Origin of the sequence: Caldimonas caldifontis (assembly GCF_002930615.1) — a bacterium.
GTDB lineage: Bacteria > Pseudomonadota > Gammaproteobacteria > Burkholderiales > Burkholderiaceae_C > Caldimonas > Caldimonas caldifontis.
The window spans coordinates 1-56,320 of the sequence record NZ_PSNX01000004.1 but is presented as its reverse complement, the minus strand read 5'-3'; the positions used below and the strand labels follow the sequence as shown (position 1 = coordinate 56,320).

Genomic DNA, 56,320 nt, shown 5'->3' with positions numbered 1-56,320 from the left:
CGCCGGGCCGGCGCCCACCACGGCCACCCGCCTGCGCGCCGGTGTGGGGCGGATCACGAGTTCGGTCTCGCGGCAGGCACGCGGGTTGACGAGGCAGCTGCTGAGCTTGTTGACGAAGACGTGGTCCAGGCAGGCCTGGTTGCAGGCGATGCAGGTGTTGATCTCGTCGGCCCGGCCCTCGCGCGCCTTCTTCACGAACTCGGCATCGGCCAGCAGCGGCCGGGCCATCGACACCATGTCGGCGCAGCCGTCGGCCAGGATCTGCTCGGCCACCTCGGGTGTGTTGATGCGGTTGGTGGTGACCAGCGGCAGCTTCACCGCACCGCGCAGCTTCTTCGTCACCCAGGCGAAGGCACCGCGCGGCACGCTCGTGGCAATGGTGGGAATGCGCGCTTCGTGCCAGCCGATGCCGGTGTTGATGATCGTGGCGCCCGCGCGTTCGACCGCCTGCGCGAGCTGCACCACCTCGTCCCAGGTGCTGCCGCCCGGCACGAGGTCGAGCATCGACAGGCGGTAGACCAGGATGAAGTCGGGCCCCACCGCCTCGCGACAACGCTGCACGATCTCCACCGCCAGTCGCATGCGGTTCTCATAAGGGCCGCCCCACTCGTCATCCCGGTGGTTGGTGGCCGCGGCGAGGAACTGGTTGATGAAGTAGCCCTCGCTGCCCATGATTTCCACGCCATCGTAGCCCGCCTCGCGGGCCAGCACGGTGCAACGCACGAAGGCGCGGATCTGGCGCTCCACCCCGCGCGCGCTGAGCTCACGCGGGGTGAAGGGCGAGATCGGCGACTTCAACCGCGAGGGCGCCACCGCCAGCGGGTGGTAGGCATAGCGGCCGGTGTGCAGGATCTGCAGCGCGATCTTGCCGCCCTCGGCGTGCACGGCTGCGGTCACCTCGCGATGGCGCCTGGCCGCGCCGTGCGTGGCCAGCCGGCCTGCGAAGGGCTTGGCCCAGCCTTCCACATTCGGCGCAAAACCGCCGGTCACGATGAGCCCCACCTCGCCGCGCGCCCGCTCGGCAAAGTAGGCCGCGAGCTTGTCGAACTGCCGCCCGTCCTCCAGGCCCGTGTGCATGGACCCCATCAGCACGCGGTTGCGCAGGGTGGTGAAGCCCAGATCCAGGGGCTGAAGCAGGTGGGGATAGGCGGACGTGGTGACGCTCAAGGCGGACTCCTCCCGGACGGGGCATGACCACGAATTATCGAACGATCGTTCGAAAATAGGCACCCCTCGATCGTGATGTTTTCCCGCATGCCCATGTCAGCATGACGGCTTTGTATAAATTAGATACATTTCGGTTACGCAGCAACCGATGAGTATCAAAATTGAACTATGAAGTCATAACTGCCCAATGGGATCTCGGCCTGGTGGCCCTGTCCTTTGCCGTCTCGACCCTCGGAGCTTTCGCCGCCCTGTCGACCGCGCCCTCCATCCGCACCCGGGATGGGCGGCTGAGCTGGTTCAATCTGTTCGTGACCGGCGTCGCCCTGGGGGGTGTGGGCATCTGGGCCTTGCACTTCATCGGCATGCTGGCCTACCGCCTGCCCATCGGGGTGGGCTATGGCCTCTGGGAGACCGCCGTGTCGCTGCTGGCGGCGGCCGTGGTGTCCGCCGCTGCGCTGGGCTACATCGCCTCAGCCCCCTTCACCTGGCGCCGCCTGGCGGTGGCCGGCCCCCTGGCCGGGCTGGGTGTGGCCCTGATGCACTACCTGGGGATGTATGGGATGCGTTTCGGCGGCTACCTGGAGTGGGATTTCGCGCGCGTCGGGGCCTCGATCGCCGTGGCCGTCTTCGCCGCCACGGCGGCCTTGTGGCTGGCCTTTCACGTGCGCAGCCTGGTTTCTCGTCTCAGTGCCTCGGTGGTCATGGCGGGCGCCGTGGGCGCCATGCACTACACCGGCATGTCAGCCGCCACGGTGGTCTGCACGGTGGCCGACCGATCGGCGGTTCCCCCCGGCACCCTGCATCCGCTTGAGCTGCCGCTGACCGTGACGCTGGTGGCGCTGACTGCGGTGGCCCTGATCCTCTTCGATCGACTCATGCAGCGTCTGGCGCCCGCGGAAGCTGCTCGCGCTGCGCGGTAAAGGCACCCAGCCGCACCCCGTGCTCAGGCATGGGCTTCACCAAGTGGCCCGAAGGCCGCTCGGGCTGCCCGAGCGGGTCTGAGGCCTGAAGGATACGGGGCTGCAACGGTATCATGGGGCACCCGTCGCCCGCCGCATGCCCCGAACGCTACGCGCCCAGCTGATCCTCGCCAGCGCTGCCACCCTGGTGCTGATGTCGGTGCTTTTGCTGTGGGGGGCGCAATCGGCCATGAAGGCGGCCCTGCAGGAGCAGTTCGACCGACAGCTCGACGTGGCTCGCCCCTTGCTGGTGGCAGCGCTGGCCCCGCTCATGGCCGCACGCGACCATGCGGCGGTGAACGAGGTGGCGCGCCAGAGCGTTTCTTCGCACGGGCTGGCCTTCCTGGAAGTGCTCGATGCGGAAGGTCGTATCGTGGCGGCCACGTCCCGGCCTGCAGGTGACAACGGCACCACGGCCACCGAAGCCACGCTCGAACTTGAAGGCCAGACCTATGGGCAGGTCCGCTTCGGCGTGCACACCGAGGGGCTGAACGCCGCGCTGTACAAGGTGACGCGCAACAGTCTGCTCATCGGCGCTCTGGTGCTGGGCGTGGGCCTGATCCTGATGGTGGGCCTCACGACCTGGCTGACAGCCCACCTGCGGGCGCTCGCGCAAGCCAGCCGGCAATTGGCAAAGGGCGATGCCGTTGGCCGCATTCCCTCCGGGACCGGGCCGAGCGAACTGCGCCAGCTGGCCGAGGCCTTCAACCAGATGACCGAAGCGCTGCAGGATCGACTGCAGGCCCTGGAAGACAGTGAAAGGCGCCAGCGCTCGCTGGTGGACGAGCTGGAAAACCTCAATGCCCGGCTTGAGGAACGAGTGGCCCGGCGCACGGCGGAACTCGAGGCCGCACGTGATGCGGCCGAGCAGGCGAACCGGGCGAAGTCCGATTTCCTTTCGCGCATGAGCCACGAACTGCGCACCCCGCTCAATGCGATCCTCGGATTTGCCCAGGTGCTGCGCGCTCGCTCGCAGGACCTGCCAGTCCACGCGGCCGAACCGCTGCGCCACATCGAGGCGGCCGGCTGGCACCTGCTGGAGATGATCAACGAGGTGCTCGACCTGGCGCGTATCGAGTCGGGCCACATGAGCGTCTCGCTCGAAAGCGTGGACCTGGCCGAGTTGCTGCGTCAGGCGTTGCAGGCTGCCGAGCCGGTGGCCCGGCGCAAGGGGGTGAAGCTCCAGGCCGACCTGGCCCTGCCGGCGCCATGCTGGGTGCATGCCGACCGCACGCGCACACGCCAGGTGATGGACAACCTGCTGTCCAATGCCGTGAAGTACAACCGCCCGCAGGGCGAAGTGACCGCCCGACTCGAGGCCGGTGCCGATGGTCGCGTGGCGGTGTCCATCACCGATACGGGCCGCGGCCTGTCAGCCGACCAGATCGAACGGCTGTTCGAGCCGTTCACGCGCTTCGTCGCGCCCGGTGAGGGGATCGAGGGTACAGGCATCGGGCTGCTCATCACCAAACGCCTGGTGGAAGCCATGGGGGGCCAGCTCAGTGTGCACTCCCAGCCCGGTGTGGGCTCGTGCTTCCGCTTCGAACTGGCCGGGGCCTCGGCACCGGCGCCCGCCGTGCCTGCTGCTCTGGTTGCCCACGAGGCCCCCGCCGTCGTCCCACGGCGCACCCGCACCGTCGTGTATGTGGAAGACAACCCCTCCAACGTGGCCGTGTTCCGCCAGGTGCTGGGACTGCGGCCCGGCATCGAGCTGCTCACGGCCGGAGACGGCGTCACCGGCCTGGCCCTGGTGCGCGCCCACCGGCCGGATCTCGTGGTGATCGACATCGACCTGCCCGGCATGGACGGGCTGGAACTGTGCCGGCGCCTGCGCGCCGACCCGCAGACCGGCCACATCCCGCTGGTGGCGCTCAGCGCCAACGCCATGCCGCGCGACATCGAACGCGGCCGTGAGGCCGGGTTCGCGGCCTACCTCACCAAGCCCATGGACGTGCCGGCGCTGATCGCCCAGCTCGACCACCTGCTCCTGGACACCTGAAGCCTTGCAGGGAGCTCACCCCATGCTGAACGCACCGCATCGCCGCTTCTGGTTGCAGTCCCTCTGTGCGGCCCTGGCGCTGCAGGCCTGGCCTTCGCTCACCCGGGCCCAGGGCAGCCCGCTGCGCATCGGCCTGGCGCCCTACCTGCCCGCCCCGCGGCTGATGCTGCAGTTCCGGCCCTTGCGCGAACACCTCGAAACCCATCTGGCGCGGCCGGTCCAGTTCTACACCGCGCGCGACTTCCGCGCTCTGGCTGAAGACACCCGTGGCCATGCCTTCGACGCCGTCATGCTGCCCGCTCATCTGGCCGCCCTCGCCCTGAGCGACTGGGGCTACCAGCCCCTGTCGGGCACTCTCGCGGCCACGCAGGTGCTCATCCTCGTGCGCAAGGACGGCCCGGTGCACACCGCCGCCGACCTGCGCGGCCGCTCCATCGGCACGCTGGATGCCCTGTCCCTCGTGGCCAGTGTGGCCCTGCGCTGGCTGGGCGAGCAAGGGCTGGAACTCGGCACCGGCCCGCAGGCTGTGCGGGTGTCCGTGCAGCCCACCATCAGCAGCGCGCTGCACGCCCTGGCCCGTGATGAGGTGGCCGCCGTGGCCGCCGGCGAAGCGCAGCTGCGCGGGCTGAGTGCCGACACGCCGATCGACCACCGGCGGCTGGTGGAACTGCGCAACATCCCTGGCCCTGTGTTCGTGGCCGCCCCCACCCTTCCCCTTGCCGACCGACGGGCCCTGAGCAGTGCACTGCTCGCCTTCCAACCCGACACCAACGCCCCCAGCACCGCGGCCAACACCCGCCACCACACGCTGGACCCGGCCGCCCTGGCCGACCTGCAGGCCTATGTGCAGGTGGCGCGCAGGCTGATGAACGAGGGCGCACGGCCAGGCTCGTGACTTGACCCTTGTCAAGCATGGCCGGCATTCGCTGCCCGGCAGCGTGCCCACGCGCCCACAATGCGGGCATCCCCCCGTCACGCCGCGCCGATGGACCCGAAGCACCCGTTCAACATCACCTACTTCCTGATCGCCCTGGTGGGCGTGCTCTTCCTGCAGAGCCTGTGGACGCAGCACCGCACGGTGCAGCCCTTGCCCTACAGCGAATTCGTGCGTGAGCTGAAGGCGGGCAATGTGGAAGAGATCGCCATCACCAGCACGGCCATCCGCGGGACGCTCAAACGACCCTTGGCCGATGGCCGCACGCGCTTCGTCACCAACCGTGTGGAGCCCGAACTGGCCGACCTGTTGAGCCAGCATGACGTGCGCTACACCGGCGTGGTGGAAAGCACGCTGCTGAAGGACGTGCTGGGCTGGGTGCTGCCCATGCTGCTCTTCCTGGGCGTGTGGTTCTATCTCATCCGCAAACTGCAGGAACGCGGCGGACTGGGCTCGGGCCTGATGCCTCTGGGCAAGAGCAAGGCCAAGGTGTACGTCGAGGCCGACACGAAGGTGGACTTCAATGACGTGGCCGGCGTGGACGAGGCCAAGGCCGAGTTGCAGGAGATCGTGGGCTTCCTGAAAGACCCTCAGAAGTATGGCCGCCTGGGCGCGCGCATCCCCAAGGGGGTGCTGCTGGTGGGCCCGCCGGGCACGGGCAAGACCCTGCTCGCCCGTGCGGTGGCTGGCGAGGCGGGTGTGCCCTTCTTCTCGATCAATGGCTCGGAGTTCGTGGAGATGTTCGTGGGCGTGGGTGCCGCGCGCGTGCGCGACCTCTTCGAGGAGGCGCGCAAGAAGGCACCAGCCATCATCTTCATCGACGAGATCGACGCGCTGGGCCGTGCACGCACCGGCCTGCCCTGGGGCGGGCATGACGAAAAGGAACAGACGCTGAACCAGCTGCTGGCCGAACTCGACGGCTTCGACCCGCGTTCGGGCCTGGTGTTGCTGGCCGCCACCAACCGGCCCGAAACCCTGGACCCGGCCTTGCTGCGCGCCGGCCGCTTCGACCGCCAGGTGCTGGTGGACCGCCCGGACCGCGTGGGGCGCGTGCAGATCCTGAACGTGCACATGCGCAAGATCAAGGTGGCCCCGGGGCTGGACCTGGCCCAGGTGGCCGCGCTGACGCCCGGTTTCTCGGGCGCCGACCTGGCCAACCTGTGCAACGAAGCTGCTCTGCACGCCACGCGCCATGAGCGCGATGCCGTGACGATGGACGACTTCACGGCCGCCATCGAGCGCATCGTGGCCGGCCTGGAAAAGCGCAACCGGCTGCTCAACCCAAAGGAGCGCGAGGTGGTGGCGCACCATGAGATGGGCCACGCCCTGGTGGCGATGAGCCTGCCGGGCCAGGATCCGGTGCAGAAGATCTCCATCATCCCGCGCGGCATCGGCACCCTGGGCTACACACTGCAGCGCCCGATCGAAGACCGCTACCTGATGACGCGCACCGAGCTGGAGCACAAGATGGCGGTGCTGCTGGGCGGCCGCGCGGCCGAGCATCTCATCTTCGGCGAGCTGTCCACCGGCGCGGCGGACGACCTCGCGCGCGTGACCGACATCGCCCGCAGCATCGTGATGCGATACGGCATGGACGAGACGCTCGGACCGGTGGTGTACGAAGCTGAGCGGCCCACTTTCCTGCACGCAGAGGGCACGGCCGGTGCACGTCGTGACTTTGCCGAAGCCACCGCGCGGGAGATCGATGTGGCGACGCGACGCCTCGTGGAAGCGGCCTTCCGCCACAGCGTGGAGATCCTCACCCGCCTGCGTGAACCGCTGGAGCGCGGCGCCCAGGCCCTGCTGGCGCAGGAAACCCTCACCGAGCCCGAACTGCGCGCCTTGCTGCCGGCGCCCACCGACCCGGCGCCCCGCCCCTGAGGCCGCCTCAGGCCCTGCGCCTTTGCTGCTTGGCCGCGTACATGGCCGCGTCGGCGCGGTGCATGGCCTGCGCCACCGTGTCGCCAGGACGCGCCTGTGACACGCCCACGCTGATGCTCACCCGCAGACCCGGCGACAGGCTGTGCCAATCGTGGGCCATCACGGCCGCCTCGATGCGGTCACACACCTGCCGCGCCACGCGCTCGTCGGAATCGAGGAAGGCAACCACGAACTCGTCACCGGCCAGACGCGCAGGCAGATCGTTCTCGCGCACGTGGCTGGAAAGGATGCGCGCGATGGCGCACAGCACCTGATCGCCCACCTGGTGGGAGTGGCCGTCATTGACCTGCTTGAAATGGTCCACGTCGATGAGCGCGATCGAGGCCGGCCGGGCCGCATGCGCTCGGCTGCGCAGGCGCTCGCTCATGCGCAGCTCGAAGTGTCGTCGGTTGGCGATGCCGGTGAGCGCATCCTCCAGCGACAAGCGCTCCAGCTGTTGCGACGAGGCTTCGAGCTGCTGCAGCGTCTGCTCGTGCTCGCGCAGCTCGATCTGCCACTTCACCACACGCGAGCGGCTTTCCAGGCTTTCAGCGCGAATCAACTCTTCGCGTCGGCGCAGCAGCTTCAGGTCCTCCAGAGCGCCACGGGCATCGCCCTGGAACTCGTGCAGCTGGGCCAGCAGCAGGTGCCCAACGCAGGCCAGCTGTTCATGCTCGACCTCGATCGCGGTGTCCACCATCAGCGCCGCACACTGCACTGCATGGCCCAGGCGGGACTGGTCCCAGGCGAGTTCACACTCCAGCCACAGCTCCAGCACCTGCAGCCAGGTCTGCCCGGCCAGTTCGTCCGACCAGCGGCGCGCCTGGGCCAGTTCACGCTGGGCCAGGTGAGCCTCGCCACGCCAGCAGGCTTCGAGACTGGCGAACATCGACAGCAAGGCCCGGTGGGTCGCCAGCAGGCCGGGCTGCACGCCCTCCGCACCGGACAGATGCGCCTGCTGCACGCAGCGCGCCAGCAGGCTTTCGAAGCGGGAGGTGTCGGGCAGACATCCCTTGAAGAAGCGCTCGAACCCCAGCCTCAGGGCTTCGGCATGCGTGCGCTGCAGCAGGATCTGCAGCGGTGAGACGGGCGGATCGGCGCGCGCAGCCAGTTGCTCGGCCTGCTCGAAGGCTTCGGCGGCCTGGTCGAAGCTGCGACTCCAGGCATAGGCCTGCCCGAGCGCATTGCTGGCCACCACCCGCTGTGGCCCCGGCGGCAGCGCCTCGACCAGCCGCACGGCCAGCAGGGCGGCCTCGACGGCCTCTTCATGGCGGCCCAGCACACTGGCTGAACAGGCCAGGGTGGACAGCGCGCCCGACTCGCCCGGCCCGTCGCCGAGCATCTGGTAGAGATGGGCGGCCCGCTGGCTGGTGCCATGCGCCCGCCGAAAGCGCGACGCCAGCCAGTCACAGTAGGCCAGGCAAGCCAGAGCCTGTGCCTCGCTGGGGCGGTGCTGGCAGGCTTCGGCCCCCACCAGTGCGCGCTGGGCCAGCACACGTGCGCGATCCGGACGCCCGGCTTCCAGGGCGTGGTGGGCCCGGGTCAGCAAGGACTCCAGTTCGTGGGGCGACAGGGGATCGGAAAGGGCCGTCTCGGTCATCACTTCAGGTATCGGCGCGGTGGCGCCCGGCTTGAGGGCCGGGTCACAGCAACACCGCTCAGGGCCTGAAGTGTGCGGGAAAGTGGCGTTCAGGTGCTACTGCGCACGATCACTTCGTAGCCCAGGCGCACACAATGCCGGGGGGGGCTTTCGCCACGCACCAGTTGCAGCAGCATGCGGGCACCTTCCGCGCCCACCTGCGAGCGCGGCGTGCGCACCGTCGTCAACGCCGGCAGCATCTGGTCGCTGCCCGCCAGATCATTGAAGCCGGCCACGGCCAGCTGGGCCGGGACCGACACGCCCAGCCGCTGGGCGGCCAGCAGCCCGCCCTGGGCGAGGTCGTCGTTGTTGAAGAAGACGGCATCGGCATCGGGACGCAGGCGCAGCAGCTGCTCCAGCAGGCGCGCACCCAGGGCGATCGAGGATCGCTCGGGGCTGAGCAGTTCCAGCGCCGGGTCGTAGCAGCCGGCTTCCCGCAAGGCCCGTCGATAGCCTTCGGCCCGCTGCATGGTGCGTGGATCCAGCTGAGCCGCGATGAAGGCCACACGCCGGCGTCCGCGCGACAGGAGGTGGCGGGTCAGGTCGGCTCCCGCGTCGGTCTGCGAGAAGCCCACGCAGTACACGCCAGGCGCGTCGGTGGTTTCCATCAGGTGCACACAAGGCACCCCGCTGGCGGCGATGAGCCGCCGGGCGGCCTCGGTGCGGTCGAAGCCCGTGACCAGCAGCCCGGCCGGCCGGTGCGCGAGGTAGCTGCGCAGCAGCTGCTCCTCCTCCAGAGCGTCGTAGTGCGTCACGCCGATCAGCGGCTGGTAGCCCGCCGGGAACAGCACCCGGTGGACAGCCTCCAGCAGATCGACAAACAAGGCGTTCGACAGCATCGGCACCAGCACCGGGACCTGGGTGCTGCGCTGCGAGGCCAGCGCCCGCGCTGCGGGGTCGGGCACGTAGCCCAGGCGCTGCACGGCCGCCTGCACGCGCGCCACCAGCTCGGGCGCGACGCCACGCTCCTGCCGCAGGGCCCGCGAGGCGGTGATGGGGCTGACCTCGGCCTCGCGGGCCACATCCTGCAAAGTGACGCGGCCACTGGAGCGGCGCTTGCGCGGGGAGGATTCCAAGGGTTATCCCTGAGTGAAGGTGTTTGATCGTCGGCTAGGATAGCGCTACCAAGTTTCACCGACAAGTCTTCCTTTCCTTTGTTGGCGGCACCCTGGCCGCCAGCCCCCAAACCTCCGATCTCGCTGGTTCCATCCCCTCCGTTCAGTCTTTATGGATAGCGCTACCAAATCAAGCCCATCCCTCCATGCCGCGCTGGTGGTGATGGGAGTGGCGGGCTGTGGCAAGTCCAGCCTGGGCCGCGCCTGCGCCGACGCCCTGGGCTGGCCGTTGCTCGAAGGCGACGACTACCACGCCCCTGAAAGTGTGGACAAGATGCGTGCCGGCACGCCCCTCACCGATGCGGACCGGGAGGGCTGGCTGGCGCGGCTGGGTCAGATGCTCGCCGACCGCCCCCAAGGCGCCGTGCTGACCTGCTCGGCCCTCAGACAGCGCTACCGTGACCAGCTGCGATCGGCCCGGCCGGACCTGCGCTTCGCCTTCCTCGATCTGGACGAACCCACCGCCCGCGAACGGGTGGCGGCCCGGTCCGGTCACCTCTTTCCGCCCAGCCTGGTGGCCAGCCAGTTCGCCACGCTCGAGTCGCCCGTGGGAGAGCCGGGCGTGCTGCGCCTGGACGCCACCGCCCCGCTGGACCAGTTGCGCGACCAGGTTCTCGCCTGGCTGCGCGCCCCCTTGGAGACCGCCGCATGAACCCGGCCCCCGCTCCCGCATCGTCCCACTGGGCCTTCACCGCCCTGCGCCGCCTGGCGGAGGCCGCCATGGCGCTGAGCCTGCTGGGGATGGTGCTCGCCGTCTTCCTCAACGTGGTGCTGCGCTACTTCTTCAACACGGGCCTGGCCATCTCCGAGGAGTTGTCGCGCCTGCTGTTCGTCTGGCTGGTGTGCATTGGCGCCATCCTGGCCCTGGCCGAAGGCAAACATCTGGGCTTCGACATGGTGACCAGTCGCCTGCGCGGACTGCCGGCCACGCTGTGCCGATGGCTGACGCGTGCGCTCATCGGCGTGGCGCTGTACTACCTCGTCACAGGCTCGTGGCAGCAGGTGCTGGCAGGCATGAACTCTCGCAGCCCGGTGATGAACTACCCGCTGGCGCTGGCCGCGGCCGGCACCCTGGTGATGGGGGGCTGCATGGCCGTTCTGCTGGTCATCGAGTGCGTGCGCGCCCTGCGCCACGGTGAAACGACGCAGGAGCCGGCATGACCATCGCCATCTTCCTGGCCGTCTTGTTCGCCAGCATGACGATCGGCGTGCCCATCGCCTTTGCGTTGATGCTCACGGCGCTCGCGCTGATGGTCCACCTGGACTTCTTCGACGCCCAGCTGCTGGCGCAGAACGTGCAGGCCGGCTTCGACAGCTTCCCGCTGCTGGCCGTGCCCTTCTTCATCCTGGCCGGCGAGCTGATGAACGCCGGGGGCCTGAGCCGGCGCATCATCGACCTGGCACGCGTGTTCGTGGGCCACATCCAGGGCGGTCTGGGCTATGTCGCCATTGCCGCCTCGGTGATGCTGGCGTCGATGAGCGGCTCGGCCATCGCCGACACCGCCGCCCTGGCCACGCTGCTGCTGCCGATGATGCGCAAGCACAACTACCCCGATGGCTCCAGCGCCGGGCTGATTGCCTCGGGCGGCATCATCGCGCCCATCATCCCGCCGTCGATGCCCATGGTCATCTATGGCGTGACCACCAACACCTCGATCAGCAAGCTCTTCCTGGCCGGCATCGTCCCCGGGATCCTGATGGCCGCCGCCCTGGTGCTGGTGTGGCGGCGTATCTCCGGCAAGGCCGTGCTGCCGGTGGCCGAGAAGGCCCCCTGGAGCGAGCGCCGCCGCGCTCTCGCCCGCAGCCTGTGGGCCCTGATGCTGCCGGTCATCATCATCGGTGGCCTGCGCTTCGGCTTGTTCACGCCCACCGAGGCCGCCGTGGTGGCCGCCGTCTACGCCCTGCTGGTGGCCACGCTGGTGTACCGCGAACTCAAGCCTGCGGGCATTTACCAGGTCTTCGTGGCGGCCTCCAAGACCACCGGCGTCGTGATGTTCCTGTGCGGCGCAGCCACCGCGGCCTCCTACATGATCACCCTGGCCGACCTGCCCGGCGATCTGGCGCGCAGCTTCGGCCCGCTGCTGGAGCATCGCGTGCTCTTCATGCTGGTGGTGGCGCTGTTCCTGCTCGCCATCGGCATGGTGATGGACCTCACGCCCACCATCCTCATCCTCGGCCCGGTGCTCGCCCCGCTGGCCGCCCGTGCCGGCATCGACCCGGTCTACTTCGGCTTCGTGTTCATCTTCGTGGGCAGCCTGGGCCTGCTCACGCCCCCCGTGGGCACCGTGCTCAACGTCGTGGCTGGCGTGGGCCGCCTGCGCATGGAACCCGTCGTGCGCGGCGTGATGCCCTTCCTGGGGGTGTACTTCGCACTGCTGCTGCTCGTGATCCTCTTTCCCCAGATCGTGCTCACGCCGCTGCGATGGCTGAGCTGAATTTTCCTGGCGACCCCGGTCGCGTTTTCGACCCTTTCCCATCAAGGAGACTTCGCATGAAACTCAAACTCGCTGTCGCCGCCCTCGGTGTGGCCCTGCTGGCCGCCGGCCAGGCCTGGGCCCAGGACATCAAGCCGCGCATGATCCGCTTCGGCTACGGCCTGAACGAAGACTCCAACCAAGGCCGTGCCGTCAAGCTCTTCGCGCAGGAAGTGGAGAAGGCCTCGGGCGGCAAGATGCGCGTGCGCGCCATCGGTGCTGCAGCCCTGGGCTCGGACGTGCAGATGCAGCAGGCCCTGATCGGCGGCGCCCAGGAGATGATGGTGGGCTCGACCGCCACGCTGGTGGGCATCACCAAGGAAATGGCCCTCTGGGACACGCCCTTCCTGTTCAACAACGGCGCCGAAGCCGACGCCGTGCTCGATGGACCGGTGGGCCAGAAGGTGATGGACAAGCTGCAGGAAAAAGGCCTGGTGGGCCTGGTGTACTGGGAGAACGGCTTTCGCAACCTCACCAACAACAAGCAGCCGGTGACGAAGCTGGAAGACCTGAACGGCATCAAGCTGCGCGTGATGCAGAACAACGTCTTCCTGGACAGCTTCAAGAGCCTGGGGGCCAATGCCATCCCCCTGCCCTTCTCGGAACTCTTCACCGCGCTGGAAACCCGTGCCGTCGACGGTCAGGAGAACCCCTACAACACCATCCTGTCCAGCAAGTTCTACGAGGTGCAGAAGTACCTCACGGTCACCAACCACGTGTACAGCCCCTGGATCGTGCTGGCGAGCAAGAAGTGGTGGGACGGCCTGAGCCAGGCGGAGCGCAAGGTGCTGCTGGACGCGGCCGTGAAGAGCCGGGACTTCGAGCGCAAGGACACGCGGGAGGAAGCCGCCAAGGCCCTGTCCGAACTGCGCGCCAAGGGCATGCAGATCAATGAACTGTCGCCCGCCGAAGCCAACCGCATGCGCGAGAAGCTGACGGCCGTGCATGCCAGCATCGCCGACCAGGTGGGCCGCGACCTGTGGGCCGAGACCCAGGCCGCCCTGGCCAAGGTGCGCGGCGGCAAGTAAGTCCGGCACCCGTCTGCCACGCCCGCGGCCCGCGCCGCGGGCGTTGTCGTTTGTGCAGCCTCAGCCAGCTGTCAGCACTCGCTGCTATTCTGTCGGGCTCGCGGCATCCTCCCTGCCCCAACGTGATGAACCCCCTGATCAAGCGCTGGACCCAGTACTTCGTGCGGGGTCTGCTGGCCGTGCTGCCCCTGGCCCTGACGGTCTATGTGCTCTACGTCTTCCTCGCGTGGACGGACAGCATGGCGCGCTGGCTCACCTACCCCTTCTTCGGCGACACCTACATCCCGGGCCTGGGCCTGCTGCTGGCGGTCATCGCCATCGGCGGACTCGGGTTCGTCATCTCCCAGCCGTCGGTGCGCCACCTGATGTCGCTGGTGGAGTTCCCCTTCACCAACCTGCCGGTCGTCAAGAGCATCTACTCCTCGCTCAAGAGCTTCGCCGACTACTTCTCGCCGCAGCACAAGCAGACAGCGCAGCAGGTGGTGGTAGTGCAGTTTCCGAACGGGCAGATGGAGATCATCGGCCTGGTCACGCGCAACAGCCTGGACGGGCTGCCCGAAGGCGTGACCAAGGACAACCGTGTGGCGGTCTATCTGCCCATGGGCTACATGATCGGCGGCTACACCGTCTTCGTACCGCGTGAGTGGGTGACGCCGATTGCGATGTCGGTCGAAGAAGCGATGCGCTCGGCACTCATTGCCTGGATGGCGCGTTCGCCCGCGCCGCCGCCGCCGAACCCCTGATGCGCGCGGGGCTGCTCAGCCTGGCCGTGCTGGCCCTGCCGGCCTGGGGCCAGGGCGGGGCCCCCTCCACGCCGTCGGCGCCGGCGCTGGAGGCCGTGGTGATCACCGGCTCCAGAGACGCCACGCCACGCCAGGCCCTGCCCGCGGCGATCGACACCGTACCCGCCGAGGCCATCGTTCAGGACCAGCTGCGGGTGAACATCTCCGACGCCCTGGTCAGGGTGCCGGGCCTGGTGGCCAACAACCGGCAGAACTATGCGCAGGATCTGCAGGTGTCCATCCGCGGCTTCGGTGCACGCGCCAGCTTCGGCGTGCGCGGGGTTCGGCTGCTGCAGGACGGCATCCCGCTGACCACCCCTGACGGCCAAGGCCAGACCGGCCTCTTCGACCTGGACGGTGCCCAGCGCATCGAGGTGCTTCGTGGACCGCTGGCGGTGCTGTACGGCAACAGCTCGGGGGGTGTGGTGCAGCTCTTCTCCGACCTGGATCCGGGGGACCCTCACTTTGGCGGCGGGCTGTGGCTGGGTGAAGACGGCAGCTGGCGCAGCCACCTGCAGGCCCGCAGCGATCTGGCCGAAGGTCGTGGCGTCGTGGCGGCCAATGTGGCGCGCTTCGAGACGCAGGGCTACCGCGAGCACAGCGACACCCGGCGCGACGGCCTCAACCTGCGCGCGCGCGCGGTGCTGGGCGAGCGCAGCACCCTCACCCTGCTCGTCAATCACCAGAACCAGCCCCAGACCCAGGACCCGCTCGGCCTGACCGAGGCCCAGCTGCGCGACAACCGCCGCCAGGCCGGGACCAATGCCGTGGCCTTCGACACCCGCAAGACCGTGCGGCACAGCCAGGCGGGCGCCGCCGTCTCGACCGACCTCGACGACGGTCAGACCCTGCGGCTGAGCGTCTATGGCGGCACCCGCACCGTACGCCAGTACCTGGCCTTTCCGGGCTCGGGGGTCACGGCCTCCGGCGGCGTGGTGGACCTGGACCGGACCTTCGGTGGCGCTGGCCTGGAATGGCAGGCCCGTGCCGGCGACTGGCTGTGGATCGCCGGACTGGACCATGATCGCAGCCAGGAGCGTCGCCAGGGCTTCGTGAACGACAACGGTACCGCCGGCGACCTGCGCCGCGACGAGGACAACACCGCCCGCAACACCGATGCCCGGCTGCAGGCTCGCTGGACGCTCCAGCCCGGCTGGACCCTGGTGGGCGGACTGCGCCACTCGCGCGTGGCCTTCGACATCGATGACGCCTACATCACCGCAGACAACCCCGACGACAGCGGCGCCCGGCGCTTTCGCAGCACGAGCGGCATGCTCGGGCTGAACGTGGAGTGGCGGCCCGGCTGGGCGGGCCATGTGAGCGTGGGCCGGGGCTTCGAGACACCCACGCTTGCCGAGGTGGCCTACCGTCCCGACGCCCAGCCGGGCGCCAACCTTGCGCTCGACGCGGCCCGCCACACCACCTGGGAAGCCGGCCTGAAGGCCGCGCTGGCGGCGGGCCACTCCGCCAGCCTCACGGTCTTCGATACCCTCGTGCGCGACGAGATCGTGATCTTCAACAACGTGGGGGGCCGCAGCACCTTCACGAATGCCGGGCGCACGTCGCGCCGCGGCATCGAAGCGGCCTGGCAGGCCCGCTGGTCGCCGCAGTGGGACAGCAGCGTCGCGATCACCTGGCTGCGCGCACGCTTCGAGGACTTCACGACCGGCACCAGCGACTACAGCGGCCAGCGCCTGCCCGGCGTGCCCGAGCGCACGGCCTTCGCAGCGCTCACCTGGCGACCGGCCCCCGCCTGGCGGATGACGGCCCAGTGGCGTGGGGTCTCGCGGGTGTGGGCCAACGACGCCAACACGGCCTCGGCGCCGGGTTACGGGGTGGTCAATCTCAGCCTGGGCCACGAAAAGCGGCTGGGGCCGTGGCGGCTGGACGCCTTCGCCCGGGTGGACAACGTGGGCGACACACACCACGTGGGTTCGGTGATCGTCAACGCCAACAATGCGCAGTTCTACGAGCCCGCCCCGGGGCGGCGCGCCAGCATCGGACTCAGCCTGCGCCGCGACTGGCCCTGAGGGTGGGGTCTCCCGCCGCGCCGCCTGCGGGCCACCAGCCTTCCAGCTGCTGACGCTCCGAGTCCTGGAAGAGCTGCTTCATCTCGGCCTCGTCGTCGGCATGCAGCTGCGCCACCTCCCGGAAGCTGTCATGGACCTGCTCGAAGGCGGTCACCACCTCCGGGTCGAAGTGGCTGCCGCGACATCCGGCGATCACCGCCACGGCGGCATCATGCGGCAAGGGTTCCTTGTAGCTGCGCCGGCTGATGAGTGCGTCATAGACCGTGGCCAGGGACACCAGGCGCCCGGCCAGCGGGATGGCATCGCCTGCGAGCCCGCGCGGGTAGCCGCTGCCATCCCAGCGCTCCAGGTGGGTCAGCGCCACCTCCTGGGCCATCGCGATGAGTTCGCAAGGTTCGCCCAGCTGGGCCTGGGCGCGCGCCAGCAGTTCGTGCCCACGTGTGGTGTGGGTCTTCACGATCGCAAACTCCTCAGGCGTGAGCCGTCCGGGCTTGCGCAGCAGGCGGCGCGGAATCTCCAGCTTGCCCAGATCGTGCAGAGGTGTGGCGCGCACCAGCAGCTCCAGCCGGTGGTCGTCGAGTTCGCCAGCACGTCCCGTGACGCGCCGCCACGAGCGGCCCAGCACCCGCACGTAGCCCTGCATGCGCAGCAGATGGCGGGCCGTCTCGTTGTCGCGACGCTCGGCCATCAGCGCCAGGGTCCACAGCAGGGCATCGCGCTCATGGGCGGTCTCCCGGGTTCGGCGCTGGAGTTCGGCGTCGAACTGGCGGCTGCCCTCGCGCAAAAGCGCCGATACCTGCTGCAACTGCAGCCGCGGCAGCAACCGCGCGATCACCCGGCGCTCGCTCCACGGAGGCTGGATCACATCGGCCACCCCCTGCGCCAGCCAGGCATCCACCTGAGACTGAGCCCCTTCATCAGCCAGGGCCACCAGCGGCACCCGCCGCCACTGCGGTGACTGGCACGCCGCCATCAAGCGCTCCTGCCCGGCCATTCCCGTGGCGTCCACCAGCACAAGATCGGCCGGGCCTTCGCCTGGCCATTGGACCCGTGCATGCGGTGCCAGCCAATCCCGCACCATCTGCCACAGGCCACCGGCATCTCCCACAACGGCCACGCAGGGCCGAGGGTGTTGGGGCTCGTTCATGTTGTGCTCCTGCGCGCATCCTGCCTCCGAAGCCCTGCTGCCCGCAAGCCCAGCGGCGTGACCGGCCCCACCCAGCCAGGGGGGGCCCCCCGCGCGGCCGATCGAAAGGCACCGGCCGGTCGTTCGCCAGGGCTGACCCCATCGGCCCCGATGTCCGAGGCATTCACTGGGGTTAACACCAAGTTTTGGATCAAGTTCGAGGCCGCTGCGCCGATATCACGGGAAGCTGCCTTTCCTCACCGAGCGCCCATCATGCGTGTCAATCTGCCCGTCACTTCCCGCGAGTACCCCATCGCAGCCGGCGAGACTCTCGTCTCGACCACCGACCTGCAGGGACGCATCCTTTACTGCAACCCGGCCTTCATCGAGGTGAGCGGCTACAGCCGCGAGGAACTGCTCGGGCAGCCGCACAACATGATCCGTCACCCGGACATGCCCGAGGAAGCCTTCCGCGACATGTGGGCCACCATCCAGGCCGGGCTGCCGTGGAAAGCCGTGGTGAAGAACCGCCGCAAGGACGGCTCGCACTACTGGGTGGTGGCCAACGTCACCCCGCTCATGGACGATGGCAAGCCGGTGGGCTTCATGTCGGTGCGCACCGTGCCCGCGCGGGACGAGGTCCAGGCGGCCGAAGCCCTGTATGCCCAGATGCGCGCCGAAAAGGCTGCCGGGCGCCTGGTGCATGTGTTGCATCGCGGCCGCGTGCTGCGCAACACCTTGGCCGGCCGGCTGGCCCGGGCCACCGAACTGGGGCTCACGGCGAAGGTTTGCGCCGCCACCGCGGCCGCAGTGGGCGGCGGCTTTGCACTGGGCGTGAGCTTGAGCCCGGCCGGCCTGGGCGGACTCCCTCTGTCGAACTGGACATTCGGCGGGGTGCTGGCCGGCGCACTGGCGCTGCTGATGCGCCAGTACCTCAAGCACCTGCTGATCCACCCCATGAACGAGATGCTGAACGTCGCCAACCGCATGGCCGCCGGCGACCTCACCCAGCGCATCGACCTGGGTCGCCACGACCTCATCGGGCACTTCGGCCAGGCGATGAACCAGCTCAACGTGAACCTGATGTCCATCGTGCGCGATGCGCGCCGCGAAGTCGAGCGCATCCAGGCGGCCGCCACCGAGATCGCCGCCGGCAGCCTCGAACTGTCGGCGCGCACGGAATCTCAGGCCAGCAGCCTCGAGGAGACCGCCTCGTCGATGGAAGAGATCACCGGCACCGTGCGCAACAGCGCCGACTCGGCGGGCCAGGCCGCCGACCTGGCCCTGGAGGCGCGTCGCATCACCGAGCGCAGCAGCGACGCCGTCAACCAGGTGACCCACACGATGCAGGCGATCAGCCAGTCCTCGCACCGCATCGCCGAGATCATCCAGGTCATCGACAGCATTTCCTTCCAGACCAACATCCTGGCCCTCAACGCCGCGGTCGAGGCCGCGCGCGCCGGCGAGCAAGGCCGTGGCTTTGCGGTGGTGGCCGGCGAAGTGCGGGCCCTGGCCCAGCGCACCACCTCGGCCGCCAAGGAGATCAAGTCGCTCATCGAGGAGTCGGCTCAGCGGGTGGGAGCCGGCGAACAGCAGGTTGGCGCGGCGCGCTCGACGATGGACGAGGCCTTGCAGTCGGTCGAGCGGGTCCAGGCCCTGATCGCCGAGATCAGCACGGGCGCGCGCGAGCAGCTCAACGGCATCTCGCAGGTCAATGAAGCCGTGACCCAGATGGACAGCATCACCCAGCAGAACGCCGCCATGGTGGAGGAGCTCTCGTCCTCGGCGGCCGACCTCAAGGAGCAGGCCCAGACCGTGGCCGCCGCCGTGGGCGTCTTCCGCCTGGAGCGGGGAGCGCAGGCCCACACCCCGGATGCCGTCAGCCTGCGCAAGCAGATGAAACGCCGGGCCGCAACGCAGCTCCAGGCGGCCTGAGTCGCACTACACTGCGGACATCCCCGCCGACATGGCCCGCCCCCGGCGGGCCATGTGCGTTTCAGGAGCCCGCATGCCTCTTGCGTCGTCAGCGTCCATCCGTTTCGGCCTGGCCGGCCGCGTCACCGTCATCACGGGCGCCGCCCAAGGCATTGGCCAGGCCTGCGCCGAGCGTTTTGCCCGTGAGGGGGCGCCCGTGGTCCTGCTCGATGTGGACGACCCTCGCGGCCAGGCGCTGGCCGACCGGCTGGAGGCTCAGGGAGCCGAGGTGATGTACAGCCACTGCGACGTGGGCGACAAGGCCCAGGTGGACGCTGCCCTGACGGCCGCCCTCGGGCGGTTCGGCCGCATCGATGTCCTGGTGAACAATGCCGGCATCTTCCGCGCCGCCGACTTCCTCGACATCACCGAGGCCGATTTCGACGCCGTGCTGCGCGTCAATCTCAAGGGCGCCTTCCTGATGGGCCAGGCCTGCGCACGCGCGATGGTGCGCCAGGGCACGGGTGGCGCCATCGTCAACATGAGTTCGGTGAACGGCGTGATGGCCATCCCCAGCATCGCCAGCTACAACGCCAGCAAGGGCGGCGTGGACCAGCTCACGCGTGTCATGTCCCTCGCCCTGGTGGACCATGGCATCCGGGTGAACGCCGTGGCCCCCGGCACCATCGCCACGAAGCTCGCACGACAGGCCGTGCTCGGCAGCGACGAGGCCCGAGCGCGCATCCTCAGCCGCACCCCGATGAAACGCCTGGGCGAGCCGGCCGAGGTGGCCGATGCCGTGGCCTATCTGGCTTGCGATGCAGCCAGCTACATCACCGGCGAGATCCTCTACGTCGATGGTGGCCGGCGAACCCTCAACTACACCGTGCCGGTGGCCTGAGCCGGCGACGTCCTGCCCATGAGCAGCGGCTGGTCCCTCGTGTACGTGGCCGACCCCATGTGCTCGTGGTGCTACGGGTTTGCGCCCCAGCTCGCGCGCGTGCGCGAAGCCTTCCCTCAGCTGCCGCTGCAGCTCGTGATGGGTGGTCTGCGGCAGGACGACCGCCCCATGGACGACACCCTGCGCACCCACCTGCGCCGGCATTGGGGCGAGGTGGCCAGCCGCACGGGGCAGGCCTTCGACCTGACCTGGCTGCAACGTGAGGACTTCATCTACACCACCGAGCCGGCCTGTCGGGCGGTCATCACCGTTCGCGAGCGTGCGCCCCAGCGCTGCCTGGCGATGTTCTCGGCCATTCAGCAGGCGTTCTACGCTGAGGGCCGCGATGTGACGCACACCGACGTCCTGTGCGCGCTGGCCGAGGCGATCGGCCTGTCGCGGCCTGAGTTCGAGCCGGTCTTCACCAGCCCGGAGCTTCGCGAAGCCACGCTTGACGACGTCGCCATGGTGCACCGCTGGGGCATCGGCGGCTTCCCGACGCTGATCGCTGCACGCGCGGGCGAAGGCCAGGTCGTGGCGCCAGGCTATGTCGAGGCCCGCGTGGTGATCGAGCAGCTGCGGCGCCTGGGCGTGTCCTGAGAGACCACGGGGCCTTGGCGGAGGTGGCACACTCGGAGCACCCCTTTTGGATGCAACCCCACCATGAGAATCCTCCACACCATGCTGCGCGTGGGCAACCTGCAGCGCTCCATCGACTTCTACACCAAGGTGATGGGCATGCAGTTGCTGCGCACCTCAGACAACCCCGAATACAAGTACTCGCTCGCCTTCCTGGGCTACGGCAAGAACCCTGAGCACGCCGAGATCGAGCTCACGTACAACTACGGCGTCGAAAAGTACGACCTGGGCAGCGCCTACGGCCACATCGCCATCGAAGTGCCCGATGCCTACGCCGCCTGCGAAACGATCCGCGCCAACGGCGGCAACGTCACGCGCGAGGCCGGCCCGGTCAAGGGCGGCAGCACCGTGATCGCCTTCGTGACCGACCCCGACGGCTACAAGATCGAGCTGATCGAACGCAAGCCTGCGGCCTGATCAGGCCCGCAAGGCGCTGGCCTCGCGTGCCAGCCGCGTGATGCGCGCCCAGTCGCCCGCGCGGATGGCATCGGCGGGGGTCAGCCACGAGCCACCACACACCTTCACGTTGGGCAGCGCCAGGAACTGCGGCGCCGTCTCCACCGTGATGCCGCCGGTGGGGCAGAACACCACATCGTGGAAAGGGCTGGCCCAGGCCTTCAGCAGCGGCAGGCCGCCAGCGGCCGTGGCCGGGAAGAACTTCAGGAAGTGCAGGCTATCGGCATTGGCGGCCATCACCTCGCTGCTGGTGGCCACGCCGGGCAGCAGCGGCAGGCCGGCCTCGCGGCAGGCGCGGCCGATCTCGGGCGTGTAGCCCGGGCTCACGGCAAAGCGGGCCCCGGCGTCCAGTGACGCCTGCACGTCGGCATGCTTGCGCACCGTGCCCACGCCCACGATGGCGTCGGGCACATTGCGTGCGATGGCTTCCACGCACCGCAGGGCCACCGGCGTGCGCAGCGTCACCTCCAGCACCTTCACGCCGCCGTCCACGAGGGCGCGCGCCAGCGGCACGGCATCCTCGACGCGGTCGAGCACGATCACGGGAATCACGGGGCCGTGGTCGGCCAGTTCCAGGGGGTTCATCATGGGCAGTCCTTGGGTCACAGCCAGGTGCACGCGCCTTCTTCGGCGGTCAGGACGTTGCGGCGCATGCCGGCAAAGAGTTCGCGGCCCAGGCCGCGGCCGTGGGCCTGGGCCAGTTCGGCCGGCTGGGGCGCCACCTCGCGCGCGGCCCAGGTGGCTTCGTCCACCAGCGCCTCCAGCGTGCCGGCCACTGCGTCCAGGCGGATGAGATCGCCATCACGCACCTTGCCCAGCGGGCCGCCGGCCACCGCCTCGGGGCTGACGTGGATGGCTGCGGGCACCTTGCCCGAGGCCCCGCTCATGCGCCCGTCGGTGACCAGCGCCACCTTGTAGCCCTTGCCCTGCAGCACGGCCAGCGGCGGCGTGAGCTTGTGCAGCTCGGGCATGCCATTGGCCCGCGGGCCCTGGAAGCGCACCACGGCCACGACGTCGCCCTGGAGTTCACCCGCCTGGAAGGCCTGCAGCAGGGCCTCCTGGCTGTCGAAGACGCGCGCCGGGGCCTCGACGATGTGCCGGTCTTCGGGAACGGCCGAGGTCTTGATGACCGAGCGACCCAGGTTGCCGCACAGCAGCTTGAGGCCACCCGTCGGGCTGAAGGGTCGAGTGGCTGGCCGCAGCACGCTGTCGTCGCCACTGACGGTGTTCAGGTCCTGCCAGCCCAGACCGGCCTCGGTGCGCACGGGCACACGCGTATAGGCCGTCAGACCGCTCTGGGCCACGGTGGCCACATCGGCATGCATGAGGCCGGCATCGATGAGCTCGCGGATCACGAAGCCGGGCCCGCCCGCAGCCTGGAAGTGGTTCACATCGGCGCTGCCGTTGGGGTACACCCTCGCCAGCAGGGGCACCTCGGCCGACAGATCCGAGAAATCGTTCCAGTCGATGAGGATCCCCGCGGCGCGTGCCACGGCCACCCAGTGGATGAGATGGTTGGTCGAGCCGCCGGTGGCCAGCAGGGCCACCATCGCGTTCACGATGACCCGCTCATCCACCAGCCGGCCGATCGCCGTGCGCTCCGGTGTGCGCAGGCAGCGCAGCGCCGTGCGCACCGCCTCACGGGTGAGTTCCTCGCGCAACTCGGCATGCGGGTGGATGAAGGCCGCGCCCGGCACGTGCAGGCCCATGGCCTCCAGCAGCATCTGGTTGCTGTTGGCGGTGCCGTAGAAGGTGCAGGTGCCGGCCCCATGGTAGGCAGCCGATTCGGCCGCCAGCAACTCGGCGCGCCCGACCAGCCCCTGGGCATACTGCTCGCGCACCTTGGCCTTGTCGCTGTTGGACAGACCTGAGCTCATCGGCCCGGCGGGCACGAACACGCAAGGCAGGTGCCCGAAATGCAGGGCGCCGATCAGCAGGCCCGGCACGATCTTGTCGCACACGCCCAGCAGCAGGGCCGCGTCGAAGACGTCATGCGACAGCGCCACGGCCGTGCCCATCGCGATGGTGTCGCGCGAAAACAGGCTCAGCTCCATGCCCGGCTGGCCCTGCGTCACGCCGTCGCACATGGCGGGCACGCCGCCGGCCACCTGCACCGTGGCCCCCAGACGACGCGCCTCGTCGCGGATCACGGCCGGAAAGCCCTCGTAGGGCTGGTGAGCCGAGAGCATGTCGTTGTAGGCCGTGACCACCCCCAGATGGGGCGCCTTTTCGGCCACGACGCGGAACTTGTCGGAGGCCGGCAGTGCAGCGAAGGCATGTGCCACATTGGCACACCCCATGCGGTCAGCGCCACGGGGGCGCTGCGCGGCCCAGTCCACGCCGTCGAGATAGGCTCGCCGCGTGGCGGTGCTGCGCTCGGCAATGCGCTGGGTGACTTCCTGGAGGACGGATTTCATCGGGGAGCGGCGCGCCCGAGGCGCGCGGTTGTAACCTATACCCCGATTCTTAAGTAACTTGGTTACAGCGTCAAATCAAGACGCACCCACCCCGCCCCCAGGGTGGATTCATTGCAGGTGCAGTTCGACGCGACGTGCCTCGCGCGGATCGCCATCGCCCAGGGTCAGGGCGGGCCTGCGCAGCACCAGCTGGGCGGGCGGCACACCGTCGGCTTCCAGCGCATGGCGCACGGCCAGGGCTCGCTGCTTGGCCAGCTCAGCATTGACCGCGGCGCTGCCACTGGCATCATGGAATCCTGAGATGTAGACCGTGTCGCCGCTGCTGCGCGCACGCTCGGCCACCGCGCTAAGCGCGGACACCGCCTCGGGCGACAGGCTGGCCTGGCCCAGCTCGAAATAAAGGCGCAGGGCCGGCTCGCCGATCAGGGCCACCTCTTCTGCCGCTTCGCCCACGTCCTCATGCTGCGCGGCTGGCGCGGCCGGGCCCGACAGGGTGCGCACAGTGGCAAAGCCGATCACACCGGCCACCACCAGGCCCACCACCGTGAACACCACCCACAGGCCGACACGGCGGGTGTCGTCGTTGTCCTGATCCGACATGGAAACTCCCTGGAAGTTGAACTTGCGGTACAACATCACGCCAAGCGCTGCATTGTAGGCAGGGCCGACGCACCTTCCGTGAATCCCTCCGCCCCACCCCCACCCGATCTGGGCCACGTGCCCGTGCTGCGCGACCCCCAGGTGATGCTGGAGCAGACCCTGGCGCAGTGGCCGCCCGGCGGTGATCTCTGGGTCTTCGGCTACGCCTCCCTGATCTGGAACCCCGAGATCGAGCACGACCAGCGGCACCCGGCCCGGGTGCACGGCTACCACCGCCGCCTGAGCATGTGGTCGCGCATCAACCGAGGCACGCCGCTGGAGCCTGGCCTCGTGTTCGCGCTCATGCCTGGTGGGGCCTGTCAGGGCATGGTCTTCCGGGTGCCGCGTGCCATCGCCCGGCGCGAGCTGGACAAGTTGTGGCAACGTGAGATGCCCACCGGCGTCTACGACCCGCGCTGGCTGCCCTGCCGAACGGCCCTGGGCACGGTGCGCGCGCTGGCCTTCACCCTCAGCCGCAACAGCCCCAACCACACCGGGGCGCTGGATGAGGCCCGCCTGCTGCACATCTTCCGCCATGCCAGGGGCCGCTATGGCACCACGCTGGACTATGTGGTGCGCACGGAAGCCTGCCTGCGCGAACACGGCATCCGCGACCGCGCGCTCAGCCAGCTGCTGGGGCTGGCACGCCGCAACGGCCTGCTCGGCCCCTAGCAGATCAGGACGACAAGCGCTGCTCGCGCTGGACAGCCTGTGTACCGGCAGACGGCGGCAACTGCGCCTGGGCTGCAGCCAGATCGCCCCGGGTGTCGATGTCCAGCAGCACTCCAGGATCGTCCACCTCGACGGCCGCGGCAGGGTAGCGCGCCAGGATCCGGCGTGCGCCCTCGTCACCGCTCAGCACGGCCAGTTCGGAATACAGCTCCGCAGAGAAGGCGACCGGATGACCGCGCTGCCCCTGGTACTGCGCAAAGGCCACGGCGTGATGCGTCAGGGCCGACGCCACGGCACGCAGGGTGGCTGGCTTCACCAGGGGCATGTCGCCTGGCAGGACCAGCCATCCCGACGCATCGCCGCGCGCGCGCACGCCTGCGGCGATGGAGTAGCCCATGCCCAGCCGCTCGCCATGGTCCGGGCCGGCTGCCGGCACCACGATCACGTCCTGCGTGGCCACCCAGGTCTTGACCATGTCGCGCAGCGCGCTGGTCGTCACCACCACCAGCCGCAAGCGGCTGGCAATGACCTGCCGCAGCGTCGCGCCCAGCACGGTGGTATCGCCCAGGGCTTGTGTCAGCTTGTGACCGTGGCCCTCGAAGCGCGAGCCGGCCCCCGCCGCCAGGACGATGACCACGGGCGCTGCCGCCATGAAATTTCCTCCGTCTTTGAATGGGCGCGGGATCGGGGCCTGCGCTGCCCTCTATGGAATCGCAGGGCGAAGCCGGACGCCACTGGGGTCTGTCCGAATGGGGTGAGGACCTAGGGACCGACCCGCTTGGGGTCCGTGCCGATGGCGAACCGGGATTCCAGGCCCTGCCTATACTGCCTCACATGGACAAGCAACTCGCCGATCTTCGCAAATCCTACGAACGCGCCGAGCTGGATGAACACCACGCCGACGACGACCCTCTCAGACAGTTCCAGCGCTGGCTGGAGGATGCCCTGGCCGCCGAACTGCCCGAGCCCAATGCCATGACGCTGGCCACCGTGGGAGCCGACGGCCGGCCCTCCACCCGCGTTGTCCTCATCAAAGGCTGCGACGAGCGAGGCATCGTCTGGTACACGAACTACGAGAGCCGCAAGGGCCGCGAACTCGCCGTCCACCCCTACGCCGCGCTGCAGTTCCACTGGGTCGAGCTCGAGCGTGTGGTGCGCATCGAGGGGCCGGTGGACAAGGTCAGCGAAGCCGAGTCGGATGCGTACTTCCAGTCGCGCCCGCTGGACTCACGCATCGGGGCCTGGGCGTCGCCGCAGAGTCAGGTGATCGCATCGCGCAGCGTGCTGGTGGCCAATGCTGCTCGCTACGCCGCAAAGTTCGCGCTGCACCCGCCGCGCCCACCGCACTGGGGGGGCTTTCGGCTCGCGCCCCAACGCTGGGAGTTCTGGCAAGGGCGCAAATCGCGATTGCATGATCGGCTGCAATACCGGCAGGACGCCGACGGCCACTGGATCAAGGAGCGGCTCGCCCCCTGATCCTGCGGTTTCAGCCCGGCAGCAGCTGGTCGAGCGCTGCCAGGAACCGCCGGATGTCGATGGGTTTGGTCCAGTAGTCATCGAAGCCCGCCTCGCGCGCACGGCTCACATCCTGCGGCATGGCATTGGCCGACAGCGCGACGCACCGCAAGCCGGCGGTCAGCGGATCGCTGCGCAGGCGGCGCAGCACTTCGTGACCGTCGAAGTCAGGCAGGTGCATGTCCACGAGCACCAGATCCGGCCGCAGTTCCCGGGCCAGCGTGACCCCGGTCTGGCCGTCCGCGGCCACGTGGAGGGCCACTCCAGGGCGCAGTGCAAGGAGTTCGCGCACGAGCAGCACATTGACCTCGTTATCCTCGATGTAGAGGAGGCTGCCGACACGCTGCTCGGCGCCAGGTACCAACGGGGCGTTGCCCATCGCCTCGACGCGGGACACCTCGGCCGACGCCCCGGCCTCCGGCAACCAGACCTCGAAGACGCTGCCCACACCCGGCGTGCTGCGCACCTCGATGCGCCCACCCATGTGTGACACCAGCTGGCGCGCAATCGACAGACCGATGCCGGTGCCTTCGATGCCCTCGCGGTCCGCCCCCAGACGATTGAAGGGTTCGAACAGCGCGTCGAGCTGTGCGGCACTCAGGCCGCGCCCGCTGTCCTGCACAGCCAGCACACGCCATCCCGAGAGTGTCCGGGCCTCGATCTCCACGTGACCTCCCGGGCGGTTGTACTTGATGGCGTTGGACACCAGGTTCATCAGCACCTGTCGCAAGCGCTGCCGATCGGCCACCACCGTGCAGCTCAGGTCGCCCGGGCGCAGGCTCACGTTGTGCGTGCGCGCCAGCGGCGCCATCAGACCCAGCACATCGCCGACCACGTCGGACCACGCAAGGGTCTCGGGGACGAGGTCCACCATGCCCGATTCGATGCGCGCCAGATCGAGCACATCGTTGATGAGCGCCAGCAGATGCCGACCGGCCGCATCGATGTGATCGACGCGCTGGCGTTGGCCGGCGCTGAGCAGATCCTGGGTATCGGCCTGCAGGACCTGGGCAAAGCCCAGCACGGCGTTGAGTGGGGTGCGAAGTTCGTGGCTCATGCGTGCCAGGAATTCCGACTTGGCGCGGTTGGCCTGCTCGGCGGCCGCCTTGTCGCGCAAGGCCTGCTCGGTGCGCTTGAGTTCGGTGACGTCCCAGTTGACCCCCAGCATGCGCACGGGCCGTCCTGCCGCATCGCGCAGCACCTTGCCACGTGTGGCCAGCCAGCGTTCGGTGCCATCGGGCCAGACCACACGGAACTCGAAGGCCGTACGGTCCACGGCCCCATCTCGTGCATCGTCGTAACGCGCCCACATTGGGGCGCGGTCCTCGGGATGGACGCAGACCATGCGCAGTTCTTCGACCGGCCGCGGGTCGTCCGGGCTGAGCCCTCGCAGGCGGTACATCTGCTCGTCCCAATGACTGCTGCCTTCGATCAGATCGCGCTCCCAGGTGCCGATGCCCGCCTCCCGGGTGGCCAGCGCCACGCGCTCACGCGCCTGCTCCAGGGCCAGCTCGATGCGCCGGCGCTCAGTGATGTCCAGCGCCACCCCCAGGACGGCGATGGCATGCCCGCCCTCGTCGCGCTGCACGGCACGCCGCGTCAACAGGGTGCGATACTCCCCTTGCGGATTCCTGTAGCGGGCCACCACGTCAATGGCTTCGTCACCGTCCAGTGCCCGCTTCACCGCGTCACCCAGCGCCCCTCGATCCTCCGGGTGGACACGCTCGCGCACCGTATCGATCGGATGGGCCGCTGCACCGTCGAGTCCCAGCACGGCGGCGGCCCGCTGGTTGAAGCGCATGGTGTTGGTGGCGAGGTCGTGCACCCAGATGATGAGCTCGCCGAGTTCCACGGCCATCTCAAACTGAGCCGTGAGCTTGCGCATCTGCAGCCCCAGCTCGAAGCCCTCGGTGTCATCCACCAGCACGCCGATGACCCGGTCGGGGCGACCGGCTTCATCCGCCAGCACCCGCCACAGCGAATGCACCATGCGCACCCCCCCGGTGCGTGGCATGAGGCGATAGTGCAGGTGATAAGCCCCCGGCGACGTGATGCTGGATTGCCACGCCTGCAGCACCTTGTCACGATCCTCAGGGTGGACGAGCTGGCGGATGGTATCGATGTCCGGTGCCTCGGCCTGCGGCGGCAGGCCATAGAAGCGGAACATGTGTTCGTCCCAATGGACGCTGCGCCCATCGAGACTTCGCTCCCACACGGCCAGTCGGCCGAAATCCTGGGTCATGGCCAGGCGCTGCGCCAGGCCGGACTCCGCCGGCGCCGGCACGGCCCTGACAACCCGACCCAGCCATCCCGACGCGCCCTCTTGAGCAGGGTGCCAAGGCTGGAGGTGAAGCAGGCTCCCTTCGGTCCCCGCACGCCCTTCGCTCAGGACCAGGGGGCCGATGGCATTGCCACGCTGCCGCGCCGCATCGAGCAGGACGCGGTCCGTCTGAGGCAGACGCCGGGCCAGGTCTTCGAGCGTCGTGCATGCCGCCCCGGCGAGGCCGCACCAGCGGTGCCACGCCGCATTCCCGTACACGATGTGACCGGAAGCGTCTGCCAGGAAGAGTCCGTCACTGGCCAGATCCAGCAACTCGCGCGCTGCCCGATCCACGGAAAGCGGGTTCGGGAGGTCAGGGCGTGGGCGGGCGGAGGTCATGGGCGGGTGCCCGCAACCGGGCGCCCCCAGTGTAGCCAGACACGCGCCGCTGCGAACAGCTACGCCCGCCCCACATCCGCGTGGTTCAGCGGGCGGGCCGCGCCTCCGTCAGGCGGTAGAACAGGCCGTAGGGATCGTTGTCAAGCACCGCAAGGCGGCCTTCGACGACCACGGGTTCAATGCCATAGCGCACTGGCGTGGCGGCCCTCACCTCCACCAGGCCTTCGGGCCCAGCAGGAATGCAGAAAGAGCAGGTGGTGGGCACCGACGACAGGATGAAATGATGCTGCCGCTCTGCGGCATCCAGCGGCATCATGAAACCCTGCACCTTCACGATCTGACGGTCCAGCGCGCGCACCGCCGCGGGAAAGATGGGACGGATGCGGGTGCGCTCGGGCTTGGTGGTGACCGAGCTGAGCAGCTTCCACGACACGACGTCCTCGCGCTCCTGCAAGGGAGGGATGGGGCTGTCCGGGCTGTGAAAACCCGGACCGCTGCCCAGCGGGGCCCCTGAGGCGCCACCGCCCAGGGGCGCGCTGAGCTGCGCCCACGACCGGCCCACCCCAAGCGCCAGGGCGGTGGCCAGGAGGGATCGACGGCTGGTCATCGCAGGCTCAATGCACGTGGCGCATGCCACAGTGCTTGCCGATCGCCAGTCCCTTGCAGGCCGCCTGCAGCTCCTTCACGCACACCTCCTCGCTCTTGCCGGACTCCAGGCAGCGGGCCGCCGCCTCATGCGCCGCAGCCATGGCCCGATGCCGTTCGATGTCCTTCTTCACATGGTCTGACAAGGTCGCGCCCGGCTGGGCCGCCGCAGCCGCGGCCGCCAGCATCAGCACACTCCCCCACGCAGACCAGGACAGGCGTCGCAGACTCATGACGAACAACTCCCTTCACTTCAATGGTTCACGAACGGCGTAAACAAGATTGGAGCAAGAACTGCCTCCAAGGTTCAGCGCGGTGCCTGCAACAGGCGGGTCACGTCCAGACGATAGGCCTGCCAGGCCGGCAACGCCGCGCTGACCCCGGCCAGCGCTACCGTGGCCACGACCACCGCCCACTGCCCGCTGGCCCAGGCCCAGCCGGTCAGCGCGACAGATTGCCGAGCTTCCAGCCACCACCCTAGCAAAGCTGTCAAGCCGTGGCCAAGACCGAGCCCGATGGCCAGCCCGCCGGCCGCAAGCCACAAAGCCTCGGCCACCACGACGGCTGCCACACGGGAAGGGGGTGCTCCCAGCATCCGCAGCATGGCCAGATCGCCCGCGCGCTCACGAACGGCGTGGTACAGGCCGATGAAGACCGACAGCCCGGCCACCGCCAGCAACACCGCCCCGAAGCCACGCAGCACTTCGGTGCCCACGCCCACCATGCGCAGCAGGCGTGCCGTCTCCAGGGCCGGAGAGGCTGATTGCAGCCCCGCCTCGGCATTGATGAGCCGGGGCAGGCTCACGGCTGCCAGTGGGCTGCGATAGCGCAAGAGCAAGAGCGTCACCTCGCGCTCGGCTTCCAGGTAGCGACGATCGTCGTCGTCCATCGCGGTGGCGGCCTCATGCACCTCCCAGACGGATTCGGTGGCAGTGAGGATGAGCCGGTCGATCACGCTGCCCGTGGGCGCCAGTACCCCCACGACGGTGTACGGCGACTCACCGTGCGGCTCGCCGTCGCCGCCCAGCCCGTGGACACCCACGAAGCGTTCGCCCACGGCCAGACCGGTGCGTCGAGCAGCCTCGGCACCGACCACTGCCTCCAGCGGCGCCGCCCATGGCCGCCCTTGTGCAAGCCGCGCACCACGATCGTCCAGATAGGCCGGCTCGGTGCCCACGATGCGGTGCCCGCGGTAGCTGTCGCCCAGCGAAATCGGGATCACCGAGGCGACCAGCGGATGGGCGCGCCAGCGCTCGATCGACTCGGCTGGAATGTTGCCCGTGGGCACATCCAGGTGGAAGACACCCGAGAGAATGATCTGCATCGGGCTGCCCTTGGCGCCCACCACCAGGTCGATCCCCGCAAGATCGCGCTTGAGCGCGTCTTCCAGCTGCTGGCTCACCAGCAGCACCACACTCACCGCCGCCAGGCCCAGGGCCAGCAGCAGCAGGTTGAGCACGGTCACGAGCGGACGTGCCCAGAGATAGGTCCACGACAGGCCGGCAAGGTTCACAGGCACAGCTCCACCGGCGATGCGGCCGCCAGCGTGTCCATCACCCGACGGTCGTGCGTGGCCACCACCAGCGTGGCGCCCCGCGCCTGCGTCATGCCTTGCAAGAGGCTCAGCACGGTCTGAGCCGCATCGTCGTCCAGGCTGGCGGTGGGTTCATCGGCGATCACCAGCCGCGGACCGCGCAGCAGGGCTCTTGCCAACGCCACCCGCTGGGCCTGCCCCCCGCTCAGCTCATGCGGCCGCCGCCCGGCCACTTCGGCCACTCCCAGCTGGTCCAACGCGGCCAGGAGGGCCTCACGGTCCATGGAGCGCTCAGCGGCAGCCCACCCCACCAAGGCCAGGTTGTCGAGCACGCTCAGGCTGTCACTCAGATGCAGGCGCTGGGGCAGCACCCCCACGTGCCGGGCCCGCCAGGCATCGCGCTCCCGGGGGCCGAGCGAATGCACCGCCACACCGTCCACGTCGAGCCGCCCCTCGGCGGGCGTCAGGAGGGCAGCCAGCAGCGCCAGCAGCGTCGACTTGCCCGAGCCCGACGCCCCTCGCAACAACAGCAAGCCGCCGTCGGGGAGTTGCAGGTCAGGAAAGCGCAGCAGTGGGCCGCGCGCGTAGCGATAGGCCAAGCCCTCCCAGACAATCATCCGCGGCGCACCTTGTCCGCAAAGGTCTGGCGGAACTTCTCGACCTTGGGCGCCACGACGTGAGCGCAATAGCCCTGGTTCGGGTGGTTCAGGAAGTAGTCCTGATGATAGGGCTCGGCCGGCCAGTAGTTGTTCACCGGGGCCACCTCGGTGACGATCGGGTCCTTCCACACACCGGCCGATGTCAGCTCAGCGATCATCGCGCGCGCCACACGCTCCTGGTCGGCGTCGTGCACATAGATGCCCGACCGATACTGCGTGCCCACGTCATGGCCCTGCCGGTTCAGCGTGGTGGGATCGTGGATCACGAAGAAAATTTCGAGGATCTCGCGCAGGCTGATGCGCGCCGGGTCGAAGCGCACGCGCACCACCTCGGCATGGCCGGTGTCGCCGGAGCACACCTGCTCGTAGCTGGGGCTGTGCCAGCTGCCGTTCGAATAACCCGACTCCACGTCGAGCACGCCTTCGACACGGTCATAGACGGCCTCCAGGCACCAGAAGCAGCCTCCGGCCAGGGTGATCTCTTGCACTTCGGACATTGCCAGGCTCCCGCCGGTCGTGCACCGGCTCCGTGGTCCCTGCGGAACAAAGCGCCATAGCTTACCGAAGCCCCTCGTGCCGCCGGTCGATACCTTGTCTGAACTTCGGGGGCTTTCCTGCACAATCCTGGCGTTCCACCGACCGGATCCTGGCCCATGTCCGACAGCTTCGCACCCTACCTGCCTTATCTGCTTGCCGTCGTCCTGCCACCCGGCGTGTTCATCGTCCTGCTGCTGATCGGGCTGCGCCAGCTGCGCCCCCGGCGCGGCCTGGGTCTGGTGATCGTCTTCGTCGCCTGCGTGGGCCTGTGGCTGGGGTCCACCACCGGATTCGCCTGGGTGGCCCAGTCCTTTGTGCTCAAGGCCCCTCCGGCCCTGGGCCCCCTCGACCTGGAAGCCTTGAGAGAACAAGGCAAGGACCAGGCGAAAGGCGACCCCAAGGTCGCCATCGTCGTGCTGGGGGGCGGCCTGATTCCGCGATCACCCGACTATCGTCTGTCCGACCTCTCCCCTGCCGGGCTGCAGCGCCTGCGCTACGGCATCTGGCTGTCGCGCACCACCGGCCTGCCCCTGGCCTACAGCGGCGGCATCCCCTGGGGCCTGCCCTCCAGCGCCACACCGGAGGCTCGGGTGGCCGAGCGGATCGCGCAGGAAGAATACGGCGCCAAGCTGAGATGGGTCGAGGACAGCGCGCGAGACACGCGCGAGAACGCCGGGCGCACGATCGCCCTGCTCCGTCAGGCGGGTATCCGCAAGATCGTGCTCGTCACCCATGTGTGGCACATGCCGCGCGCCCAGCGGGCATTCACCGATGCGCTTGCCGGGACGGGGATTCAGGTGCAGCCGGCCCCGATGGGCCTGCTCAACCCGAGCCGCTCTGCCCTGGAGGCCTGGCTGCCCAGCGTCGAGGGCCTCATCGAGAACCGACTCGCCTGGCGCGAATGGCTGGGTCGGCTCGCAGGCCAATGAGCGCACGCCACCAATAGAAACCCCTCCGCGCCGACTGGCCGGAGGGGCGGTGGCTGACGCCACGTTTCGGGGCTCCGGAGGGAAGAAGTCCGGGGCTCCTTCGCGCAGAGACTGCGCATTGGAAACACCTGCGTCCTTGCAGGCCCTCCCAAGATACCGAACGCGCGGGGGCTTCGCCAGTTCTCATTTCCAATGAACCCCGGCCGCTTCATTGGCGGCCTCATTGGCAGCCTCATGGCGCGCCGCGCAGACAACCCCTAGCGCGCAAACAGGCGCTCGTACAGCGCCCCCATGCGGGCCTGCACCGCCGGGTCCATCGTGATCAGCCGCCCCCATTCGCGGTCGGTTTCGCCCGGCCACTTGTTCGTGGCGTCAAGGCCCATCTTGCCGCCCAGTCCCGACACCGGCGAGGCGAAATCCAGATAGTCGATGGGGGTGTGTTCCACCAGCGTGGTATCGCGCCCTGGGTCGGCCCGGGTGGTGATGGCCCAGATCACGTCCGTCCACGAACGGATGTCCACGTCCTCGTCGGTCACCACGATGAACTTGGTGTACATGAACTGACGCAGGAAGCTCCAGAGCCCGAACATCAGGCGCTTTGCATGGCCGGGGTAGGCCTTGCGGATGCTGATGATCGCCATCCGGTAGCTGCAGCCCTCGGGAGGCAGGTAGAAGTCGACGATCTCCGGAAACTGCTTGCGCAGGATGGGCACGAACACCTCGTTGAGCGCCACGCCCAGCACGGCCGGCTCGTCGGGTGGCTTGCCCGTGTAGGTGGAGTGATAGATCGGCGATTCGCGCATGGTGATGCGCGAGAGCTCGAACACCGGGAACCAGTCCTGCTCGTTGTAGTAGCCCGTGTGGTCGCCATAGGGACCTTCCAGCGCATGCAGGTAGCCGCCCTTCTCTTTCAGCGGGATGCCGTGCGCCGAGGTGCCTGTGTACCCCGGCGGTGCCACCGGGATGTGGCCTTCCAGCACGATCTCGGCGCTGGCCGGCACCTGCAGCCGGGTCTCGCCCTCGCCCACGGCCGTGTCCACCACCTCGGTGCGCGACCCACGCAGCAGGCCGGCAAACTGGTATTCCGAGAGGGTGTCGGGCACGGGTGTCACCGCCCCCAGGATGGTCGCCGGGTCAGCCCCCAGGGCCACCGCGATCGGAAAGGGCTGGCCCGGGTTGGCAAGCGCAAACTCACGGAAGTCCAGCGCCCCGCCCCGGTGGGCCAGCCAGCGCATGATCACCTGCCTGGGCCCGATCACCTGCTGGCGATAGATGCCCAGGTTCTGCCGCGCCCGCGGCTGGGGCACCGACTGCGGCCCACGCGTCACCACCAGGCCCCAGGTGATGAGCGGCGCCACATCGCCCGGCCAGCAATGCTGGATGGGCAGGCGTGCGAGGTCGATCTCGGCCCCTTCCCACACCACGGCCTGGCAGGCCGCACGGCGCACCGTGGCCGGCTTCATGTCCCACAGTGCCTTGGCCATCTGCACCAGGCGGCCGGCATCCTTCAGCCCCTTGGGCGGTTCCGGCTCCTTCAGGCTCGCCAGGACGTGACCGATGTCACGAAGCGCCATCACGTCGGACACCCCCATTCCAAGGGCCACCCGCTTGGGGGTGCCGAACAGATTGCCCAGCACCGGCATGTGGTGCCCCACCGGCTGCTCGAACCACAGGGCCGGCCCTGCGGCTTTGAGGACCCGATCGCACAGCGCCGTCATCTCCAGGTGAGTGGACACTGGCTCCCTGACGCGCAGGAGCTCGCCCTGACCCTCGAGGCCGCTCAGGAAGTCACGCAGATCTCGGTATTTCATACCTATCAGTTATTAGACATAGATTTCTTTGGCTTGACTGGTTATTTCGAGCCTTCCTAGAATCCGGCCGTCTCTTGAAATTCAGGGATTACCCGCACCGCCATCCGGTGCAACGCTGCCAATGCCATCAACCGCCCACCTGGGCCCAGCCTCTTGCATGGGCTCTGTTTTCCGAGGTGGCGGGGCATTATCTCCGCGGGCCAGGCCGGGTTCACACACCAGCCACGGATCCCCGCGGACGGAAAGGAGTGACATGACAGCGATCCAGAACCTGCGACGCTCGGCGTCGCACACGCTGCAGTCCATCGGCCGCTCGGCGTCCGTCTTCGCACGCGACGTCGGCCAAGGCATGCTGGACGTGAGCCACAACGGCCTGGCCCTGCTGGGCCTGCTCGTCGTGGGCGCCGCCCTGTTCGGTTTGGGCCGCCCGGAAGTCCGCCACCAGCTCGAGGTGCGCACCCTGGGCTGGCTGCTCGAGCGTCAGGAAGCCCGGCTGAGCGAAGATGAGAGCCTGATGGCCGCCTTGGCGGAGCCGAAGGCCATCCTGCGAGCCACAGCCGCCGATCCCGGCGACCTTGACAAGGAGCAAGCAGCCGTCGCCCAGTGGATCTCGCGCCGCTACCGGGTGGCGCCCGAGCCCGTGGCCCGCCTCGTCAAGGAAGCCTGGGAAGTGGGCGAGCGCACTCGCCTGGACCCGACGCTGATCCTGGCTGTCATGGCCATCGAGTCCAGCTTCAACCCATTTGCTCAGAGCCCCGTCGGCGCACAAGGGTTGATGCAGGTGATGACGCGCGTCCATGACGACAAATATGAAGCCTTCGGCGGCACCCACGCGGCTTTCGACCCCGTGAGCAACCTGCGCGTGGGCGCCCAGATTCTGCGGGAGTACATCAATCGCGCAGGCAGCCTGGAAGCGGGCCTGAAGTGGTACGTGGGCGCAGCCAACCTGCCGGATGACGGCGGTTACGCGGCCAAGGTCCTGTCCGAACAGAACCACCTGCGCAACGTCGCCCAGGGCCGTTTCGTGCCGGTCACCATTCCTCAACTGGTCCGCACCAGCGCCCCCAGCGCCCCCAGCGCCCCCGAAGCGGCCGCCTCGGCTGCGGAAACCAACGCAGCGAACGAAGTCGAGTCCCGCACCCGGGTCGCCCAGGCTTCCTGAGCCCCACGCGCGACAGCTCACACGCCCCGCGCCGACCACTTGGCCCGGGGCGTTTCTCCATTACACTGATGGCGTTGCACAACTGGCGATAAGGCCCGCCCCACATCGGGGTGCGCGCCCGAGGTGGTGAACCACCGGGAAGTGCAGCCGGCTCCTGGTGAGCCGACCCGCCGTTCGCCTGGGCAGCCCTCCGATCACGCGCACCGCCGCGGGCGTGCTGCCACACCCGATGCCTGTGCTTCGAGGGACTTCATTCAGCTGAAGAGGACTGCCATGTTCGATCGCACCGTTTCCACCATCGCCAACGTCGACCCCGACCTGTGGGCGGCCATCCAGCAGGAAAACCTGCGCCAGGAAGAGCACATCGAGCTCATCGCCTCGGAAAACTACGCCTCTCCGGCCGTGATGGCCGCACAGGGCAGCCAGCTCACCAACAAGTACGCCGAAGGCTACCCCGGCAAGCGTTACTACGGTGGCTGCGAATACGTCGACATCGTCGAGCAGCTCGCCATCGACCGCCTGAAAGCGCTCTTCGGCGCCGAACATGCCAACGTGCAGCCCAACTCCGGTTCCCAGGCCAACCAGGGGGTGTTCTTCGGTCTGCTCCAGCCCGGCGACACCATCATGGGCATGAGCCTGGCCGAAGGCGGTCACCTGACGCACGGCATGCCGCTGAACATGAGCGGAAAGTGGTTCAAAGTCGTCAGTTACGGCCTGAACGAGAAAGAAGAGATCGATTACGAGGCGATGGAGCGCCTGGCTCACGAACACAAGCCCAAGCTCATCATCGCCGGCGCCTCGGCCTATAGCCTGCGCATCGACTTCGAGCGCTTTGCCAAGGTGGCCAAGGCCATCGGCGCCTATTTCATGGTGGACATGGCCCACTACGCCGGCCTGATCGCCGGCGGCGTCTACCCCAATCCGGTGCCCTTTGCCGACGTGGTGACCTCCACCACCCACAAGAGCCTGCGCGGCCCGCGCGGCGGCATCATCCTGATGAAGGACCACGTCGCCAAGGCCATCAACAGCGCCATCTTCCCCGGCATCCAGGGTGGCCCGCTGATGCACGTCATCGCCGCCAAGGCCGTGGCCTTCAAGGAAGCGCTCTCGCCCGAGTTCAAGGCCTACCAGCAACAGGTGGTCAAGAACGCCCAGGCCCTGGCCGAGACCCTGATGGCCCGCGGCCTGCGCATCGTCAGCGGCCGCACCGAAAGCCATGTGATGCTGGTCGACCTGCGCCCCAAGGGCCTGACCGGCAAGGAAGCCGAGGCGCTGCTGGGCCAGGCCCACATCACCTGCAACAAGAACGGCATTCCCAACGACCCGCAAAAGCCCATGATCACCAGCGGCATCCGCCTGGGCTCGCCGGCCATGACCACCCGCGGCTTCACCGAAACCGAGGCCGTGGCCACCGCCCACCTGATCGCCGACGTGCTGGACAAACCCCAGGACGAAGCCAACATCACCGCGGTGCGCGCCAAGGTCCACGAGCTGACCCGCCGCTTCCCGGTCTACCGCTGAACCCGCCCCCGCCTGCCATGCGCTGCCCCTTCTGCGGCCACGAGGAAACCCAGGTCGTCGAGACGCGGGCCTCCGACGAAGGCGACGTGATCCGGCGCAGGCGGCGGTGCACGCACTGCGACACCCGCTTCACCACCTATGAGCGTGCGGAAGTCACCATGCCGGCGGTGGTCAAGAAGGACGGTAGCCGCGCCGAGTTCGACCCCGTCAAGCTGCGTGCCTCGATGATGCTGGCCCTGCGCAAGCGGCCGGTGAGCCTGGAACAGATCGATGCCTCGCTGCAGCGGATCGAACAAAGGCTGCGCTCCTCCGGCCTGCGTGAAGTGGCCAGTGCCAAGCTCGGTGAGTTCGTCATGCGCGAACTAAAGAAGCTAGACAAGGTGGCTTATGTCCGTTTTGCTTCGGTGTATCGCAGTTTCGAGGATGTGGACGAGTTCAGCCGGTTGATCAAAGAAATCTGATCGCACGCCTCTCACGGAAAACGGGCCGCGGGGGCCCGTTTTCCGTGAGAGGACATTCATGTGAGAGCTTCAGCGCCAGCACTCTGCCATGGTGGCGGTCCCACCCGTGACATTCCTTTGCCCAGCGCTGTTGACCGTGAATGTCCCGCAACGATCCCCCACCATTGATCCAGTCGGTATTGCTTGTAGGGTATAGGCGGTTGCCGAGACACCGTCCGCTAGTTGTATGGTGTATCGGGCGCTCCCTCCACCCGGGGGTGGGGACTGGCGCAGATACTCAGGTAACGCCACTGCAGCACCCGCCCTCGTTTGATCGTAACGATCGTTGGCGGCATAGAAACGCTGCATGAACTGAGCCGCCTCCAGCAATGCGGTGCGCGCTTCGGCCCTTTGGCCTCGTCGGACGTACTCTGTATAACTCGGGTAAGCGATCGCCGAAAGGATGCCGATGATGGCCACGACGATCATGAGCTCCATCAGTGTGAAACCCTTGATCGGCCTGGCCGGTATACCTTGTGAACGCCTTGTAGTGCTCATGATGTCTGGCATTGGACGAGGAGGTTACTGCGGGAACTGGAACAGTTGACGCCATGACCGTTGCGCTGCGCCGGTCGAGAGGCAACCCAAAGTGCTTCCAGAGGTCCCCTGGATGCTGAAAAGGCGCTTTCCAGGCTGAGCACAAGGTGGTTCGTCCTCATCACAACCTGGCGTACCCGGCGTGCATGTCGGGGTGGACGGAGTTGTGCGGTCGTAAAGCAGGCTGTCACGCCCATCTGCCTCGGTTCTGTAACCGCTCACAACCTCGTCACGACTATCCACAACGCCGTCGCCATTGGTGTCAAACACCGGCTCGGTCGGCATTGCACCATTCAGCGGATTGATCAGCAGGTTGAATCCCACACCGCTGTTCACCGCATCACAGGGGTCGGGCGGCTGATCCGAGTACGGTGACATCGTCTCAAAGAGAGCAAATCCTCCAAGGACCATCTGCGGGGTGACCAAGTTACGATGCCCGCCAACGATCGTCAGGGGCAGCGACCACCCACGATGCTGACTCCAATCCAATGTCGTTGAATTGACCAAGTAGAACGTTGCCCCCCCTGCGCCGGCAATGGTCGTGCTGGAGAAGTTCTGCTGAACAATGGACGACGGCAAGGTAATCGGCCCTTGGGCAGCATCATTCGACCAGACCCATCCCCCCCCGGTCCCCTGAATGAGTTGTTGCTTATCCCACAAACCGTAAAGTGATTGGGGCTGAGAAGACGACTCGTCACCCTCTTCGTAAAGCTTGCCTGTTCCGACGAGCACCATGTAACCACCTCGCGGATGGATCACATACTCGGGGGCGGCGACGATGGGCTGCGGGTTATTGGACGCGTCGACCGCCGTGTAGAGCGGTTGCCCACCAAACGCCACACCCCAGGCAGTTGCATTTGTGTTCGACAGGTCGAACTTCCACACGTTTCCTCGGAGGTCTCCCGCGTAGGCACCAACCACGACGCGATTGGCATCGCGGATCAGTCGTACGCCGCCGAGGCCATTGGCCCCACCCACACCCGTGTCAATTCTGCGGATCAGCTGTCCGGTCTGAAGGTTGATGACAAAGAGCTGCGCACGACCGGCCGCGCTGAATGGGCCATTGCCGAACACTGCAGCCCATTGGCCATTCTTCATCAGACCCACCTGTACCGGTGCCATCACGTGCCCAAGTTCGGGGTCAACGGTGCGGTCAAACTCCCACAGCACGTTGCTAGCGCCCATGGCAGTAGGATTAGTGACGTCGAGTGCGAACACCGACGGGGTACCTGCACCAGTGGTACCAACCAGCACATTGCGCCAGGCCCCGCTCCAATAGGCATCACTCTCAGTCAGAGGACCATCAACATAGTAACGGTGCCCGTAAGAATTGGACGCCAGCGCGCTAAGCCCCGGCAAAAGAGCGCGAGGAATAAAGGCAAACACCTCGCGACCTGCCGGCTGAGTGGTCGCGTTCACTCCCGGGGTATCGGCAAAGCCGTGCAGCATCCCAGCGTTACCGCCGATGAAGACAACGCCGTTGCGCTCACGTTTCGCAGCAACGAAGCTGCGGTAGTCGCCCCGCCCAGGGGTTCCGACTGGGAGAAAGTTGTACTGCATATCCACCAGCCCTTTGACAAAGACCGGCTGCGAATTCACGAAGTCGCCCAGACGAGCACTGCGACGGCGATAGGTTGAGCCCTCCTGCGAAGCATCTCCTCGAAGGTAGTTGACGAGAGCCTCGGAGGCACCAGCCCCCATCTCCGCACGCATCGCAGCCGTGAGGCCTGCCCATGTGAATGGCACTGCCCGAGGAGCCTCGTTACGGGTCCCCGCGACGATGTTGCGGCTGCCGTGCGCAGGCAGGGACTGTTCAGCATTCCAAGCTGCGGTTAGTTGCTGGCCGTTTGCGTCGAGGTTGTAGGCCGTCAGGTTGCCGGTCCAATCGCCCGTGCGATAGACGGGCACATACTTGCGATTGCCCGCCTCCAGCGCAGCACCGGCCGTTGCCACACCACCCTCACTCGCTTCTGCATCGTTGATCTCTGCCAAGATGGAAGAAAGTGCGTTGGAGAACTCTACGGGGTCGCGAGCGCTGAGATAACGCCCACGACTGTTCACCGCAGCGTGCCACAAGTCATCGAGGGTCGTCGGACCATCAGCAACAGGTGCAGGCCACCCCAGGGAACCAGCCTGTAAAGCCGGCCAGTCTCCCGGAAAGTTGCGCGTCCCCGTGAGCCCCAGACCCACCGTGAAGTTGACCATATGTTGCCAGAAGGCCGGATTGGTATCCGATGGGCGAATGCGGTTCGGGAGGTCGGGGCGCAGGTCCCTGTTCCAGTAGTACATGGCTACGTCAGCCAGAGTGTTGCTGTGGCCGTCCGAGTATGGTGCCGCCGGGCTGTATGAATAACTCTGATTGCCTGGACCCGTGATCGTCGGACCATTGCTTCCATCCACGTTGCCCCGGGCCGCCGCCGTGCTGGCGGCATCTCCGTTCCAGTAGCCGTCCGTCATCAGGATGTGATAAGAGCGGCGGCACTGCAGGTGAGACGTGGCGGCAACACCGTCGTCAGTCCCTGGCGTATTGCCCCAGGGCCCTCTATTGTCTGCTCGGGAAAAGTACTGTCCCACGTCGTCCATTGCACGGCGCAGAGGTGTGCCGCCATTCGCCGGAGCACTGTGCAGCCAGTTGAAAAAGGCCGTCCTGTCAGCCCCCTGGAAATTACGCACCCCGCGAACAACAGTTCTGGTGCTAACGCCATCCACCACAGTCGCTGGCTGGTTGATCAGCCCGTAGCCCACGCGGAGCTCCGTACCCTGTTCGGAAAAGGAGCGGCTCGTTGCGGCAATCGAAAGGAAAAGCCTGGTGCGGTAGTAAGTAAACCAGTTGGCGAAGTTCTGCAGTTCCTGCTCTCGGGTGCAAGAGCGACCCGTGCCCGACTGCACACAATCAGTACGCCCTGCCCCTCGGGGGATATCTGTTGCAGGCAAGTCAATCGCAATGCGTACACGAGTGAAGTTTGCAGCCGTAGTGAAGTTGCCACCGTTATGCACGTAATACGTCGCCGGCGCGAATCGCTCGCCGGTGATGTTGTGGCAATTCAGCGCAGTACCATTATCAACAGCAGTTGAGTTCGCGGTGCCGTCATTTCTCGACTTGCACCAAAGCTGGCTGGTGGTGTATGTGATCTCTCCTGTGCCATCTTCATTGATCAGGCGAACCGCCCGCCCGTTGTTAACAGCTGTCGTTCGCGCTGCGGCGGTACTGACATCGACTCTGTTGTTGGGATTCGTCCAAGCCGCTCGTGGGTTGGCATTGGGCAGCTGAGAGCCGTCCGAGTTGTACCAGGGTTGGTAACGGATCTCCGGGTTGTAGTAGATCGTGTTGTAGGCTGAAGATCGCATCCGGGCCGACATCAAGTCAGTCCCTGCATTGTTGGCCGCCGCGCGCGTGGTGATAGGTCGGGCCGTGTAACTGCCGCCGGGGTTGTCCCCTGGGTGAAAAACCCACTCCCAACGCTGATTCCCGGTCGGACCAATGCTATCAGGCATGTAGCGCCAAGCCATTGAACCAGAGTCGTCAAGAGTGAACATGACGTTGGGTACCGCGGGCGTTGAAGAACGCGTCAAAAGCGGCAACTGAGCCGGTGTCGCCACGACAGACGTCGCATACGCAAAACCCAGTACCAGTGCAACCCCTTTCAGGGCCGGCAAAATCATATTTAGCGACGCTTTGCAACTGAACTCAGTGCTCATGACACGCTTCCCTTCAAAAACGCTCCGGGCTTTCTAGAGGCAGAGATCTCAAAACTGACGAATGATGGACTGCAACCAAACCTCAGAGCCTGCGGCTGAGTTACCCCCCACCCGCTGGAAATCAGGGCTGAATCCACGCGCGGTGACCTGATAGGCAAGCTCAGGGCGAGGCTTGTCGCTGAGAGAAGGAAACTCCACTCTTTCAACAATGCATTGAGGTGGCGTAACGTAGTTCACTTCTCCGCCCAGCACAGCTGCGGGCACCGTGTTAGCCATGACGGCCCAGTTGGCCGCGTTGTTCCAACGATCAGCTTCGTCAAAATTCACCACGGGCTGAACCTGGAAACCGGGCGGCACCGGCTGCGCCAGCGCCTGCTGTTCGCACCAGCGCAAGGCCAGTTCCGCAGCCTGCATCGCCGTGTTCTGAGCTCGCATGTTGTGGCTCACGAGGTCACTGAACAAGGCAGAGCGAATCGCCACCGCAGAGCTAACCCCGATCACTACCAGCAAGATCAGGGCTACCACCAGAACGACGCCCCGGTTCTGTGAACGATTCGCGCCAAGCTGTCTGCGCACGATCAACGGACGTGATAAGGAATTCATGCGTCGCATCTCCATCACGGAGCCACCGTGATCCGGTTGCGCAGGCTGACGGTGGTGGACATGGCCCGGCGGATGCGACGGTCCGCCGCACCTTCGACATCGCCCTCGCAGTTCTGAAAGGACATCGGTTCGTCTGCAGCGTTATCAGCAGAACGCATCAGCAAGCAGACCCGTACGCTCGTCACATGGCACCAAGGATCAGGCTGCTCTCCCGAACTGACGCTGCAACGCGCCGGGAGCGGATTCGGTGCGGGAAAGGCCGCCTCAAGCTGCTCGGCGGTGAGGTAACGCACCGTCGAACCTTCCCAGGCTGCGTTATCAAGAGCGTCGCGGGTAGGAGCCATAACGCCGTAAAGCACCTGCATGTCCTCGACGTTGTCCACAAGAACCTGTGGCGCTGCGCCCCCACTGCCCCTGCAATAGAGGGCTGGATTGCCAGTTTGCGGGTTGTCTCGAATGAAGAATCGGTTGTCAACCAAAATAAAAGGAGGCTCTCCAGGCAAAGCAGATGGCGTCAACACATTCAGCTGTGTACCGAGACAGTCGGTAGGGTTGCCGCCAGCCGGTACTGTGTTAAAAATGTCACCTTCATAGCGAATGCTTAGGGCGTGTGCTGTGCCACCGCCGCATGTCAGCGCATCGAAGTTCGCTGCAACGTCAGTAAAACCGTCGGAGCACCCTTTCAACGGAGCACCGTCGAACCGAGCAGCAAGGGGGGCCGTCGGCTCCGGATTGATCCTGGGGGCGGCAAATCCGGCCATGCGCAGCTGACCGGCAATCAAGTTGAGCGCCACCTGCCCTTCCTCAGCCAACTGAGCCTGAGCGTCCTGCTTGCGCCCGGTCATACCCGTCCCAGAAACTGTTACCAGCACAGCACCGAGGACCACCACCCCTATCGCAAGGGAAACAAGGATCTCGATCAGTGAGCGCCCCGCTGCGGGGCGATGAATAATCCCACGCTTCATAGAACGACCCTCAGCGGCAAGCACTGCGGCGCAGGATTGGCGGCGCCAACGCCGTCGGGACAAGGTACCCCACCCAATGCCCCGGCGTCGGCGGTCTCCGGATCCATCCACAGCACCCAGACCGTCAACGCCACCACATCGGCAACGCCGACATCTCGCGTCACGAATAACCCCCCGCCGGGCAAAGCGAGGCGCAATGTGTTCCTCATCTCTGCCAAGTCAATAGCAGCAATCTCCGCAGGGGTGCATCGGGTGGCATCCGCACAGGCCGGCACGGCGACAGCTGGTGGTGTCGCGTTGTAGGGGTCCATGAAGACATACTGAGCAGCCCCCCCACTGTTCGCACGCATCCGGTCCGAAAGGTCATAGGCCAGCTGTGTCGCGACACCTCGAAACTGAGACATCTTTCCGTACTTGAACGACATGGCGTGCAGCCCTGCCATGGCCAGCATCCCAAACGACAGCAGCAGAATGGCAACCAGCACCTCCAAGAGACCCGCCCCCCGCTGACGACGAAGAACCGAACCCGACTTCAGTTCGCGCATACAAGCCCCTCTGCAAGGCGGGTGGCCCCCGTGAAGTTGGTACACATCATCTTGCTCAATCTCTCGTAGTTCGGATCCCCCTCCGGAATGTTGGGCCTGAGGAGAAAACTACCCGCCACTCCAGGAGCAATACCGCTAGGCAAAAACGTCAAGAAAGCCGATCCGGCGCGCGTGATGCCCCCACTGTTCCCGTAGCCTTGCTGAACACGAATCACAACATCGCCATCGTCGACCTGCCCGCGGGTCTCACGGTCAACAAACACCAGCCAACCTGAGGACCAATCGCCCCCGTTTGAACAGGTCGGTTGGGCCGCGTTCGCGTCCCCCGTGCGACATACCGTCACAGGAATACCGCGCTTGATGGCTTCAGTCCTCGCTAGCCGCAAAGCACTTGCCAAGTCACTCACATGAGCGCTAACGGCCCGGTTTGCCGTGAAACTGCGGAAACTGGGAACGCCCACAGCCACGAGGATCGCTGCCAAGGCAATCACAACCAGGGCCTCGATCAGGGTGAATCCGGAAGAGGGAGTGGGTCTCATGGCGGCCTTTTCTCTTTGGTTGCACTGTAGCGGTGTGATGGAAGGCGCCACAATGGCGACTCGACAATAGGCTCAGACGGACCGACGAATGGCGAGTGCCCCCTTACCTGCCCCCACTCCTCGTGCATCAGTTCACGAACTGAATGCCCGCTGGGGCACTAATGTCGACCTGGCAGGAATGCGCGAAGCCTTGTCCCTGGCCACCCAAGCCCAGTGGCTGTGCCCCCCCAACCCCGCCGTTGGCTGCGTCATCGTCCTGCCCGACGGGGGCGTGATCAGCGCTCACACCCAGGCCACCGGGCAGGCACACGCCGAGGCTCAGGCGCTCCGGATGCTCGCGGCTCAGGGGCAATCGGCCCGGGGCGCCACGGTCTATGTCACGCTGGAGCCTTGTTCCCACCATGGGCGCACGCCGCCCTGCGCCGATGCCCTGGTGCGCGAGGGGGTCGCCCGGGTCGTGGTGGCAGTCGAGGATCCGAACCCGCTGGTGGCGGGACAGGGCATCGAGCGGCTGCGCGCGGCGGGCATCCAGGTGGACGTGGGCCTGCTGGCTGACGAAGCACGGGAGATCAACCTGGGCTTCTTTTCGCGCATGCAGCGCGGTCAGCCCTGGGTACGCCTGAAGGTGGCGGCCTCGCTGGACGGGCGCACCGCCCTGGACGACGGGCGCAGCCAGTGGATCACCAGCCCGGCCGCCAGGGCCGACGGCCATGCCTGGCGGGCCCGGGCCGGGGCGGTGCTCACCGGCATCGGAACGGTGCTGGATGACAACCCGCGACTGGATGTGCGCGAGGTGGACACGCCGCGCCAGCCCTTGCGCGTGATCGTCGATTCGCGGCTGGAAACACCCCCTTCGGCGCGCATCCTGCCGCCCCCGGGCGACGTTCTGGTCTATCACGCGGAAGATCACCCGGCCCGCCGCGCGGCCCTGGAAGCCGTGGGGGCTGAACTGGTCTGCCTGCCGGGCGCGGGCGGCAAGGTGGACCTGGGCGCGATGCTCGCCGACCTGGCCCGGCGCGGGGTCAACGAATTGCATGTGGAAGCCGGGCACAAGCTCAACGGCTCCTTCGTGCGCGAAGACCGGGTCGACGAGTACTTGATCTATCTGGCGCCCAAGCTCATCGGGCAGGGGCGGGAGATGATGCGCTTCGGGCCGCTCGACGGGCTCGACGACGCGCCAGCGCTGGAGTTTCTCGACGTGCAGCGGGTGGGCCCGGACCTGCGGCTGCGTGCCCGCCCGCCAGGGCGGGACCGCTTCTAGCCCCGGGCGCCGGCAGGGTCCAAGCCACCCTGCGACAATCACACCCATGTTCACCGGCATCATCAGCGGTCAGGGCCGCATCCTCGAGGTCACGCCCCTGGGCGACAGCGCCGCCCACGGCAAACGCCTGCTCATCGAAGCTCCCACCGGTTACCTGGACGACGTACAACTCGGCGACAGCATCGCCCTCAACGGTGCCTGCATGACGGTCACGAGCATCGATCCGGGCGCGGCGCAGTTCACGATCGACATCTCGGCCGAGAGCCTGGCCAAGACGGCCGGACTGGACACCCCGGGCTGGGTCAACCTGGAGAAAGCCTTGCGTGCCAACGACCGCCTGGGCGGCCACCTGGTGAGCGGTCACGTGGATGGTCTGGGCACGGTCACGCACTTCGTGCGCGTGGGCGAATCCTGGGAGCTGCGCCTCCTTGCACCGGCCGAACTGGCCCGCTTCCTGGCCTACAAGGGCTCGGTCACGGTCAATGGCGTGAGCCTCACCGTCAACCGGGTTCACGATCGCCCCGAGGGCGCCGAGATCAGCATCAACCTCATCCCGCACACCGTGGAGCACACCACGCTCGGGAGGCTCTCTCCCGGTGCGAGGGTGAATCTCGAGATCGACCTGATCGCCCGCTACGTCGAGCGCATGCTGGCCGCCGGCCAGCCGGCCAGGGGCTGAGCGCCGCCACCTACAATCCCGCTCCTATGCCGATTTCCCCCATCCCTGAGCTCATCGCCGAGCTGGCCGCCGGCCGCATGGTCATCCTCGTCGACGAGGAAGACCGCGAGAACGAGGGTGACCTCGTGCTGGCCGCCGACCATGTCACGCCCGAGGCCATCAACTTCATGGCCAAGTACGGGCGCGGCCTGATCTGTCTGACGCTCACCCGCGAACGCTGCGAGCGCCTGCAGCTGCCGCCCATGGCCACGCGCAACGGCACCAAACATGGCACGGCCTTCACCGTCTCCATCGAGGCGGCCACGGGCGTGACCACCGGCATCTCGGCGGCCGACCGCGCCCGCACCGTCCAGGTGGCGGTGGCGCGCGATGCCAAGCCGACCGACCTGGTGCAGCCCGGGCACATCTTTCCGCTCCAGGCCCAGGACGGTGGGGTGCTGATGCGCGCCGGCCACACCGAGGCTGGCTGCGACCTGGCAGGCATGGCCGGGCTGACCCCGGCGGCGGTGATCTGCGAGATCATGAACGACGACGGCAGCATGGCCCGCCTGCCTGATCTGGAAGTGTTTGCTCAGACCCATGGGCTCAAGATCGGCACCATTGCCGATCTGATCGAATACCGCAGCCGCAACGAGTCGCTGATCGAACGACTGGGCCAGCGCCCCTTGAACACGCCTCAGGGCAGTTTCGAGTGCACCGCCTACCGCGACCGCTCCGGCGCACTGCACCTGGCGCTGGTGAAAGGCCGCTGGTCGCCCACCGACGAGGTGATGGTGCGGGTGCATGAACCGCTGTCGGTGCTGGATCTGCTGGATGTGGGGGAATCCTCGCACTCCTGGCCTCTGGGCAAGGCCCTGGCGCGATTGCAGCAGGAAGACCATGCGGTGGCCGTGCTGCTCAACTGCGGCGAAGGCACCGATGAACTGCTGCGTCACCTGGCACCGGGCGAGGCCACCCCACCCGCGCGCTCGCCCGCCCAGATGGACCTGCGCACCTATGGTGTGGGTGCTCAGATCCTGCGCGACCTGCAGGTGACCAAGATGAAGCTGCTGGGCAGCCCGCGGCGCATGCCCAGCATGGTCGGTTACGGCCTGGAAGTCACAGCGTTCATCGGCCCGGACCAATGACAGAACAACGATCAAGGAAGGCAAACCATGCAAGGCGCTGACAAGGGCCAGGCGGCCCGCCTCGACGGCGAGGACCTGCGCATCGGCATCGTGCAGGCCCGCTTCAACGAGACCCTGACGAACGCGCTGGCCCAGGCCTGCCGGGCCGAGCTGGCGGCCCTGGGCGTGGCCGAGAAGCACATCCAGCATGTGAGCGTGCCCGGTGCGCTGGAGGTGCCGGTGGCCTTGCAGGCCCTGGCCGAGAGCGAGCGCTTCGACGCCCTGATCGCCCTGGGCTGCATCATCCGTGGCGAGACCTATCACTTCGAACTCGTGGCCAATGAAAGCGGGGCCGGCGTCACGCGTGTCTCGCTGGACTACGAACTGCCCATCGCCAACGCCATCCTCACCGTGGAAAACGAAGCCCAGGCCTGGGCCCGTGCCGAGGAGAAGGGGCGCGATGCCGCCCGTGTGGCCGTGGAGATGGCCAATCTGCTGGAAGACCTGTCGTGACCGCACCCTCCCCCAAGCCCCGCCGCGCGCCGGCCAAGTCGGCACGCCGCCGCGCTCGCGAGTTCGCGCTGCAGGGGCTCTATGAATGGTTGATCTCGGGCAGCGATGCCGGCGTGATCGACGCCCACGTGCGTGAACAGGACGGCTTTGCCAAGTGCGACACGGCGCACTTCGACGCCCTGCTGCACGGTTGCATCAACGAAGCGGCCGACCTGGACGCCGTCCTGGCACGCCATGTGGACCGCAAGACCAGCGAGCTGTCGCCGGTGGAGCATGCCGTGCTGATGATCGGCAGCTACGAACTGCGCCATTGCATCGACGTGCCCTACAAGGTGGCCATCAACGAAGCCGTCGAGCTGGCCAAGAGCTTCGGCGGAACCGATGGCCACAAGTACGTGAACGGCGTGCTCGACAAGGCCGCCGCCGACCTGCGACCGGCCGAGGTGGAAGCCGCCCGCAGTGCGCGGGGTTGAGAGGGCCGTCGCATGAAGTTTGCCTCGCGCACGGCTCGCATCGAGCCTTTCTACGTGATGGAGTGCGCCAAGGCAGCCGCCGAACTGGCCCGCAGCCCAGCCTGCCGCAACGAGCCGATGATCTACCTGAACATCGGCGAACCCGACTTCACCGCCCCACCGCTGGTGCGCGAGGCAGCCGAGCGCTGCCTGCGCGACGGGCGCACGCAGTACACCGATGCCCTGGGCCTGCTGCCGCTGCGCGAGCGGATCAGCGCCTGGTATGCGCAGCGCTTCGGCGTGGACGTGCCGGCCCGGCGCATCGTGCTCACCGCCGGCGCCTCCGGCGCCTTGCAGCTCGCCTGTCTGGCCCTGGTAGAACCTGGCGACGAGATCCTGATGCCCGACCCGAGCTACCCCTGCAACCGGCACTTCGTGTCGGCCGCCGAGGGCCGGGCCGTGATGCTGCCCAGCGGTCCCGAACAACGCTTCCAGCTCAGCGCCACTGCCGTCGCCCAGGCCTGGACGGAACGCACCCGCGGCGTCTTGCTGGCCTCACCGTCGAACCCGACGGGCACCTCCATTGCCCCGGACGAGATGAAGCGCATCGTCGAGCAGGTGCGCGCGCGCGGTGGGGCCACCATCGTCGATGAGATCTACCTCGGCCTGAGCTACGACGAGGCCTTCGGCGTGAGCGCCCTCACGCAAGGCGATGACATCGTCACGATCAACAGCTTCTCGAAGTATTTCAACATGACCGGCTGGCGCCTGGGCTGGATGGTGGTGCCCGAGTCGATGGTGGCCGTGGTGGAGAAGCTGGCGCAAAATCTCTACATCTGCCCGTCCACCGTCGCGCAGCATGCAGCCCTGGCCTGCTTCGAGCGCGAGAGCCTGGCCGAGTACGAGCGACGCCGCGCAGAGTTCCGGGCCCGGCGCGACTTCCTGGTGCCGGCACTGAACCGCCTGGGCCTGACGGTGCCGGTGATGCCCGACGGTGCGTTCTATGCCTGGGCGGATTGCTCCACCTTTGCCCCGGACAGCTGGGACTATGCCTTCGATCTGATGCGCCGCGCCCACCTGGCCATCACACCGGGTCGGGATTTCGGTCAGGCCGACACGAAGCGCTACCTGCGCCTGTCCTATGCCACGGCCTTACCCCAGCTCGAAGAGGCAGTGACCCGGCTGCGGCGGTGTCTCTGACACACAATTTACGCCTCGAAGCCCCCTGGAGCGGGCATTTCTCACACAGCGGCCCGCCTGTGCCGACCCGCCATCGTCTAAGCTGCGTCCGTGGAATTCCAGAAGACGATCTTTGCGCTGACCCCGGAGCAGGCTCGCGCGCAGTTGGCGCGCGACGGCCAGGATTCCTCGCACCATTTCGACACGACCCAGCAGCACGACACGGCCAACGGCTCGCTGTTCGGCGACCTGGGTGAGCGCACCGCCGACCCGCCGAACCGCCGCGGTGCGCCGGTCTCCATCCCTCCTGACGAGCTCCCCACCATCGGGCACATCGGACGGTATGCCCTCAAGTACCGCCTGGGCGAAGGCGGACTCGGCGCTGTCTATGCCGCCCAGGACCCGCTGCTGTCTCGGCTGGTGGCCATCAAGACCCTGGGCGCCGAGATGGCGCCGGAGGCTCGCGAGCGCTTCAACAGCCTCTTCCTGAACGAAGCCCGCGCGGTGGCGAGCCTCAACCATCCGCACATCGTCACGGTCTTCGATGCCGGCACCAGCCCGCAGGGCGCCTACATCGCAATGGAGCTGCTCAAGGGCAAGGACCTGCGCCAGCTCATCAAGGAAGGCTGGCGACCCAAGCCCGTGGAGGCCGCCCAGATCGTACGCCGCGCCGCAGATGCCCTGGCCTATGCGCATGCCAAGGGCATCATCCACCGCGACGTGAAGCCCGCGAACATCTTCATGACCGGTCGCACCCAGCCCAAGGTGCTCGACTTCGGCATCGCCCGCGTGGCCAGCCAGCAGGAATCGGGCACCGAGGACGACTTCGCCGCGGGGTCGCCCTACTACATGGCGCCGGAACAGGTGCGCCATGACCCGGTGGACCGGCGCTGCGACGTCTATTCGCTGGGCGTGGTCCTCTACGAACTCCTCACCGGTGTGCGCCCTTTCCAGGGTGCCACGCTCTCCCAGATCGCTGAGTCGGTGCTGACGCACCAACCGCCGCTCATCCACGAGCTGAACCCCAGCGTGCCTCAGGCCCTCTCACTGATCGCTGCGCGGGCCATGGAAAAGGATCCCGACAACCGCTACCGGTCGGCGCGTGCGCTGTCACGGGAGTTGCGCCACTGGATTGAAGAGCAGGAAGACGCCGAGGAAGACGAAAGTGCCTTGACCGCCCATCAGGGTAGCCGCCGGCTGCACCGACTGGGCATGGGCTTGGGTGGGGTGGCCGTGCTGGCGGCCGTGACCTGGGCCGTCGTAAGCTGGTGGGGCAGCGATCCGGGATCCGCGGCCCCGGTCGTCGCGGTCGCCGAGTCTCCTCCTCCGGCACCCTTGCCTGTGGTGCAAGCCGTCCCTGCGGATGCGGCCGGTGCCCCCGCAGAGGTGGCCGTCCCGACATCATCCGGCTTGACGGCCTCTCCCACCGAAGCAGCGTCTCGCGGGCTTGTTGTTCAGGAGGCGGTACCGGCCGATCCGGCCCCTGCGCCGACGCCCGCGCCCGCGCCCGAGGGGGTGGCTCGCGAGCGCCGTGCCACACCGCCTGCAGCCCCCGTGCGGCCGGCGCCACGCAGCGCGGTAGCCGCTGCCGGCGCCACGCTGGCCACTGGGGAAGTGGTGCTGGCCATCAGCCCTTGGGGGCAGGTGGAAGTCAACGGCGCCCCGGCGGGCATTGCCCCACCGCTCAACCGGCTGACCTTGACCGAGGGCCGCCACACCATCACCATCCGCAACGATGAATTCCCGCCGCACCGCGTGACCATCACCGTCACGCCGGGTCAACCTGTGACTGTCAGACACAAGTTCGGATCATGAAACTTCCCTTGTTGGCACTTGGCCTGCTGGCGCTGGTGGGTTGCGCCCAGATGCCCGTCCAGGCACCCGCCCCGGTCGTGGGCATCACCGAATTGGCCTCACGTCCGGCCGAGGGCGCCCTGCTTGCCGGCTTGCGCGCCTACGACGATGCGCAATACGCCGAAGCCGAGCGCCGCATCAACCAGGCCCTGCAGGTCGGCCTGTCGTCGCCCAAGGACCAGGCTGCCGCCCACAAGCACCTGGCGTTCATCTACTGCACCACGCAGCGGCAGCCGCAGTGCGAAGCGGCCTTCCGCGCCGCGCGCGCAGCCGATCCGGCCTTCGACCTCACCAAGTCCGAGGCGGGCCATCCGCTGTGGGGGCCGGTCTTCCTCAAGAGCCGGCAGTAGGCCGCCACCACCCTGGCGCCAGCGAGTGCCCACTCGCGCGGCGATAATGTGCGCTTTTGCCGACAGGGCCTCTGACCGGGGGTTGTCGGCACCGTATGTGCTGCCATGGCTGCATCCCCCGCCCTTGCATCCCGCGTCGTCCATCGCCACCCGGTGCGCGTTTACTGGGAAGACACCGATGCCGGCGGCGTGGTGTTCTATGCGAACTACCTGAAGTTCTTCGAGCGCGCCCGTACCGAATGGCTGCGCTCGCTGGGGTACTCGCAAGAAGCAATGCGGCAGAGACAGGGCGTGATGTTCGTGGTGACCCACACGGCAGTTCGCTACCTGCAGCCGGCCCGGCTGGACGACCTGCTCGACGTGACCGTGGCCTTTGCGTCGGCGCGGGCTGCATCGATGGTGATCACCCAGCAGGCGTTACGAGATGGAACCTTGCTGGCCGAAGGTGAGATCAGAATCGGGTGCGTCGATGCGCAGACCTTCCGCCCGCATCGCATCCCCAAGGAATTGCTTCAGGAACTCGAATGAACAACCAGGATCTGTCGATCATCCAGCTCATTCTGGAAGCCAGCCTCATCGTTCAGCTGGTCATGCTGCTGCTGGTCTTTCTCTCCCTGGCCAGCTGGACCGTGATCTTCGGCAAGTTCTTCGGGCTGGGTCGCGTGCGCGGGTTCAACGACGAATTCGAGCGCGAGTTCTGGTCCGGACGCAATCTGAATGATCTCTACAACCTCGCCATGGATAACCCACGCAAGGGGGGGCCCATGGAGCGCATCTTTGCTTCAGGCATGCGCGAGTTCCTGAAACTGCGCGAGCGCCGGGTGAGCGACGCTGGTGCGCTGCTTGATGGCGCACGTCGGGCCATGCGCGCGAGCTTCCAACGCGAGATGGACGCCATCGAGCACCACTTGTCCTTCCTGGCCACGGTGGGGTCGGTGGCCCCCTACATCGGGCTGTTCGGCACGGTCTGGGGGATCATGCACGCCTTCACCGGACTGGCCAACCTGCAGCAGGTGACCTTGGCCACCGTGGCCCCCGGCATCGCAGAGGCACTGGTGGCCACGGCCATCGGCCTGTTCGCCGCGATTCCTGCCGTGATGGCCTACAACCGCTTCTCGCGCCAGATCGACCAGGTGGCCATCCGCATGGAGACCTTCATCGAGGAGTTCTCCAACATCCTGCAGCGCAACGTCGGCCAGCTCGCGCAGGGCGGGCCCACAGGCGCTGCCCACTGAGCGGGAGGCCCTCATGCCTGCTGTCGCTTCGAGATCCGGATCCCGCCGCCGCACCATGAGCGAGATGAACATGGTGCCTTTCATCGACGTGATGCTGGTGCTGCTCATCATCTTCATGGTGAGTGCCCCGCTCATCACCACGGCGGTCGTCGACCTCCCCACGGTGGGCCGTGCCCAGACCGCCCCTCAGCGGGTGGTCGAGGTGGTCGTCGCAGCAGACGAAACCCTGCGGCTGCGCGTGGACGGCAAGGACGGCCCGCGCACCACCCTGCCGCGCCTGGAGCAGGAAGTGCGTGCGGCGATCCAGGGCGTGGACAACGCGCCCATCGTGATCTCGGCCGACCGGGGCGTGCGCTATGAGGCGGTGGTCCATGTGATGTCGCGCTTGCGTGCCGGCGGTTTCGACCGCGTGGGCCTGCTGGTGCGCCAGCAAGGTGGTTGACGCCCGAGAGAGCTGTTGAGCCCATGACCACCTCCCAAGACCGTGACGACCTGTTGCCGCCCTCGCCAGACGCCCGCGGACGCGGGCTGGCGATTGCCCTGGGCATGCACGCGGCCCTGATCGGTGCCCTGGCCCTGGGCGTGAACTGGAAGTCCAGCGCCCCGGAGGCAGTGGAAGCCGAGTTGTGGGCGGCCGTGCCCCAGGCCGCGGCCCCGCCGCCCGCGCCCGCTCCGGCACCGGCCCCAACGCCCCCCGCTCCCCCGCCGGCCCCGGCGCCCGCGCCCGCACCACCGCCGCCCGCCCCAGACCGCGAAGCCGATCTGGCCATTGAGAAGCAGCGCAAGGAGGCCGAGGCCAGGCGCCAGCGCGAGCTGGAAGAAGCCGAGCGCAGGAAGCGCGAGGAGGCCCAGCGCCGCGAGGCCGAGCGCAAGAAGCAGGAAGAGGCCGAGCGGCAAAAGCGTGAGCTGGCCGAAAAGCAGCGACTCGAGCAGCAACGCAAGGTGGAAGCCGAGAAGCGTCGCCAGGAAGAGGAAAAGCGCCTGGCCGAACTGCGCGAGGCCCAGATGCAACGCATCATCAACCAGGCCGGCACGGGCACGCAGGTCACGGGCGCTGCCCAGGGCGGTGCCGCGGGAACGCCCTCGGCCGGCTATGCGGGCAGACTGCGCGCGCGCATCAAGCCCAACATCATCTTCATCGACACCCTCACCACCAATCCGGCGGCCGAGGTGGAGGTCCGCGCTGCCCCGGATGGCACCATCCTGGGCGCGCGGCTTGTCAAGTCCAGCGGCCATCCGGAGTGGGACCAGGCCGTCCTGCGCGCGATCGAGCGCACCGAAACCCTGCCCCGCGATGACAACGGGCGCGTGCCCTCTCCCATCCTCATCACCTTCCGGCCGAAGGATTGACCCCCCTCACTCCGGGGGCCCACCCCTGCCCTGACGGCCCGAACGGCGGCCACGGCGGCGCGTCTGTCACACCCTGTTTCCAAGAGCCCATGGGCAGGGCTCGCTGGGCGAACGCGCCGCGGCCTTGCACACGCTGTGCACCGACACCACCCGCCTGTACCGCCTTCAAGGCCCGGCCGTGGGCGGGCTGCTGGTCGAACGCTTCATCGGCCACGAAGCCTTGAACCAGCCCTACGAATGGCGCGTGCAAGTGCTCGCCACCGATGCCGGGCTGGCGCTGCAGCCCTGGCTGGACACCCGGGTCGATCTGCTCACCGTGGGGGCTGATGGGCGGCTGAGCCGCGTGAGCGGCCTCATCGCCCAGGCCCGGGCCCTGGCCAGCGACGGCGGCTTTGCCCGCTACGAACTCCTGATGGTGCCCTGGCTGTGGCGGCTGCGCTTAGGCGGCCGCCAGCGCGCCTGGCAAGGCAAGAGCATCCGCCAGATCCTCGACGGCGTCTTCACCGCCTACCAGCCGCGCGCCGCCTGGCGCTGGGCCAGCGGCGTGGACGAGCACCTCGAGGCCCTGGGCCACCCCGCCTACCTCAGCCAGGGCCGCGAGAGCGACCTCGACTTCGTGCAACGCCTGCTCGCCCGAGCCGGCCTGGGCCTGCGCTTCGAAGAAGTCGACGGCGACGACGACCCCACCGGCCTGGGCCACCGCGCCGTGCTCTTTGCGCACAGCCCTGACGACGCCGCCTGCCCCCAGCACCCCGACAGCGAACGCTTCGGCGCCATCCGCTACCACCGCGCCGTGGTCTTTGGACAACGCGGCCAGGAGGCGCGCGACACCGTCCAGACCTGCACCGTGCAGGCCCGCCATGGTGCCAGCCGCACCACCACCCTGGCCTGGCACCCCAGCGCCAAGCGCGCCGTGGCCGCCCAGGTGAGCAGCCCCCAGGGCCAAGCCGGCGCCGCCCCGGCCGAAGACTACGACCCGGCCGTGGCCGCCGACACCCCCGACACCACGAGTGCCGCCGCCCGCGCCCGGCTGCTGCGCGAAGCCGCCGAAGGCCTGGCCCTGCGCCACAGCGGCCGCGCCACCGTGCGCGGCACCCGCGCCGGCCAGTGGTGGCGCCTTGCCGAGTTGCC

The 56,320-nt window shown here is 67.6% G+C and carries 54 protein-coding genes and 1 riboswitch (1 of these 55 cut by a window edge); of the genes, 33 read left to right on the top strand and 21 right to left on the bottom strand.

Annotated features, from left to right (window positions below):
• On the bottom strand, nt 1-1,167 hold the 5' portion of the coding sequence (locus C1704_RS05510; RefSeq protein WP_104301746.1) for an NADPH-dependent 2,4-dienoyl-CoA reductase. It extends 879 nt beyond the left edge of the window; 1,167 of the gene's 2,046 nt are visible here — the first part of the coding sequence; its start codon is at nt 1,165-1,167; its stop codon lies off the left edge, out of view.
• Between the two features lie 161 nt (nt 1,168-1,328).
• Between C1704_RS05510 and C1704_RS05505 the strand changes: the two genes are divergently transcribed.
• The 4 genes from C1704_RS05505 to ftsH all read left to right on the top strand — a co-directional run bounded on the left by C1704_RS05505 (nt 1,329) and on the right by ftsH (nt 6,940).
• Nucleotides 1,329-2,087: an MHYT domain-containing protein gene (locus tag C1704_RS05505; RefSeq protein WP_104301745.1), complete on the top strand. Its 759-nt coding sequence runs from the start codon at nt 1,329-1,331 to the stop codon at nt 2,085-2,087.
• 136 nt (nt 2,088-2,223) lie between these two features.
• A complete protein-coding gene (locus C1704_RS05500; protein WP_104301744.1) occupies nt 2,224-4,125 on the top strand; it encodes an ATP-binding protein in 1,902 nt (633 codons plus the stop codon).
• A gap of 22 nt (nt 4,126-4,147) precedes the next feature.
• The gene (locus C1704_RS05495) at nt 4,148-5,020 is read left to right on the top strand and encodes a phosphate/phosphite/phosphonate ABC transporter substrate-binding protein (RefSeq protein WP_104301743.1); all 873 of its coding nucleotides are present in this window, start codon (nt 4,148-4,150) and stop codon (nt 5,018-5,020) included.
• A 90-nt stretch (nt 5,021-5,110) separates the two neighbouring features.
• Nucleotides 5,111-6,940 (top strand): ATP-dependent zinc metalloprotease FtsH, encoded by a 1,830-nt coding sequence (ftsH, locus tag C1704_RS05490; protein ID WP_104301742.1) that lies wholly within the window; start codon nt 5,111-5,113, stop codon nt 6,938-6,940.
• A 7-nt stretch (nt 6,941-6,947) separates the two neighbouring features.
• Here ftsH and C1704_RS05485 read toward each other — a convergent pair whose 3' ends face one another.
• Nucleotides 6,948-8,579 carry a GGDEF domain-containing protein gene (locus C1704_RS05485; RefSeq protein ID WP_104301741.1) on the bottom strand — a complete coding sequence of 544 codons (1,632 nt, stop codon included), beginning with the start codon at nt 8,577-8,579 and terminating at the stop codon, nt 6,948-6,950.
• An 89-nt stretch (nt 8,580-8,668) separates the two neighbouring features.
• Nucleotides 8,669-9,694, bottom strand: coding sequence for an HTH-type transcriptional regulator GntR (gene gntR / locus C1704_RS05480; RefSeq protein WP_104301740.1), 1,026 nt, complete (start codon nt 9,692-9,694; stop codon nt 8,669-8,671).
• A gap of 151 nt (nt 9,695-9,845) precedes the next feature.
• Between gntR and C1704_RS05475 the strand changes: the two genes are divergently transcribed.
• The 6 genes from C1704_RS05475 to C1704_RS05450 all read left to right on the top strand — a co-directional run bounded on the left by C1704_RS05475 (nt 9,846) and on the right by C1704_RS05450 (nt 16,047).
• Complete coding sequence (locus C1704_RS05475; RefSeq protein WP_245876388.1) at nt 9,846-10,385, top strand: gluconokinase; 540 nt, start codon at nt 9,846-9,848, stop codon at nt 10,383-10,385.
• Nucleotides 10,382-10,894 (top strand): TRAP transporter small permease, encoded by a 513-nt coding sequence (locus C1704_RS05470; protein ID WP_104301739.1) that lies wholly within the window; start codon nt 10,382-10,384, stop codon nt 10,892-10,894. The genes C1704_RS05475 and C1704_RS05470 overlap by 4 nt, the downstream gene beginning before the upstream one ends.
• A complete protein-coding gene (locus tag C1704_RS05465; protein ID WP_104301738.1) occupies nt 10,891-12,168 on the top strand; it encodes a TRAP transporter large permease in 1,278 nt (425 codons plus the stop codon). Before C1704_RS05470 ends, C1704_RS05465 begins: the two co-directional genes overlap by 4 nt.
• A gap of 56 nt (nt 12,169-12,224) precedes the next feature.
• Complete coding sequence (locus C1704_RS05460; protein ID WP_104301737.1) at nt 12,225-13,235, top strand: TRAP transporter substrate-binding protein; 1,011 nt, start codon at nt 12,225-12,227, stop codon at nt 13,233-13,235.
• Between the two features lie 125 nt (nt 13,236-13,360).
• Nucleotides 13,361-13,978: a DUF502 domain-containing protein gene (locus tag C1704_RS05455; protein ID WP_104301736.1), complete on the top strand. Its 618-nt coding sequence runs from the start codon at nt 13,361-13,363 to the stop codon at nt 13,976-13,978.
• Nucleotides 13,978-16,047, top strand: a complete 2,070-nt coding sequence (locus tag C1704_RS05450; RefSeq protein WP_104301735.1) for a TonB-dependent receptor family protein — start codon at nt 13,978-13,980, stop codon at nt 16,045-16,047. The genes C1704_RS05455 and C1704_RS05450 overlap by 1 nt, the downstream gene beginning before the upstream one ends.
• Here the strand turns inward: C1704_RS05450 and C1704_RS05445 are convergent.
• Entirely contained in the window at nt 16,022-17,194 is a 1,173-nt protein-coding gene (locus C1704_RS05445; protein ID WP_104301734.1) for an HD-GYP domain-containing protein, read from the bottom strand. The two genes, C1704_RS05450 and C1704_RS05445, sit on opposite strands and share 26 nt — an antisense overlap.
• A 252-nt stretch (nt 17,195-17,446) precedes the next feature.
• On the opposite strand from C1704_RS05445, the gene C1704_RS05440 reads away from it, so the two are divergent.
• The 4 genes from C1704_RS05440 (at nt 17,447) to gloA (ending at nt 21,083) form a co-directional block, all read left to right on the top strand.
• Nucleotides 17,447-19,108, top strand: a complete 1,662-nt coding sequence (locus C1704_RS05440) for a methyl-accepting chemotaxis protein (protein WP_104301733.1) — start codon at nt 17,447-17,449, stop codon at nt 19,106-19,108.
• A 73-nt stretch (nt 19,109-19,181) separates the two neighbouring features.
• The gene (locus C1704_RS05435) at nt 19,182-19,988 is read left to right on the top strand and encodes an SDR family NAD(P)-dependent oxidoreductase (RefSeq protein WP_104301732.1); all 807 of its coding nucleotides are present in this window, start codon (nt 19,182-19,184) and stop codon (nt 19,986-19,988) included.
• 18 nt (nt 19,989-20,006) lie between these two features.
• The gene (locus C1704_RS05430) at nt 20,007-20,627 is read left to right on the top strand and encodes a DsbA family protein (protein WP_104301731.1); all 621 of its coding nucleotides are present in this window, start codon (nt 20,007-20,009) and stop codon (nt 20,625-20,627) included.
• 63 nt (nt 20,628-20,690) lie between these two features.
• The gene (gene gloA, locus C1704_RS05425) at nt 20,691-21,083 is read left to right on the top strand and encodes a lactoylglutathione lyase (RefSeq protein WP_104301730.1); all 393 of its coding nucleotides are present in this window, start codon (nt 20,691-20,693) and stop codon (nt 21,081-21,083) included.
• On the opposite strand, the gene eda is transcribed toward gloA, so the two are convergent.
• The 3 genes from eda to C1704_RS05410 form a co-directional block, all read right to left on the bottom strand.
• Entirely contained in the window at nt 21,084-21,707 is a 624-nt protein-coding gene (gene eda / locus C1704_RS05420) for a bifunctional 4-hydroxy-2-oxoglutarate aldolase/2-dehydro-3-deoxy-phosphogluconate aldolase (protein WP_104301991.1), read from the bottom strand.
• A gap of 17 nt (nt 21,708-21,724) precedes the next feature.
• A complete protein-coding gene (edd, locus tag C1704_RS05415; protein ID WP_104301729.1) occupies nt 21,725-23,539 on the bottom strand; it encodes a phosphogluconate dehydratase in 1,815 nt (604 codons plus the stop codon).
• Nucleotides 23,540-23,647: 108 nt separating this feature from the next.
• The gene (locus tag C1704_RS05410) at nt 23,648-24,139 is read right to left on the bottom strand and encodes an OmpA family protein (RefSeq protein WP_104301990.1); all 492 of its coding nucleotides are present in this window, start codon (nt 24,137-24,139) and stop codon (nt 23,648-23,650) included.
• Nucleotides 24,140-24,283: 144 nt separating this feature from the next.
• On the opposite strand from C1704_RS05410, the gene C1704_RS05405 reads away from it, so the two are divergent.
• Nucleotides 24,284-24,850 carry a gamma-glutamylcyclotransferase gene (locus tag C1704_RS05405; RefSeq protein WP_104301989.1) on the top strand — a complete coding sequence of 189 codons (567 nt, stop codon included), beginning with the start codon at nt 24,284-24,286 and terminating at the stop codon, nt 24,848-24,850.
• Between the two features lie 4 nt (nt 24,851-24,854).
• Here the strand turns inward: C1704_RS05405 and C1704_RS05400 are convergent, their stop codons facing one another.
• Entirely contained in the window at nt 24,855-25,502 is a 648-nt protein-coding gene (locus C1704_RS05400; RefSeq protein ID WP_104301728.1) for a nucleotidyltransferase family protein, read from the bottom strand.
• A 182-nt stretch (nt 25,503-25,684) separates the two neighbouring features.
• Here C1704_RS05400 and pdxH point away from each other — a divergent pair, with 182 nt between their 5' ends.
• Nucleotides 25,685-26,326, top strand: coding sequence for a pyridoxamine 5'-phosphate oxidase (gene pdxH / locus C1704_RS05395; protein WP_104301727.1), 642 nt, complete (start codon nt 25,685-25,687; stop codon nt 26,324-26,326).
• Between the two features lie 10 nt (nt 26,327-26,336).
• Here the strand turns inward: pdxH and C1704_RS05390 are convergent, their stop codons facing one another.
• The 6 genes from C1704_RS05390 to msrA form a co-directional block, all read right to left on the bottom strand.
• Complete coding sequence (locus C1704_RS05390) at nt 26,337-29,024, bottom strand: hybrid sensor histidine kinase/response regulator (protein ID WP_104301726.1); 2,688 nt, start codon at nt 29,022-29,024, stop codon at nt 26,337-26,339.
• An 85-nt stretch (nt 29,025-29,109) separates the two neighbouring features.
• Nucleotides 29,110-29,631 carry a DUF3299 domain-containing protein gene (locus C1704_RS05385; RefSeq protein ID WP_104301725.1) on the bottom strand — a complete coding sequence of 174 codons (522 nt, stop codon included), beginning with the start codon at nt 29,629-29,631 and terminating at the stop codon, nt 29,110-29,112.
• Between the two features lie 7 nt (nt 29,632-29,638).
• On the bottom strand, nt 29,639-29,902 hold the full coding sequence (locus C1704_RS05380) for a hypothetical protein (RefSeq protein WP_104301988.1): 264 nt from the start codon (nt 29,900-29,902) through the stop codon (nt 29,639-29,641).
• 74 nt (nt 29,903-29,976) lie between these two features.
• Nucleotides 29,977-31,182, bottom strand: a complete 1,206-nt coding sequence (locus tag C1704_RS05375) for an ABC transporter permease (protein ID WP_104301724.1) — start codon at nt 31,180-31,182, stop codon at nt 29,977-29,979.
• A complete protein-coding gene (locus C1704_RS05370; RefSeq protein WP_104301723.1) occupies nt 31,179-31,820 on the bottom strand; it encodes an ABC transporter ATP-binding protein in 642 nt (213 codons plus the stop codon). The genes C1704_RS05375 and C1704_RS05370 overlap by 4 nt, the downstream gene beginning before the upstream one ends.
• Nucleotides 31,817-32,359, bottom strand: a complete 543-nt coding sequence (msrA, locus tag C1704_RS05365; protein WP_104301722.1) for a peptide-methionine (S)-S-oxide reductase MsrA — start codon at nt 32,357-32,359, stop codon at nt 31,817-31,819. The genes C1704_RS05370 and msrA overlap by 4 nt, the downstream gene beginning before the upstream one ends.
• Before the next feature lie 156 nt (nt 32,360-32,515).
• Between msrA and C1704_RS05360 the strand changes: the two genes are divergently transcribed.
• Nucleotides 32,516-33,328 carry a YdcF family protein gene (locus C1704_RS05360; RefSeq protein ID WP_104301721.1) on the top strand — a complete coding sequence of 271 codons (813 nt, stop codon included), beginning with the start codon at nt 32,516-32,518 and terminating at the stop codon, nt 33,326-33,328.
• Between the two features lie 257 nt (nt 33,329-33,585).
• On the opposite strand, the gene C1704_RS05355 is transcribed toward C1704_RS05360, so the two are convergent.
• Nucleotides 33,586-35,139, bottom strand: coding sequence for a UbiD family decarboxylase domain-containing protein (locus C1704_RS05355; RefSeq protein ID WP_146076035.1), 1,554 nt, complete (start codon nt 35,137-35,139; stop codon nt 33,586-33,588).
• Nucleotides 35,140-35,392: 253 nt separating this feature from the next.
• Between C1704_RS05355 and C1704_RS05350 the strand changes: the two genes are divergently transcribed.
• The 3 genes from C1704_RS05350 (at nt 35,393) to nrdR (ending at nt 38,283) form a co-directional block, all read left to right on the top strand.
• A complete protein-coding gene (locus tag C1704_RS05350; protein ID WP_104301719.1) occupies nt 35,393-36,301 on the top strand; it encodes a lytic transglycosylase domain-containing protein in 909 nt (302 codons plus the stop codon).
• Between the two features lie 68 nt (nt 36,302-36,369).
• Nucleotides 36,370-36,492, top strand: a riboswitch (ZMP/ZTP riboswitch).
• Between the two features lie 82 nt (nt 36,493-36,574).
• On the top strand, nt 36,575-37,822 hold the full coding sequence (gene glyA / locus C1704_RS05345) for a serine hydroxymethyltransferase (RefSeq protein WP_104301718.1): 1,248 nt from the start codon (nt 36,575-36,577) through the stop codon (nt 37,820-37,822).
• Between the two features lie 17 nt (nt 37,823-37,839).
• Nucleotides 37,840-38,283, top strand: a complete 444-nt coding sequence (nrdR, locus tag C1704_RS05340) for a transcriptional regulator NrdR (RefSeq protein ID WP_104301717.1) — start codon at nt 37,840-37,842, stop codon at nt 38,281-38,283.
• A 69-nt stretch (nt 38,284-38,352) separates the two neighbouring features.
• On the opposite strand, the gene C1704_RS05335 is transcribed toward nrdR, so the two are convergent.
• Genes C1704_RS05335 through C1704_RS05310 form a run of 6 tightly spaced genes read right to left on the bottom strand, consistent with a single transcriptional unit; the run spans nt 38,353 to nt 45,210 of the window.
• Nucleotides 38,353-38,820: a type IV pilin protein gene (locus C1704_RS05335; protein ID WP_104301716.1), complete on the bottom strand. Its 468-nt coding sequence runs from the start codon at nt 38,818-38,820 to the stop codon at nt 38,353-38,355.
• Nucleotides 38,821-38,844: 24 nt separating this feature from the next.
• Complete coding sequence (locus C1704_RS05330; protein WP_104301715.1) at nt 38,845-42,558, bottom strand: pilus assembly protein; 3,714 nt, start codon at nt 42,556-42,558, stop codon at nt 38,845-38,847.
• A gap of 48 nt (nt 42,559-42,606) precedes the next feature.
• Complete coding sequence (locus C1704_RS05325) at nt 42,607-43,161, bottom strand: pilus assembly PilX family protein (protein ID WP_146076034.1); 555 nt, start codon at nt 43,159-43,161, stop codon at nt 42,607-42,609.
• A gap of 14 nt (nt 43,162-43,175) precedes the next feature.
• Complete coding sequence (locus tag C1704_RS05320; RefSeq protein ID WP_104301713.1) at nt 43,176-44,126, bottom strand: PilW family protein; 951 nt, start codon at nt 44,124-44,126, stop codon at nt 43,176-43,178.
• Complete coding sequence (gene pilV / locus C1704_RS05315) at nt 44,123-44,671, bottom strand: type IV pilus modification protein PilV (protein WP_104301712.1); 549 nt, start codon at nt 44,669-44,671, stop codon at nt 44,123-44,125. Before pilV ends, C1704_RS05320 begins: the two co-directional genes overlap by 4 nt.
• On the bottom strand, nt 44,659-45,210 hold the full coding sequence (locus C1704_RS05310) for a GspH/FimT family pseudopilin (protein ID WP_104301987.1): 552 nt from the start codon (nt 45,208-45,210) through the stop codon (nt 44,659-44,661). Before C1704_RS05310 ends, pilV begins: the two co-directional genes overlap by 13 nt.
• Nucleotides 45,211-45,388: 178 nt before the next feature.
• Between C1704_RS05310 and ribD the strand changes: the two genes are divergently transcribed.
• The 13 genes from ribD to C1704_RS05245 all read left to right on the top strand — a co-directional run.
• Nucleotides 45,389-46,471, top strand: coding sequence for a bifunctional diaminohydroxyphosphoribosylaminopyrimidine deaminase/5-amino-6-(5-phosphoribosylamino)uracil reductase RibD (gene ribD, locus C1704_RS05305; protein WP_104301711.1), 1,083 nt, complete (start codon nt 45,389-45,391; stop codon nt 46,469-46,471).
• A gap of 46 nt (nt 46,472-46,517) precedes the next feature.
• Nucleotides 46,518-47,150: a riboflavin synthase gene (locus C1704_RS05300; protein ID WP_104301710.1), complete on the top strand. Its 633-nt coding sequence runs from the start codon at nt 46,518-46,520 to the stop codon at nt 47,148-47,150.
• Between the two features lie 26 nt (nt 47,151-47,176).
• Complete coding sequence (gene ribBA, locus C1704_RS05295; RefSeq protein ID WP_104301709.1) at nt 47,177-48,277, top strand: bifunctional 3,4-dihydroxy-2-butanone-4-phosphate synthase/GTP cyclohydrolase II; 1,101 nt, start codon at nt 47,177-47,179, stop codon at nt 48,275-48,277.
• A 27-nt stretch (nt 48,278-48,304) separates the two neighbouring features.
• Nucleotides 48,305-48,769, top strand: coding sequence for a 6,7-dimethyl-8-ribityllumazine synthase (gene ribH, locus C1704_RS05290; RefSeq protein ID WP_104301708.1), 465 nt, complete (start codon nt 48,305-48,307; stop codon nt 48,767-48,769).
• Complete coding sequence (nusB, locus tag C1704_RS05285; RefSeq protein WP_104301707.1) at nt 48,766-49,242, top strand: transcription antitermination factor NusB; 477 nt, start codon at nt 48,766-48,768, stop codon at nt 49,240-49,242. The genes ribH and nusB overlap by 4 nt, the downstream gene beginning before the upstream one ends.
• Nucleotides 49,243-49,254: 12 nt before the next feature.
• On the top strand, nt 49,255-50,421 hold the full coding sequence (locus C1704_RS05280; RefSeq protein ID WP_104301706.1) for a pyridoxal phosphate-dependent aminotransferase: 1,167 nt from the start codon (nt 49,255-49,257) through the stop codon (nt 50,419-50,421).
• 90 nt (nt 50,422-50,511) lie between these two features.
• Nucleotides 50,512-52,215: a serine/threonine-protein kinase gene (locus C1704_RS05275; RefSeq protein ID WP_104301705.1), complete on the top strand. Its 1,704-nt coding sequence runs from the start codon at nt 50,512-50,514 to the stop codon at nt 52,213-52,215.
• Nucleotides 52,212-52,604 (top strand): TssQ family T6SS-associated lipoprotein, encoded by a 393-nt coding sequence (locus C1704_RS05270; RefSeq protein WP_104301704.1) that lies wholly within the window; start codon nt 52,212-52,214, stop codon nt 52,602-52,604. Before C1704_RS05275 ends, C1704_RS05270 begins: the two co-directional genes overlap by 4 nt.
• Before the next feature lie 105 nt (nt 52,605-52,709).
• Complete coding sequence (gene ybgC, locus C1704_RS05265) at nt 52,710-53,132, top strand: tol-pal system-associated acyl-CoA thioesterase (protein WP_104301703.1); 423 nt, start codon at nt 52,710-52,712, stop codon at nt 53,130-53,132.
• Entirely contained in the window at nt 53,129-53,839 is a 711-nt protein-coding gene (gene tolQ / locus C1704_RS05260; RefSeq protein WP_104301702.1) for a protein TolQ, read from the top strand. Before ybgC ends, tolQ begins: the two co-directional genes overlap by 4 nt.
• 13 nt (nt 53,840-53,852) lie before the next feature.
• Entirely contained in the window at nt 53,853-54,281 is a 429-nt protein-coding gene (locus tag C1704_RS05255) for a biopolymer transporter ExbD (RefSeq protein ID WP_104301701.1), read from the top strand.
• 23 nt (nt 54,282-54,304) lie between these two features.
• Nucleotides 54,305-55,189 carry a cell envelope integrity protein TolA gene (tolA, locus tag C1704_RS05250; RefSeq protein ID WP_104301700.1) on the top strand — a complete coding sequence of 295 codons (885 nt, stop codon included), beginning with the start codon at nt 54,305-54,307 and terminating at the stop codon, nt 55,187-55,189.
• 124 nt (nt 55,190-55,313) lie between these two features.
• A partial coding sequence (locus tag C1704_RS05245) for a type VI secretion system Vgr family protein (RefSeq protein WP_211286863.1) occupies nt 55,314-56,320 on the top strand: 1,007 nt, incomplete at its 3' end.

Bases quoted from the DNA above. Each gene is read 5' to 3' on its own strand.
- C1704_RS05360 (WP_104301721.1), top strand. From the start codon at position 32,516: ATGTCCGACAGCTTCGCACCCTACCTGCCTTATCTGCTTGCCGTCGTC.
- C1704_RS05460 (WP_104301737.1), top strand. From the start codon at position 12,225: ATGAAACTCAAACTCGCTGTCGCCGCCCTCGGTGTGGCCCTGCTGGCC.
- C1704_RS05270 (WP_104301704.1), top strand. From the start codon at position 52,212: ATGAAACTTCCCTTGTTGGCACTTGGCCTGCTGGCGCTGGTGGGTTGC.
- ftsH (WP_104301742.1), top strand. From the start codon at position 5,111: ATGGACCCGAAGCACCCGTTCAACATCACCTACTTCCTGATCGCCCTG.
- glyA (WP_104301718.1), top strand. From the start codon at position 36,575: ATGTTCGATCGCACCGTTTCCACCATCGCCAACGTCGACCCCGACCTG.
- C1704_RS05455 (WP_104301736.1), top strand. From the start codon at position 13,361: ATGAACCCCCTGATCAAGCGCTGGACCCAGTACTTCGTGCGGGGTCTG.
- C1704_RS05495 (WP_104301743.1), top strand. From the start codon at position 4,148: ATGCTGAACGCACCGCATCGCCGCTTCTGGTTGCAGTCCCTCTGTGCG.
- C1704_RS05500 (WP_104301744.1), top strand. From the start codon at position 2,224: ATGCCCCGAACGCTACGCGCCCAGCTGATCCTCGCCAGCGCTGCCACC.
- tolA (WP_104301700.1), top strand. From the start codon at position 54,305: ATGACCACCTCCCAAGACCGTGACGACCTGTTGCCGCCCTCGCCAGAC.
- C1704_RS05335 (WP_104301716.1), bottom strand. From the start codon at position 38,820: ATGAGCACTACAAGGCGTTCACAAGGTATACCGGCCAGGCCGATCAAG.
- C1704_RS05405 (WP_104301989.1), top strand. From the start codon at position 24,284: ATGCTGGAGCAGACCCTGGCGCAGTGGCCGCCCGGCGGTGATCTCTGG.
- C1704_RS05470 (WP_104301739.1), top strand. From the start codon at position 10,382: ATGAACCCGGCCCCCGCTCCCGCATCGTCCCACTGGGCCTTCACCGCC.
- C1704_RS05330 (WP_104301715.1), bottom strand. From the start codon at position 42,558: ATGAGCACTGAGTTCAGTTGCAAAGCGTCGCTAAATATGATTTTGCCG.
- C1704_RS05385 (WP_104301725.1), bottom strand. From the start codon at position 29,631: ATGACCAGCCGTCGATCCCTCCTGGCCACCGCCCTGGCGCTTGGGGTG.
- C1704_RS05310 (WP_104301987.1), bottom strand. From the start codon at position 45,210: ATGAGACCCACTCCCTCTTCCGGATTCACCCTGATCGAGGCCCTGGTT.
- C1704_RS05355 (WP_146076035.1), bottom strand. From the start codon at position 35,139: ATGAAATACCGAGATCTGCGTGACTTCCTGAGCGGCCTCGAGGGTCAG.
- ybgC (WP_104301703.1), top strand. From the start codon at position 52,710: ATGGCTGCATCCCCCGCCCTTGCATCCCGCGTCGTCCATCGCCACCCG.
- C1704_RS05255 (WP_104301701.1), top strand. From the start codon at position 53,853: ATGCCTGCTGTCGCTTCGAGATCCGGATCCCGCCGCCGCACCATGAGC.
- ribH (WP_104301708.1), top strand. From the start codon at position 48,305: ATGCAAGGCGCTGACAAGGGCCAGGCGGCCCGCCTCGACGGCGAGGAC.
- C1704_RS05445 (WP_104301734.1), bottom strand. From the start codon at position 17,194: ATGAACGAGCCCCAACACCCTCGGCCCTGCGTGGCCGTTGTGGGAGAT.
- C1704_RS05390 (WP_104301726.1), bottom strand. From the start codon at position 29,024: ATGACCTCCGCCCGCCCACGCCCTGACCTCCCGAACCCGCTTTCCGTG.
- C1704_RS05370 (WP_104301723.1), bottom strand. From the start codon at position 31,820: ATGATTGTCTGGGAGGGCTTGGCCTATCGCTACGCGCGCGGCCCACTG.
- C1704_RS05475 (WP_245876388.1), top strand. From the start codon at position 9,846: ATGGATAGCGCTACCAAATCAAGCCCATCCCTCCATGCCGCGCTGGTG.
- ribBA (WP_104301709.1), top strand. From the start codon at position 47,177: ATGCCGATTTCCCCCATCCCTGAGCTCATCGCCGAGCTGGCCGCCGGC.
- C1704_RS05300 (WP_104301710.1), top strand. From the start codon at position 46,518: ATGTTCACCGGCATCATCAGCGGTCAGGGCCGCATCCTCGAGGTCACG.
- eda (WP_104301991.1), bottom strand. From the start codon at position 21,707: ATGAACCCCCTGGAACTGGCCGACCACGGCCCCGTGATTCCCGTGATC.
- C1704_RS05485 (WP_104301741.1), bottom strand. From the start codon at position 8,579: ATGACCGAGACGGCCCTTTCCGATCCCCTGTCGCCCCACGAACTGGAG.
- C1704_RS05400 (WP_104301728.1), bottom strand. From the start codon at position 25,502: ATGGCGGCAGCGCCCGTGGTCATCGTCCTGGCGGCGGGGGCCGGCTCG.
- C1704_RS05320 (WP_104301713.1), bottom strand. From the start codon at position 44,126: ATGAAGCGTGGGATTATTCATCGCCCCGCAGCGGGGCGCTCACTGATC.
- C1704_RS05280 (WP_104301706.1), top strand. From the start codon at position 49,255: ATGAAGTTTGCCTCGCGCACGGCTCGCATCGAGCCTTTCTACGTGATG.
- msrA (WP_104301722.1), bottom strand. From the start codon at position 32,359: ATGTCCGAAGTGCAAGAGATCACCCTGGCCGGAGGCTGCTTCTGGTGC.
- pdxH (WP_104301727.1), top strand. From the start codon at position 25,685: ATGGACAAGCAACTCGCCGATCTTCGCAAATCCTACGAACGCGCCGAG.
- gloA (WP_104301730.1), top strand. From the start codon at position 20,691: ATGAGAATCCTCCACACCATGCTGCGCGTGGGCAACCTGCAGCGCTCC.
- edd (WP_104301729.1), bottom strand. From the start codon at position 23,539: ATGAAATCCGTCCTCCAGGAAGTCACCCAGCGCATTGCCGAGCGCAGC.
- C1704_RS05435 (WP_104301732.1), top strand. From the start codon at position 19,182: ATGCCTCTTGCGTCGTCAGCGTCCATCCGTTTCGGCCTGGCCGGCCGC.
- pilV (WP_104301712.1), bottom strand. From the start codon at position 44,671: ATGCGCGAACTGAAGTCGGGTTCGGTTCTTCGTCGTCAGCGGGGGGCG.
- C1704_RS05465 (WP_104301738.1), top strand. From the start codon at position 10,891: ATGACCATCGCCATCTTCCTGGCCGTCTTGTTCGCCAGCATGACGATC.
- C1704_RS05350 (WP_104301719.1), top strand. From the start codon at position 35,393: ATGACAGCGATCCAGAACCTGCGACGCTCGGCGTCGCACACGCTGCAG.
- C1704_RS05440 (WP_104301733.1), top strand. From the start codon at position 17,447: ATGCGTGTCAATCTGCCCGTCACTTCCCGCGAGTACCCCATCGCAGCC.
- C1704_RS05410 (WP_104301990.1), bottom strand. From the start codon at position 24,139: ATGTCGGATCAGGACAACGACGACACCCGCCGTGTCGGCCTGTGGGTG.
- C1704_RS05430 (WP_104301731.1), top strand. From the start codon at position 20,007: ATGAGCAGCGGCTGGTCCCTCGTGTACGTGGCCGACCCCATGTGCTCG.
- ribD (WP_104301711.1), top strand. From the start codon at position 45,389: ATGCGCGAAGCCTTGTCCCTGGCCACCCAAGCCCAGTGGCTGTGCCCC.
- C1704_RS05450 (WP_104301735.1), top strand. From the start codon at position 13,978: ATGCGCGCGGGGCTGCTCAGCCTGGCCGTGCTGGCCCTGCCGGCCTGG.
- C1704_RS05325 (WP_146076034.1), bottom strand. From the start codon at position 43,161: ATGAATTCCTTATCACGTCCGTTGATCGTGCGCAGACAGCTTGGCGCG.
- tolQ (WP_104301702.1), top strand. From the start codon at position 53,129: ATGAACAACCAGGATCTGTCGATCATCCAGCTCATTCTGGAAGCCAGC.
- nrdR (WP_104301717.1), top strand. From the start codon at position 37,840: ATGCGCTGCCCCTTCTGCGGCCACGAGGAAACCCAGGTCGTCGAGACG.
- C1704_RS05380 (WP_104301988.1), bottom strand. From the start codon at position 29,902: ATGAGTCTGCGACGCCTGTCCTGGTCTGCGTGGGGGAGTGTGCTGATG.